This is a genomic window from Streptomyces sp. NPDC056231 (genome assembly GCF_048270745.1).
Taxonomy (GTDB): Bacteria; Actinomycetota; Actinomycetes; order Streptomycetales; family Streptomycetaceae; genus Streptomyces.
The window spans coordinates 1-56,599 of record NZ_JBLVKW010000048.1 but is presented as its reverse complement, the minus strand read 5'-3'; the positions used below and the strand labels follow the sequence as shown (position 1 = coordinate 56,599).

The window sequence follows — 56,599 nt, the reverse complement described above, 5'->3', positions numbered from 1 at the left end:
CTCACGTTGCTCCCTCCTGATCGGCGCACACCACCCGTTCGGGGAGAGCGGTTGCCGTTCTCGATTCTTGCCCTCGCCGCGCTCGGTCGACGATCTGCAAAGCAACGCGGTGACGGGCAGTGACAATAAGGCTCTGCGCCTCCATTCCGCCGACCGGGCGTGATGCAATCACTGTTTCGATGTCCCGAGCAAATTCAGGGTATTTTTCAATCGAACCACTTGACACTACTTGGTGAGATATTCCGCGCGACGGATATGTAGCGCCTACCCCTCATGTCCGGATATTTGCAACCCGTAATGAGGTCACTTGGATCACTATTCGACCCGATGGCCGCGGCCCGTGCTGGTGCAAGTCGACTGTTTGTGGAGAGGGTGAAAATAATGGAGCCCCTTGTGATGGTGGCGTGAATACCGTGGATCTCAAATGAAGAGCTAATGGAGAAGAATTATGTGCCAGCGTGCTGTCTGTCGGTCGTGCCGGAAGATGACCTATGAGGGCTGCGGGAGACATGTGGACCAAGTACTCATGGGTGTGCCGACGGCTCAGCGGTGCATGTGTGAGTCTGCGGAGCGCGGGAGTGTGCGCGCGGTGGGGGCGACGACTCGATCGGAATCGGTGCCGGCCCGGCGGGGCGAGTCGCCGCGGCACGCACAGGTTCCTCGGCGCCCGGAGAGTTCACCAAGGCGATCGAGGGGTGACTGGTGGGCCCGGCTCGTCAATTGGGTGAAAAGCCCGGCATGAGGTAATCAGTGGACTATGCCTACTTCGCTAACTTTGGGGTGGAGGTGTCGGTTATTGCATCATGAAAGCCCGACTGCCGGCACAGGATGCTGCCGCCCGGTGAGAGTCGCCCCTTGTTCACTGACCTCTACTCCAACCAGCCAGGGCTTCTCGCCGAGGTCAAGGGCAGCGTCACCCGCGAGAACGTCCGCATGGCCATCGGCCAGCTCGCTGACTGCAGCAGGTTCGTGGTCCACACCACCCGTGCCATCCTTCTGCCTTCTCGGCCCCGCATGGACCTGCTCAACCTCGCCGAGAGCCAGGGATGCGTCGTGATACGGCCCGAGGGTGCGACCTACGGCAGCAGCGAACCGAACCTTGTCCTGTAGGTCGTACTTCAGGCGCCGGTCTCAGTTGTGGTCTCGATAGCCGACCGATCCGGTGCGGTCCGCCACCGTCCGTGACGGTAGGAATCGCCCCTTGACCAGCTGAGTGGGCGACGCGGCGATCGACGGTGGACAGCCCTTAGATCGGACAACTTGTAATGCGTAGGTCGTCGGTTCGAATCCGACAGGGGGCTCAGGGAAACCCCAGGTCAGATGCCAGCTGGCCTGGGGTTTTGTGTTGCTCGGGGCACGGCGGGACGCGCAGCTGGAGTGCCGTGGGAGGGCATGCGTGAGCGGAGGGTCTCTTGGCCCTACTTCCCGGACTTCTTCCGCTTCGCCTTTTTCTTGGCTGCGGCCTCGGCTTTTTTGGCGCGCTGGGCCTTCTTCCGAGCCTTCTCCGTCTCGCGGGCGGCATCCTCCGCCTCGGCCTTCCGCTGGAGTGGGACCAGCTTGGCGGTGACCTCGGCCGCGGTCTTCCAGACGTGGGGGAGGACCCTCTGGGTGGATGTCCCGGGTGATGCGGGTGTCGCTGTGCACGAGCGTGTCCGACACGATCTTCACATCGATGACGGCGGCGAGCATGAGCGTCGCGGCACCGTGCCGTTGGCCGTGGCTCCCGAACTCCCGTCCCGGGCAACGTGACCGGCCCCGGCGGGCGAGCGTGCAGAGCGGTGGACGGCACGTGTTCGAGCCGAAGACACCGGTGGGCGGCCGGGCCGCCACCAACTGCCGGGCATATACCCGGGGCATAAGGAGGCGGCTGCCACCCCACCTTTATGATCAGGCGACAAGATGCTCGCCTCCCTGGTCCGGGTGCGCGGAGCATCCCCGCGTCTGGAGGGGGACCGCGGACGACACAGCAACGACTGCACCCGGTTCACTGCCGAGATGGAGGAGTTCCGGGTGCCTCGGCACCGGCCCGGGACAGCGGCGGGTCCGGCCTGGCCGAGCCCCGGACGACAAGGGCTGAGGCTCCCGGCCCATCCGGACCGGGGTAAGGCGACGGGGCAGCGGCCACACCATCCCCGAACGGGCCGACCAGATCCGCAACCGGGTTCCCGATCAATCCCGGCCGCGCAGGATCCCTCGCGCGGCCGATAGAGAGCACGAGGCAGTTCTGTGAACATACGCAAACGATGGACGAGCACTCCCATCGGGGCCGGCCTTGCGATGGCCCTGCTGGGCGGCTGCGACTTCCAGTCCGGAGGAGACGCCGCCGAGTCCGGCGGCTCGATCGTCGTGGGCATGTCGGACGACGTTCTGGCCGCGGATCCGGCCTCGGGCTACGACCCGGGTTCCTGGCTGCTGTTCAACAATGTCTTCCAGTCCCTTCTCAGCTTTCCCCGCGGGGCATCGACCCCTCAGCCGGAAGCAGCGAAGTCCTGCTCGTTCTCGGACGGAAGCAGGACCTACCGATGCACTCTCCGCGATGGCCTGACCTTCAGCAACGGTGACAGCCTGACCTCCGAGGACGTCAAGTACTCCTTCGAGCGGGCGATCAGGATCAACGACCCCGGCGGCCCCGCGCCGCTGCTCTCCACGATCGCGAAGATCACCACTCCGGACGCGCGAACGGTCGTCTTTCAGCTCAACGTTCCCGATGCCACCTTCCCCAGCAAGATCGCTTCGGGTGCCGGCTCCATCGTGAACCACCGCGAGTACCCGATGAACAGCCTGCGCAAGGACGGAAAGGCCGTCGGGTCGGGTCCCTACAAGCTGAAGTCCCTCGACAAGTCGAAGGCCGTCTTCTCGGTCAACTCCAGTTACCGGGGCACAGCACGGGTGAAGAACTCGGGCATCACCCTCGACTTCTTCCGGGGCGATCAGAAGAAACTGGCGTCCGCACTGCAGAAAGGCGACATCGATGTCGCCTACCGTGGTCTGACCGCGCGGGACATCTCCCGGCTGGAGGAATCCACCGCCGCGGCCGACAAGGGCATCGACGTCGTCGAAGGCACCAGCGCCGAGGTGCAGCATCTGGTCTTCAACATGAAGGACCCGGTGGTCCGACAGCTTCCCGTGCGCAAGGCCATCGCGTACCTGGTGAATCGTGACGCCCTCGTCAGTCAGGTCTACCACTCGACGGCCACCCCGCTGTACTCGATCGTCCCGGCCGGCATCACGGCCCACAGCACCGCGTTCTTCGACAAGTACGGCGACAGCCAGCCTGCCAAGGCCGAACAGGCGCTGCGCAGCGCGGGCATCACCGACAAGGTGAAGCTCACGCTGTGGTCCACGCCGAGCCGCTACGGCCCCGCCACCGACGACGAGTTCCGCGCGATCGCCCAGCAGCTCAATGCGAGCGGACTGTTCGACGCGGACGTCAAGTCCCTGCCCTTCGACCAGTACGAGAAGCAGATAGCGGGCGGCAAGCTCGGCGTCTACGTGAAGGGCTGGGTCCCGGACTACCCCGACCCGGACAACTTCACCCAGCCGTTCTTCGGCAAGGACAACGTCCTGCAGAACGGCTACGTGAACGACGACATCACCGGCCGGATCATCCCCGACGCCGCCTCCCGAGCCGAACGGGGCACCACCGAGAGGGCCTTCAACGAGCTCCAGGACCACGTGGCCGAGGACCTGCCGATCCTGCCGCTGTGGCAGGGCAAGCAGTATGCGGTGGCGTACGACACCATCTCCGGCCTGGAGTGGACCCTGGACGCCTCGACCGTCTTCCGCTTCTGGGAGATCAGCAAGTACTAGGGCGTGTTTCGAAAGTCCCCCCTCCGGGCCTTCGCCCACCGTCGAGGAGGAGCTGGAGCAGGTCCGGTGCACCCCGCCCGAACGTGTCCTGAGCGAGCTGCAGGCGTTGCGCGACGGACGGCCGCGAAACGGCCTCGCGGGTTCCGAGCTGCCGGCGGGGGTGCAGCGGGCCATGGCGCGGGGTGGTGCGCACGTGGCCCGGCAGGCGGCCGGCGAAGTGCGGGGCTATTGGGAGCTGGCCTTCGCCCCGCACTGGGAGGCCGCCAAGGCCGCCCTCGACGCGGATGTCGACCGATGCGCCGGCGTGCTGGCCCGGCACGGAGCGGCCAGGCTCTTCAACTTCCTGCATTCCGGCATCCGGTGGGTCGACGGCACCCTGCGCGTCGAGAGCCGGTTCCGGATCGCGCTGTCCGTGCCCCTGGTGGTCGTCGTGCCGTCACTTGTCGCACCTCGGAAGGGCGTTGCCGTGGACGCAACGCGCGGCGAAGCCCGGCCCCTGATGCTCGACAAGGCCATCGCCCCAGCAGCGCCCTGCGCCGAGATGGCCCAGCTGCTCGGTCCCACTCGCGCGGGGCTGCTCGCCGATCTGGCGCAACCGGCGTCCGCAGCACAGCTGGCGGCACGTCAGTTCCTCATCCCCGCCACGGTTTCGTACCACCTCGGCGTACTGCACCGGGCCGGCCTCGTCGCGCGCGCCCGGTCCGGCCGATCGGTGTTCTACCGCCGTACGCCCGAGGGGTTCCGACTGGCGGGGAGCCGGTAGGTGGGGCGGGGCAGGCTGCCGGGATCACACCATGCGGCCACTGTCCCCGCATGTGGCCGCTGAACGACCGACGTGACCAACTCGTCAGGTTTCCAAGTCGGTTGAGGCGCGAACGACGAGCTGAGGGGGGAACCGTTCGACCCGTTCGGTTCGTTCGCGGCCGGGTGCCTGAAGCAGAGTCAGTGCGCGTTCGGCCATGGCGGACAGCGGGTGACGGATGGACGTGATGGGCGGGTCGAGGAGCTCGAGTATCTCGGTGTCGTCGAACCCGGTGACGGCGATCTGCCCGGGCACGGCGACCGATGAACGGTGCAGCGTGCTCACGAGTCCTACGGCGAGGACGTCTGCTCCGCAGACGACCGCGTCCACCTGGTCGCGCTGTTCGATGATGCGGCGCCCCGCCGTCCGTCCGGCGTCGGTGGTGAAGCTGGGCAGGAGGATGGTGGTGGCGTCGGGGCCTTGCACCTTGGTGAAGGCTTCGAGCCGTTCGGCACCCGAGGAGGAGGCCTGATCGGCGGCGATGAGAGCGATCCGGTGCCGCCCGATGCCCTCCAGGTGATCGACGAGAAGCCGGACCGCGGACGCGTTGTCGAGTGTGACGGCGACGGTGCCGGATCCTTTGGCCCATCGGTCGAAGAGGACGACGGGGCGGCGTCTGGCGGCGTTGTGGATGGCGGGTCCGGACGCGTTGGCCGATACGGGGACGACGAGCAGGCCGTCCACCCGGCCACTGAGCAGGGTGTCGATCTGCTCGGCCTCGATCGCGGTGTCGTTCGCGGCGTCGGAGACCACGAGTGTGCCGCCGGCGGCACGCACGTGCTGTGCGATGGCATCGGCGAGTTGGACGAAATAGGGGTTGGCGAGCGTGGGGACGACGACGCCGATGGTGCCGGTGGTGCCGGTGCGCAGCGCCCGGGCGGAGTGGTTGGGCTGGTAGCCGAGCCGGTGCGCGGCCTCTTCGACGCGGCGTGCGAGCTCGGGATCGACGTTGCGCGGCGTGCTGGCGAGAACCCGTGAGGCTGTCGCGCGGGAGACGCCCGCGGCCTCGGCCACGTCGAGGAGTCGGGGCGCTGTCACGTGGGTGTCCCTCTCGGTCGGTGGGCGGATGCGCCAGTGCGGTGGGGCGATCGTGTACGACGAGGCTACTTGACGGCGCGTAAGTGCTGGTACAGCATGTCGGAAATCGATTTCCCAGGGGGTGTCAATGTCGTCCATCACCGTCGTCGGTTCGGTGAACCGCGACTTCGTCCTGACCGTCGAGGGTCTGCCGCACCCCGGCGAGACCGTGCTCGCACGCCACTTCGTGGAGGGGGTTGGTGGCAAGGGTGCCAACCAGGCCGTCGCGGCCGCTCGCCTCGGATCGCGGGTGCGTCTCGTCGCCAGGGTCGGCGCGGACGCGGCCGCCATCCTTGACGCTCTCGCGTCCGAAGGCGTGGACGTCGATGCCGTGCGGTCGGACGAGCGGGCCACGACCGGAATCGCTGCGGTGGTCGTCGACGGCGCCGGCGAGAACACCATCGTCGTGAATCCGGGGGCCAACGCCGACCTCGGTGTCCAGGACCTGCCGTCCCGGCTCGTCCGGTCGACGGGAGAGGTCGTCGTCGTCCAGAACGAGATCGCACCCGAGGTGGTCGACCTGGCGGTCCTGCGGGCCCGCGAACAGGGCGGGGTCGTCGTCCTCAACCCCGCCCCCGCCCGTCCGATCGACACGCGGGTACTGGCCGCCGTCGACGTGCTCGTCCCCAACCTCGGTGAACTCGCCTCACTTCTCGGCACCGACCGGCCCGCCACCGTCGATGAGGTGCGAGGCCTGCTGGAGCGCGCCGCGCTCCCGTGCCGGGCCGTCGTGGTGACACTCGGGGCGGACGGCGCCATCCTGAAGGAGGCGCACAGCACGAACACCACGCACATTCCCGCGCCGTTCGTGGAGGCCGTCGACACCGTGGGTGCCGGCGACACCTTCTGCGGTGCCCTCGCGGACGCCCTCGGGCGCGGCACCGACCTTCCGGCCGCAGTCGAACGCGCCGTGCGAGCGGCGTCGCACGCCGTCACCGGCCTCGGTGCACAGGCCTCCATGCCCTACCCGGACCAGCTCGACGTACCCGCAGTCACCTCTGCTTCCTGACACCCCGCGGTCACCCACCAGCACTACGGAGAACCACCCATGAGGAACCTCAAGCTCGGCTTGTTCGAGAACGCGCAGACCAATGCGAGTGGCACGGCCACCTGGCGTCACCCCGACAGCCGACGGCATCTTTTCGACACTCTCGAGTACTGGCGTGATCTCGCCGCGATCTGCGAGGACGCCAAGCTGGACTTCCTGTTCCTCGCCGACGCCTGGGGCTGGTCCGAGATCAACGGCACGCGCCCGCCCATCGCCACCGAGGAGACCCTCGACCTCCCGCGGCTCGACCCGATGGTCGTGGCGTCCGCGCTGCTGTCCACGACGACCAACCTGGGTCTCGTCATGACGGGCTCCGTCCTCGTGGAACCGCCGTACGCGTTCGCGCGCCGCCTCGCCACGCTCGACCAGCTCTCCGGTGGCCGGATCGGCTGGAACATCGTGACGACCGGCACGGCCGACACCGCGGTCAAGGCGTTCGGCATGGAGATGGTGGCGCACGACGACCGCTATCGGATGGCCGAGGACTTCCTCGACCTCGTCTACAAGTACTGGGAGGGGGCCTGGGAGCCGGACGCGCTGGAGAAGGACAAGGACGGAAGGTTCGCCGACCCCGCCAAGGTGCACCTCGTCACCCACAAGGGCCCGTTCTTCCGCTCGGAGGGGTACGGCAATACCGCGCGTTCCCCGCAGGGCACGCCCGTGCTGTTCCAGGCGGGGGCATCGCCCGCCGGTCGCCGGGTCGGCGGCCGGCACGGCGAGTGCATGTTCGTGGGGAGCGGCTCGGTCGAGCAGCTCGCCGGGCACACCGCCTCCATCCGTGAGGAGGCGGTCAAGGCGGGTCGTCGAGCCGACGACGTGAAGGTGATGTCAGCGTTCTCGTGTGTCGTCGGTGCGACGACGTCCGATGCGGAGCGGCGCTACCAGCGGATCCTCGATGCTCAGCGGCCCGAGGTGACGGTCGCCAGCTATGCCATGTTCACCGGGCTCGACCTTTCGTCCTACGCGCCCGAGACGCCCATGACCGATCTCTCCACCGAGCTGTCGCAGACTCAGGTGGCCCGCTTCGCCGGCAAGACGGTCGGCGACGTCCTCGCCGACTGGCACACCCACGGCGTCGGAGCGCGGCCCGTCGTCGGCACGGCCGAGGAGATCGCCGACGAGATCTGCGCGCTCGCGGAAGGCGCCGACCTCGACGGATTCCTGCTGTCCCCGACGGTCCAGCCGACCTCGACGACGGACTTCGTCGAGTCGGTCCTGCCGATTCTGCGGGCACGCGGAGTCTTCCGCGGGGAGTACACGGAGGGCGAGAGCCTGCGCGAACGACTCACCGGAGCATCCGACCGCGCGCTGCCGGCCAGCCACCCCGCGGCACAGTACCGGCACTGAGAACAGAACTCGCACGAAAGGATGTCGAAGACCATGGCCACGTCTGCCCACAACCCGCCGGGGGCATCCGCGCCGACGGAGCTGGACGCGGCGACGCTGCGACAGACGTTCGGGGCCTACCCGACCGGTGTCGTCGCGATAAGCGCGCTGCTCGGGAACGAACCGGTCGGGTTCGCGGCGAGCTCGTTCGTCTCGATCTCGCTCCAACCGCCCATGGTCGCGGTCAGCGTGGCCCGCACCTCGACCACCTGGCCGCGCCTCGCGGGGGCACCCGTTCTGGGACTGAGTGTGCTCAGCCGCGGTCAGGGTGCGCTGTGCCGGCGTCTGGCGTCCCGGGAGGTCAACCGCTTCGAGGGCGTCGCGTGGAAGGCGACGCCCGAGGGCGCCGTCGTGATCGAGGACGCCGCGCTCTGGCTGACGGCTCGGGTGACCGCGACCTACGACGGCGGCGATCACGAGATCGTGCTCATGGAGTTGATGACGACTGAGCTGTTCTCCGGCGTGGAGCCACTCGTTTTCCACACCAGCCAGTTCCGCGAGCTCATCCCCCATGGGTGACACCCCGACTGTCCACGCGCACCTCACCGGTGTGGTGGTGCACGGTGCCGGTCGAGGCCGTGGGCTCGGGTTCCCCACCGCGAACGTCGCGGCCGATCCCGGCTCGCTGGTCCCTCCGCCTGCGATCTACAGCGGCTGGGTCCTACGCCACTCGACCGGCGCCGTCCACCTTGGAACGATCAGCATCGGGTCGAACCCGACCTTTTGCGACACGGCGGATGTACACGTCGAGGTGTACTGCCACGACATGTCGGACGAGTTCTATGGAGAGCGCGTCGGACTGTGGTTCGTGGCACGGATTCGAGACACCGTGAAGTTCGCGTCGCCCGACGACCTGGTACGCGCCGCCAGGCAGGACGTCCTGCGGTCCGAGGCGCTTCTCTCCTCCGACCGCGGGCGGCGCGTCCTCACCGACGCGCTCGCCTTGTACGAAAAAACCGTCTCCGCCTGAGACATCACTCCGCACGGACTCGGCGCGCACTGCCGAACTCCATGCTTCATGACTGGCCCGGTCCGGGCCCGTAGCCCACGCTCAGCCTTGCTCCGAACGAACGAAGGTGTTAGCAATGAGCACATTCCAGTGGCTGAATGAGCAGTTCAGCTTCTTCGGCGTCCCCGTTTATTGGTCCGACTTCCTGGGCAATATCCTGGCCCTCGCGACCGTTTGGCTGGCGTTGCGGCGATCGCTCGTGGCCTGGCCGGTGCAGATCCTCGGGTCGGTCCTGCTGCTGATCGCGAGTCTGAACGTTCATCTCGGAGGCAACGCCGCCCGGCAGATTGTGATCATAGCATCGGCGTCGTGGGGCTGGGCAACGTGGCGGCGCAGCAGGGAGAAGGAAGGCGCGATCAACGTCCGCTGGGCATCGTGGCGGGAGCGGGCCGTGCTGATCGCTGTCATGGCCGCTGGGACGTTCGGGTTCGGCGCCCTGCTCAAGTCGACCGACGCGTCGTTCTACCCGGGTGCTCCCTGGTGGATGGTCCTCGCGGACGCCTGGATCTTCGTCGGCTCGATCCTGGCGATGTACACCCAGGCCCGGCGGTACGTGGAGTTCTGGTTCGTCTGGCTGGCCGTCGACCTCGTCGGGGTGCCCCTCGCCATTCATTCCCAGCTGTACTTCTCCGGGATCGTCTACGCGATCTTCTTCGTCATGGTCCTCATCGGGATCCGCGACTGGGCGTCCCACAGCAAGGACCAGGAGATCGCCTCGCCGCTCGAGCCGGCTGTCGTCCTGGAGAGTCGGAACGAGAACGGCACGTCACTGGCCGCGGGGTCGTACGTCACTCGGCCGGGCACGGAAACAGCAACTGGGTCTTGAACTGCTGACTGACTGATGGTCACGGTCGCGGACACGATGCGGGTGGCACGGGCGGCTTCCCATGGAGGAGGTGATCGCCCGTCAGCGGTGGGCCTCGGCGCTGCATGCTGCAGCGAGGCGACGCCCTCACCGTGCTGAAGATCCTCCCGGACGAGAGTGTCAACGCTGTCATCACCGACCTGCCGGGCAACTCCGGCGGGGCGCCCGCTCGGAACGCGCCGGGCACTGTGCGAGCCGAGTGCGTCACGAAGGCCCGGGCCGGATCCGATCCGGCCCGGGCCTTCGCCGTTCGTCGGCCCCGGAGACCGGTCAGGCGCCCTTCAGGTGCCGCATCAGGCGTTCGAAGTCCTGCCAGCCCGACAGGTCCGACGGGTTGCCCGGCAGCGGGTAGTACAGCGCGGGGCGGGTCTTCGGGCCGAGCTGGACCGGGGGCTCGGGCAGGGGGGTGCGGCGGGCGCGGTCGCCGGGCATCTCGCGGACTTCCTCGGCGCCCAGCACGAAGGCCAGGGGGACTCCGGGGCCCTCGAAGCGGGGCGGCACCGCCAGGTCGCGGCGGGCCTTGCGGATCTGGACGAGCATCGACTGGAGATGGTGGCGGGTGGCGAGGATCTCCGCGGTCCTGGGCAGGGCGTCCAGCGGCATGTCCTCGTCGGCCCCGTAGCCGAGCGCCAGGGTGACGTCTTCCTCCACGCCGCCCGTCGTACGGCTGATCCGGACCGTGGCGAGAGCGGGCCGGTCCGGGCTGCCGACCACCACGACCCAGGTCGGCTGGGGCGCCCGGTCGTAGGCGACATCGGTCAGTTGGCGCAGTGACCAGGGCAGGTTGGCGGGTTCCGCGGTGCCCCAGCCGGCCGGGGGCTCGCCGGTGAGCTCGCGCCACACCGCCTCGATGGAGCCGCCGAGAACGAGGCGCTCGTCCGCGGGATGGACGGTGCGGAACGAGACGGCCAGCTGGCGCTCGCCGGTGTCGGCGACCTCCTTGAACGACGCGGCCACCGGGGTGCGCGGGTCCTCGGGGGTGGCGTCGGCTGCCTCGACCGGTGCGAACATGCCGTTCTGCCAGCGCAGCACGGCCCCGGACAGCCCGTCGTAGTAGCCGTCCCGTTCGTCCTGCACGACCCAGCGCGACGGCCAGCCGGGGAGGCTGCTCCGTACGGCGGGGGAGAGCGTGACCCCCGGGGCGGTGACGATCTGGAGGCCGAGCTCGGCGTTGGCGGTGGCCCGGAAGGCGTCGGAGAGCCAGGCCGTCATCGCGACCACCGGGCGGTCCTGGATGACGACGGCGACCTTGTCGGTGAGGGCGTCGACGGCGGGCTGCGCGGCGGCGGGCGTGGGGGCGACGCCGACGCCGTCGGTCTTCACCACGGCGAGGGAGCGCGCGGCCTCCGGCGGCCAGGCGGAGCCGCCGGCCAGGGCGACGAGCCGGGCGGCGAAGGTGCCCGCGATCCGTTCGGCCTCCTCGACGCCGGTGGTGGCGCGTGCCTCCGTCCACCAGAACGGGACCTCGGGCGCGGTCGCCCCGAGGAGCCGCTCCGCCTCGCCGGCGACCTGGACGAGCAGTGGTGCCTCGACGGAGACGAGGGGCCGGCCCTCCGGGTCGCAGAGCTGCACGACGGCGTCCTCGCCGGCCGTGTCCACCAGCTTGTCGGGGCCTCCGGAGAGCAGACCCGCGATCACGCTGAGCGGATCGGGCATTCTCGGGGTGAGGGCGATGACGTCCTTGGTCATGTGGTCGTCCGGTCCTTCGTCGTCCGTGGCGTGGTTGTCCTGCGTCGTGCGGCCGTCGTGACGGAGACGGCTCCCGGGTGCGTCACTCGGCGGTGTACACGGTCTGGATCAGGCGGTTCGACTGGCCCCTGCGGATGAGGACGCCGCGGCCCGCGGGCTGCTGGGTGGCGTACACGCCGGGGAACAGCTGACCTTCGCTGCGGTCGCCCGCCATGAGGATCGCCGAGGCGCCGGACTCGCGCAGGCCCTGCACCAGTGGTTCGTACATGCCGCGTGAGGCGCCGGCGACGCGGCGGGTCAGCACGAAGTGCAGCCCGATGTCGACCGCGGACGGGATGTACGGCAGGAACGGGGCGAGCGGGGCCAGTCCCGCGGTGGTGAGTACGTCGTAGTCGTCGACGAGGACGACGATCCGTGGTCCGCTGCCCCAGCTGCCGGGCTCCAGGTCCTCGGTGTCCGCGCTGTCGTCGGGCAGCCGCTTCTCCAGTTCGGTGGCGATACCGGCGGCGAGGCCCGCGCACATCTTGGCGTTGTACGCGTAGCCGCCGCGGAACTCCTCGGGGATCGCGCCGCGCAGTCCGCGCCGCGGGTCCATGACGGCGAAGACCAGCTCGTCCTCGCTGTAGCGCTCGATGAGTCCGCCGGCGATGGTCTTGAGGAGGTTCGTCTTGCCGCACTCGCTGTCGCCCATGATCAGCAGGTGCTGGTCGTGGTGGAACAGGTCGAGCAGTACGGGCGCGAGTGCCGTCTGGTCCAGGCCGATCGGTACCCGCTTGGGTTCGGCGACCGGGCCCGGCAGCAGGTGCGGCTCCAGGATGTGCGGCAGTACCCGTACCGGCTGGGCGACGTCGCCGCTCCAGGTGGCACGGATCGTGCGGGCGGTGCGTTCCAGGACGGCGCCCAGGTCCGAGGTGTCGGCGAGCCCGTCCGTGCGGGGCAGCGCGACCTGGGTGAAGAGCTTGCCGTCGGTGAGGAGACGGCCGGGCTCGTCGGGCGCCAGGGTCTGTGCGAGCTTGCGGTCGATGCTGGACTCGCTGGGGTCGTTCAGGCGCAGTTCGACGCGGGTGCCGAAGTTGGACTGGGTGGCGATGCGGACGTCGTTCCAGCGGAGCATGCCGGCGACGACGTGGATGCCGTAGCCGCCGCCGCGCTTGAGGATGTCGACGACGGCGTCGTCCAGCTCGTCGAAGTCGTCGCGCAGCGCGCCGAATCCGTCGATGATGAGCACGATCTCGGCGGAGGCCAGTTGCGGCAGCCGGCCTGCCGCGTGCAGGGTGCGCAGCTGCTCGACGGAGTCGATGCCGTGTTCCCGGAAGAGGTCCTCACGGACCGCGAGGGCGCCCCGTACCTCTTCGACGGTGCGTCCGGCGCGCTCACGGTCGGCACGGCCGGCGACGCCGCCGACGTGCGGCAGGTCCGCCAGCGCCTGGAGGCCGCCGCCTACCAGGTCGAGGCCGTAGATCCCGACCTCCTGCGGGGTGTGGGTCAGTGCGAGCGAGAGGGCGAGGGTGCGCAGGAGGGTCGTCTTGCCGGACTGCGGGCCGCCGATGACGGCGGCATGGCCGCCTGCCACGGTGAGGTCGAGGTACCACTGGCCCTGCCACTGCTTGGTGGGGTCGTCGAGCAGGCCGAGCGGTACCTGGAGCGGGCCGCGGCGCTTGGCGAGCTGCATGCCGCGCGGGCCGACGTCCAGGGGGCCCGCGACCTTGTCCAGGGAGATGGCGGAGGGCAGCGGGGGCAGCCAGATGCGGCGTACCGGATCGGCGGCGTTCTGCAGCTGGTCGACGATGACGCCCATCTCGGTGGGCCCGGTCTCGCGGCGTCGGACCGTGGGTTCCCGGTCGCCCGTGTTCTCGTTCTTGGCAAGGGTGTTGAACGCCTCGTACTTGAGGGCGAGGGGTCCGGTCTCCGCTTCCTCGGCGCGCTGTACGGGGCCGCGGTAGGCGCCGGAGACGTAACTCGCCTTGAAGCGTTCGTAGTGGCTGGTGTCGACCTTGAGGAAACCGAATCCGGGCAGCGGAGGCAGGTGGAAGGCGTCGGTGGTGTCCAGCACCGTGCGGGACTCGTCGGCGGAGAACGTCCGCAGGCCGAGCCGGTACGAGAGGTAGGTGTCCAGGCCCTTGAGCTTGCCGCCCTCGATGCGCTGGCTGGACAGCAGCAGGTGCACCCCGATGGACCGGCCGATACGGCCTATGGACAGGAACAGATCGATGAAGTCCGGTTTGGCGGTGAGGAGTTCGCCGAACTCGTCGATGACGACGAACAGGTGGGGCAGCGGGTCCAGGTCGGGCCGCTTGTCGGCGCGGAGCGCGGCGTAGTCGCCGATGTCGGCGACGTTGCCGGCGTCCTTGAGGACCTGCTGGCGGCGCTTGACCTCGCCGGCGAGCGAGGCGTGGACCCGCTCGACGAGGCCGGCCTGGTTCTCCAGGTTGGTGATGACGCCGGCGACGTGCGGCAGGTCCGCGAACGGCGCGAAGGTGGCACCGCCCTTGTAGTCGACGAGGACGAGCGCCAGGTCCTCCGGCGGGTGGGTGGCGACCAGGGCGAGGACGAGGGTGCGGAGCAGTTCCGACTTGCCGGAACCGGTGGCGCCGACGCACAGCCCGTGCGGGCCCATGCCGAGTTCGGAGGACTCCTTCAGGTCGAGGAGGACCGGTTCGCGGGAGTCGCTGACGCCGATCGGCACGCGCAGGAAGGAGCGTTCGCCGCGTGGTGCCCACAGGTGCGACAGGTCGAGCCGGGCCACGTCGTCGATGCCGAGCAGGTCGGCGAAGTCGACGGGGCCGGACAGCGGGGCGTCGACGAGGGATTCGGCGGCCAGGCGCAGCGGCGCGAGCATCCGGGCGAGACCTTCGGCGAACGGGATGCTGACCTCGTCGACGGTGCCGTGGGCGCTGATCGGTTCCTGCTCGCGCAGGTCCTCGATGAGTACCTGGTCGCCGTCGACGGTGATGCGTACGCCGACGTGTCCCGGTTCCTGGATGCGTTGTTCGAGCAGGTGCAGCATGGTGATGCCCATGTCGCGCAGCCCCACCGCGTCGTCGGGGCACGGCAGGTCCACGGCGTCCTCGCCGTGCCCGTCGGCCACGACGAGGAGCCGGGACGTCATGGACAGGGCGTCCTTGCCGGACAGGCCGCGGCGCACCTCGGCCGCGTACGAGGCGCGGCGGCGCAGTTCGGCGCCGATCTGCCGGGCGAGCTGGGGCGCGGACGGGGCGATGCGGCGGGCGGCGACGGGGCCGTCGAGCTGTTCGGTGTCGAGCAGATGGGGCATCCACTTGGCCCATTCCCAGTCGGCCAGCCGGTCGCCGGGCACGGCGAGTGCCATGGCCACGTCGTCGGGGGCGTGGGTCGCGGCGGTCTGGACGAGCAGGGCGCGTGCGAGGCGCAGGCAGTCCTCGCGGGGGCCGATCACGCTGACGTTGCCGACGCGGTCGAGCGGCACGGTGAGCGGGAGTTCGGTGCCGGTACGGAACCGGGTCATCAGGGCCGATGCCTCGTTGAGCATGAAGCGGTCGGGCGGTGTGAGGACCGAGGAGCCCTGCTGGGCGACCTTCAGATCGCGTACGGGCATCTCACCGGTGCCGACACGCACCCGCAGGAAGTCGTCGTCGGCGCGGCGGCGTTCCCACAGCCGGGCCGGGTCGCGCACGATGTCGTACAGGGCGTCCGGCGGCGGGGTGAGGATCTCGGTCCGCTCGCGCCGCTCGCGTTCCTCGCCGGAGAGTTCCTCGCGCAGGTCCTCCAGATAGGCGAGGTATGCCTCGCGCTGGGTGCGGCGGGTGCGTTGCGCCTTGCCGCGCTGCGAGAAGACGAGTGCGACGGATCCGATGACGGTGACGACGAGGATGATCGCGCCGAGCCCGGCGAACTGACTGTTCCGTACGACGGTCATCATGACGACGGACGACATGACGCCGGCGACGGGCAGCAGCGACATGGCGATGTTGCCCGATTTCCCCTCGGGGAGGTTGGGCGGTGCCTCGATGGTGCGTGCCTCGGAGGGGGCCGCGGGCCGGGTGGTCCTGGCCGGGCGGTGGATCAGTCGGGTACTCATCGGCGTCCGTCACTCACGGTCGGGCTCGGCATCGGGGTCAGTGGCGCTTCTGGGAGAGCTGGAAGACGTCCGCGGCGAGGCGGGTGGCGGCTTCCCTGGTCGAGTGGGCGAGCAGTTCGGTGCGGATCAGGCCGCCGGCCGCCAGATGCCGGTCGTAGGGCAGGACCTGGACGCTCGCGCCCGTGGACTTGAGCTTCTCGGCGGCCTCGGCGAGGTCGAGCCCCGGGTGCGGCACGAGTTCGGTGAGGACGACGACCGTGCCGGCGATCACGTGCTTCGGAAGTCCCTGCATCCACTGGAGCACCGCGTACGTGCTGGTGACGCCCTCCAGCGTGGCGGGGGCGGTCAGGATGCGGGCCTGGGCGGCGGAGAGCGCGACCCGGGCGACCTCGGCGGGCAGTGTCTCGCAGTCGACGACCGTGACCCCGAAGTAGCGGCGCAGCGAGACCATGACGCCCTCGTAGGCCTTGCTGCCGAGCATCGCGCCGATCTGCCCCTGGCTGCCGGGCAGAAGCCAGGCGTTGCCGGGGAGCTGGACGAGATAGCCGGTGATGTCGAGCAGTGACATCTGCGGTTCGACGATGCCCGCGAGGTCGCCGATGGTCCAGCGGAGCGACTCCGCGCCGAGCCGCAGCGGCAGCGAGCCGAGCGCCGGGTCGGCCTCGACGACGAGGACCGGGTCCTGCCGGTAGTGCGCGTACGTGGTGCCGAGCAGCGCGGCGACGGTCGTCTTGCCGGCGCCTCCCCGGATGGAGGTGACGGCGATCTGCCGTCCGGTCGTCACGGGCTGCTGGAGTACCTCGGCGACCCGGGTGATCTCGGCGACCTCCTTCGCGGCCGACGAGGAGACGGTGCGGCGCACGGCGCGGGTGGCACGCGAGGCGAAGGACTGCCCGTGCCGCGGCTTGCGTCCGGCGGTGACGAGGCTCTTGTCCACGACGGGCCGGGAGTCGGGGGTGCGGTGGGCGCTGGTGGAGGGGGTGTAGGCGGCTTGGGGCTGCTGCCCCTGGTACTGCTGGGCTTGCTGGGCCTGGGCTTGCTGTGCCTGGTACTGCTGGGCTTGATATTGCTCGGCCGGGAGCTGCTGCCCCTGGTATTGCTGCGTCTGCTGGCCTTGTTGCGCCTGGTACTGCTGCGCCTGCTGGTACTGCCCGGCGGGGGCGGCCGGGTGGCCGGGGTGCTGCACCGGCGGGTACCCGTAGCCGGCGTCCGGCGCGGGTGCGCTCTGCGTGGGCAGGCCCGGGCCGGCGGGGGCGCCCTGCGGCTGTCCGGCGGTGCCCTGTGGGCCCTGCTGCGGCGTGCCCTGCTGGGCGGCGCCGCGCAGGTCGCGCAGCACGTCACCCTGCCAGTTTTCTGCGTTCGGCATGTCAGCCCTTCTTTTCCGCCCTGCTACCCCGCTCGGAGCGCCTGAGCGTCGACTCAGAACTTGTTGAGCAGCTGTCCGTACAGACCGAACGCACCGACGGCGAGCGGGAAGAGCCCCACGACGCCGATGGACTCGACCAGGTCGCCCATGCGCCGCAGCCGGACCTGCACATGCTCGGGCGGCTGCACCGCCAGAACGAGCAGGGGCAGGAGCGCGGCCGCGCACAGTACGGCGAGCGGCCCGGCGCCGCCGGAGTGGTGCATCCACACCATCACGAGGCGCACGAGGAGGACCGCCGAGGCGGCGAAGAGGGCCACGACCTCGGCGACGAGCGGGAAGGCCCGTGCCCGGGAGAGCAGGACGAGGGCGACGAGGGAGGGGAGCGCCATGGTCCACACCGTGGGCTTGTCCGCCTGGGTGAGCAGCCAGCCGCCGGCCGCCGCGGAGACCGCGGTGACCGTCGTGGCGAGAGCGAGGCCGCGGTGCGTGGCCGCGAGCGCGTTGCCGACCTGGTGGCGGCTGACGGAGATGCCGCCGGAGCGGCGGTCGTCGAGTGCGGTGAGCCCGGAAGCCATCAGGGCGAGCCGGGGCAGCAGGCCGAGCAGCACCACGGAGAAGACGGCCATCACGGCGCCGAGCCGGGACAGGTCGCTCTGGACGGCGGCGACGGCCTCCCACACCACGGTGACGGCTGCGGTCGCCATGGCGCCGATGAGCCCGCCGCGGCCGAGCGGCGAGAAGTAGCCGAGGAGCAGAAGCATCACGACGAGCGCGGCCGCGACGGCCGCGAGCCGTGCGGTGCCCGGCCAGCCGTAGGCGTCGGCGGCGGTCCAGGCGGTGAGGATGCCGAGCCCGCCGGAGGCGAGCAGCAGCGCGGTGGCGAGTCCGAGGTTGCCCTGGCCGATCCTGGCGACGAGCGCACCGGCCGCGAGGAGGACGAGCGTGACCGCGCCGAGCGCGGCGGCGAGGGCGCCGAGCTCGAATTCCTGACGGGCGAGCAGTGCGGCGACGACGGCGAAGCTGACGGTCGCCACGCCCGCGCTGGCCCGGCGCGCGGCGGGACGCCAGCGCCACGCCTGCAGGTCGAGGTCGTCGGCCACCAGGTCGGTGACGTCGTGCACGACGGGGGCGGGCGGCGCGGAGTGGGCACGGACGAGGCGGAGCACGGCGCCGTCCGCGATCTCGGCCGAGGACAGGGTGCTGTCGTGCGGCAGCGCGGAGCCGTCCGATGTGATCAACTGCCGCGTCATCGGGCGGGATGCGGCCCGGTCGTCCAGCAACTGCAATATGTCGGGGAGCAGTTGGCCGATCGGCGTGTCGGACGGCAGGACGATGTCGGCCCGGCGTCGCTCGCCTACCAGGGTCACCCGGCTCAGTTGAGCCCGGGAAGTCATTGTTGTGCTCACCACTTTACGGGTACCTATCGTCGCGACGTTGAGGACGGGGCGGACCGGACGTGCCCATGCGGTTGCTCACGTGGGCCGTCGGGCGGTCGGGATTACGGCGAACCTTGGCTGGATTTACCGGTCTTGTCCGGCTTCGCGCCCGGCGTCGGCTGCTCGTACTGCTGTTCCTGGCGCTGCTGCTTCTCCTGCTCGGCCTTCTGCTTCGCCAGCGTGTGCTGGAGGAAGGACCATCCGACGCATCCCGCGCACAGGACGGCTGCGATGGCGATCCCGGCGAACACCTTGCCGAGCCGCTCGTCCGCCGTGCGCCGCGACCGCTGCACGCCGAACAGCAGTGCGTCCCGCATCCTGCGGCGGCGTACCGCCACCGACTCCAGAAGCTGGCTGTCGTAATCCCGTGCCATCAGTCGTCCGCTGCCTCAGTCGTCCGTTGCCTCGGTCATGGTCGGCGAACCGTCGGTCTCCGGCCGGAGGTGCTCCCGTACGGCGGCACGTGTCCGCGTCGGCCGTCGCGTGAGGCGTCGTACGTGCACTGCGTGAACGTCGCCTCGTCGAGCCACTGTCTGCGTGTGTTGCGGCATACGGATTCCCCCCTTGCATTGCCTCCGCAACATAAGGCATGGACAAGTCAGCAGTACAACCCGGATCCAGGAGTGGGACAGACCCCGGACAATCATGAAGCGGAGCCAAAGGACAGGAAGCAGGGCGATACCGACGAGAAGCCTGCGACTGGAGAGGCCCGGGCTCAGGTGGGGAATTCGCCGAGCCAGCTGCGCTGGAGAAGGTGCTTGGGCAGGTAGGCGGACTCCACCGTGAGAGGGATCTCGCCGTCGTGGGCGAGGCAGGCGATGGCAAGGGGGCCCAGAGCGATACGGCCATCAGGGTCCTTGGCCCGGTCCTCATCGGCGGTCCAGTACGCCTGGTGAAGCTCAAGAGCCTCCACCAGAGCCTGGTTGAAGCCCTCCTCGTCCCTCCGCGCGAAACGGTGGAACAGATTGATCGGCGGGTACAGCACACCCTGGAGCAGATCACGGGGAGTGACCGAGACCGCTTCGGGATAGGACCCTTCGATCGCGGCCACCAACTTCTCCACCAGACCCGGGCGCTGCAGCCAGTACGTCTGCAGAGCGTCCACCCAGTGGTAGATGTACTCGTCGTATTCCCCCTCGGGTGAACGCAGACGATCCAGTGGAATCTGGCACAGCTGCGTCATCCTTTTCTGGTCGCGGCACACGATCGCCAGCCAGAACGCCGTCAGCCAGTTCCCTGCGTCGGCGAACGAACGCGGTCCGATGGCAGGGAGACTCCGGATCTCACGATTGATACGGCACTCGACGGTCCCCGCGGTTGCTCCCGTCACGGCGAACAGCGCCGACCCGACCTGCATTGCGGAGACCACCGCCTCCCAGGTCTCCAGTTCCGCGGCCTCCGGATCGACCGTGCAGCGCGCCTCCACGTGGAGAAGGGCAGTACGGAACGTGGAGTCGATCGAGGTCGGCGACGATTCGAGGCGGGCGACAGAGCCGGCCACGCTCTCGCCGAGAGCCTCGGCCCAGCGTGCGGAGTTGGGTCCAGCCTCACCATGCCGGGGAACAACAATCGTCACGGTGTGCTCCGTTCAGCGATATCGAACTGCCTCATGTGATAGCCAGCATACGTGCCGGCATTCTTTTCGCCCTTGACGACGACGTAGTCCAGCTTTCCTGCATCAAGCGCGGCGTCCAATTTGTCCGCGAGGAGGAGTTCATCGATATTGCTTTCTCCTCGCTTCCTCATCTCCGCGATGATGTCCAGGAAATATTCCCTGGTTCCCTGCGAGACACGTCGGCCGCTGGGAAGGTTACGGGCTCCGAGTTCCGTAGTGACGCTGCTCTTCGCCTCGATGACGACATAACCGCCGTCCTTGCGCCGCCAGACCTGGTCGAACTGGTCGTTACCGTTCGCCGGCCCGTCGAGCGGTTCCCGGACTGCTCCCGGGTGCCGCTCTGCGATGAAGTGGTGCTCGGCGGCGGTTTCACCGAAGTCCTCGGCTGCGTCACGCATGACGCTGTGGGACTCCTTATAGGCTCCGACGCTTTCCCCGTGATGCGCCTTCGACTCCACTGTGTCCAGGAGTTCGTGCGCCGTCGCGGTCTCCTGCTTCCAGGCTTCCATGAGCTTGTCGTGGCGGATGGCGAGGTGACGCTTGAGTGCCGCCTCGTCCAACGTCTTGAGCCGTGCGGGGCTCGTCACGTCGGCCGCGCCCTTCTTGTCCCAGTCACCCACGTAGTTGGGCTTGAGCGGCTCAGGGGCGTCCTTGACACCGACCCACGGATGGTTCTCGGATGCCCTGGTCAGTTGGGGAGGCGTACGCCCGCTCTCGTCGAAGAGATTCAGGTTCTTGCGGTTGCCGTTGGACTTGTAGAAGTTCTCGAAATACCCGGGCTCGTGGTTGGCTCGGTACCGCTGAATCTCCATGATCTGCTCATCCGTGAGCGAACCACGGGGCCCGTACGGGTTGTCCCCGTCACGCATGAAGCTGGGGCGCTCGACGTCCGCGGACCCGCCGGGCGCGTCGCTGTCCGGCCTGGCCGCCGCATCCGGTCCGTCCCCGACCGTGTCGTCTCCTGCATGACCCAGGTCGTCCAGGCCGCCGGAGGCCGGAGTGTCGGGGTGCCCTGGAAGCGCATCGTCGGCGTGGCCGCCGGGCAGGTCGTGCCCGCCCGGGTGGCCGCCCGCAGTGGGGGTTTCGGCGCGGGGCCCGGGGAAGTTGTCGCCGACGTGCGTGCCGGGCGTGGCGCTGTCCAGGCTGTTGCTCGGGAGGTTGTCACCTGCGTGCGCGACGGGCATGTTGTCGCCCACGTGGCTGCCGGGCATGTTGTCGCCCACGTGGCCCGTGAGTACATGGTCGCCGGCTCCTCCTCCGGGCAGGTGGTTGCCTGCGTTGCCACCCGGGAGGTTGTCGCCGGTGCGGCCGACGTCGCCGAGGTCGTTGCCGAAACTGTCACCGAGGTGGATGACGTTGTCGCCGGCGTGGGCGCCGGCGTGGGCTGTGGTGTCGGCGGTGTGTGCGCCCGCGCCGACCAGGACCGGTTGCCTGTCCGGTGAGGGTGAGTCGGTGTGCGGGGTGCTGGTGTCCGCGTCCGGGTGGGTGCCGGGGCTGGGCTCGACGTGGGCGTCCTCGGCATTCTGGAGGACGTTGCCGTTCTCGTCGAGGAGGTTGCAGTCCTGGTCGTAGTAGCGGGCGGGTGCGCCGGGCTCGGTGGGGAGTTTTGTGGCGCCTTCGGGCAGGACGGGCACGTCGTCGGGGAGCTTGATGTTGCCGTCGGGGAGCTTGACAGCCCCGTCCGGGATGGCTGCTCCCTCGGGGAGATGCACGGCCCCGTCGGGCAGCTTGAGCGCACCCTCGGGCAGCACGATCGCATCGTCCGGCAGCTTGGGGATCTCGATGTTCTCGATCCCCTTGAGCCCCTTCGCGATGTCGCCGATCTTGGAGATGCCGGCGCCTGCGCCTTTGGCGATGTAGGTCATGGGGTCGATGACCTTGCCGGCTTTGCCGGCGACGGAGAGGGCCTTGGCGACGGCTCCGGCCTTGCCGGCGCCTGCTGCGGCGCCGCCTGCGCCGCCGGTGAAGACGGTGGTCAGGACGTTGAAGGTGACGGCGCCTGCGGCGCGTCCGGGGTTCTTGCCCCATTCGTCCCAGGCGACGAGTGCTTTGCCGGTTTCCTTCATCGCGGTGCGGGAGTCGCGGAGCCAGGAGGGGAGTTTGTCGTCGGGCAGGGCCCAGAACAGTGTGCCGGCGCCGGGGATGGCGGTGATGACGAGGCCGGTGGCGAGTTGGGCGAGGCCTTTCCAGGCTTGGCCCATGGCGTCCCAGCCGCCGAATCCGACGAGGGTGCCGAGGCCCTTGATGGTGCCCCAGATGCCGTCGACGATCAGTCCGTCCCAGACGAACGACTTGACCCAGTGGCCGATTTCCCAGGCGTGGTGTTTCTCCTCCATGGGGTCGCCCCAGGGGAGTTTCGCGTTCTTGAGGTCGTCGGCGTTGAAGCCGTACTGGTCTTTTCGGTCGGATCCGTCGCCGGCGACCATCTGCACGCCGCCGGGAAACAGGGCGGTGATCTTGTTGTGGCAGGTGCGTTCGGCGGCCCAGAACGCGGCGACGGTCGCGGTGACGTCGTCGCGGAGCTGGTTGTGCTCGTCGATCTTGTCCTCGTCGTACTCCCAGTCGTCGTCGTCCTTGACCTTGTTCACGAAGTCCGTGGCGTCGGTCTTGAGCTGGGCGAGTTTGGTGACGAGCGGGCGGACTTCGGTGGCGTAGTCCGACAGGGCGGTGGAGACCTTTTCCAGGTCGTCGCCGAAGGCGTCGGCCCGGTCCTGGACGGGTTTGGTGGAGCCGAAGAGCTTCTCGGCCTCGGGGGCTATGTAGTACGCGGACAGGCCCTGGAACTGGGTGTGGACGTCCGAGCCGGTGTCACGGATGTGCCCGGCGACCGCCTTCAGCCCCGCGGAGTCCTTCTCCAGCTGGTCCGGATCACCGGTGAACTGCGGAATCGCTTCCGGCTTGATCACGTGGACCGCCCCCCGGACGTGGTCAGATCCAGATCGGGCACACCGAGCGCCTTGCGCTGGGACTCGGCAGCCATCTCCAGGTCACCGTTGAGGTAGGCGGTCGTCGCGTCGACCGCACCGGTCAGCGACTTCCCGGCCCGCGCCGCGATGAACTTCAGGTCGCTCGTGGCGTGTTCGGCGTACTGCGACAACGCCAGCGCGACGAGACCACCGGCCGCCTTCTCGCCGTCCTTGCCCCCGCCGTCACCGCCCTCGGTAGTGATCGTGCCCGCACTCGTCGCCGCCGACGTCAGATGCTCGCCGTACGACTTCGCATACGTCTCGATCTTCCCCGCCGTCTCACCCGTCGTCTTCAGCACGCCCTGAATGCCCTGCGGCTTCAGATCCCACCCGGTCATGCGCTACCTCATGCTCCCCGTTACCGCCTGGCGCCCGCCCAGGTCAGCCGATGTTGTCGACCGCGGCCTTCGCGCGCGTGATGGTGTGCTGCGCGGTGCCGTCGTTCTTCTCCAGCGTCGTCTTCAGCAGCTGGATGATGTTCCTGACCTCCTGCGAGGCCCGGTTCCACCGCAGTTCCTTGCCGTGGTACTCCTCCGAGACACCGTCCGCGGCGAAGTCCGCCATCGCCGCCTTGACCTGCCCGTCCCGCGCCGCGATCACTTCCTCCAGACGCGCGATCACGACCTGGATATTGCCCTGCGCATCCGCCGACGCACCCGTGTCATACGCACGACGGTCACTGTCACCAGCCATCACAAACCCCTGCCCCTCGAAAGATCAGCGTCCGCCGAAACGGGCCGCGTCGAAGTTCGCCGCACCCTGCTGCTGCCGGGCGTTGTCACCCTGCTCCTGGTCACCCGAGCCGAACGCCTGCTCCATGCCCGACTGGCCACCCAGCAGCGCCGACAACGAACCGTTCAACGCCGCCGTGATCTCGTCCGAACGATTCTTGAACGAATCGAACGCCACCCGCCCCGCACCGTTGAACTTCCCCTCCAACGGCGCCGCCGCCTGCACCAGTTGACGGATCAACGCGCCCAAGTCATCACTCGAACCACGCGACTTCGACGTCAGAGTCGACAGAACCTGCGCCCCCATGTCGAACTTCATGTGCATCCCCCTGCCACACCGACTGATCCCATACGGCGCCATCCTTACGAACCCTGGCCCGGCTGTGCAAACGAGGGGCCCGCTGTGACCAACACATGACGAATCTGCGGGGACCCAATGCGCCCGAACAAGGACATCGGCGAACTTCAGACCGGCCGGTACATGGGAGGCGGCGTCGCGGGGCCGGTTGCGCACATGCGCGGCGTGGTCGTCGGTCGACAACGCTCCGCGTTGCCTCCCTCCTCCGAATTGCAGCCGCACGCACCCAGCCCTACTCCTTCTCCCACCCCCCATGTGCCGGTCGGTCTCAGTGACGTCCAGCCAGCCGGTCCGCCACCTTGGCGATCGGGTCGGTGGTGGCCTCGGCCGAGGTGAGTTCGCGGCGGTCCGCGGCGCGGTAGGCCGCGTACATGCCGTGGACGCCGATCCAGCGGAAGGGTTCCGGTTCCCAGCGGCGGACCTTGTGGTTGACCCAGGGAAGGGTGGTCAGCTCGGTGGGGCCCGACTGGCCGGAGTCCTGCTGGATCAGGTCGCGCAGGGTGCGGGCGGCGAGATTGGTGGTGGCGACGCCGGAGCCGACGTAGCCGCCGGCCCAGCCGAGTCCGGTGGAGCGGTCGAGGGTGACCGTGGCGCACCAGTCGCGGGGGACGCCGAGGACGCCGGACCAGGCGTGGTCGATGCGGGCGCCCGCGGTGGTGGGGAAGAAGCGGACCAGGATCTCGCGGAGGGCCTCGATGGTGGCGGGCTGGGTGCGCCCGTCATTGTCGGTGCCGGAGCCGAAGCGGTACGGGACGCCCCGGCCGCCGAGTGCGATGCGGTCGTCGGCGGTGCGCTGGGCGTACATGTAGGCGTGGGCCATGTCGCCGAGCGTCTCGCGGCCGTCCCAGCCGATGGTGTCCCAGACCGACTTCGGGAGCGGTTCGGTGACGACCATCGAGGAGTTCATCGGGAGCCAGGTGCGCTTCTGGCCCTTGAGGTTGGCCGTGAAGCCCTCGGTGCAGCGGAGGATGTACGAGGCGCGGACGGTGCCGTACGGGGTGTGAGCGTGCTTGGGCTTGATCTCGGTGACGGGGGTCGACTCGTGGATGGTGACGCCGAGCGCCTCGACGGCGTCGGCGAGCCCCTTGACGAGTTTGACCGGGTGCAGGCGGGCGCCGTGCGGTGACCAGGTGGAGCCGACGGCTCCGGTGACGCGGACGCGTTCGGCGGTCTCGCGGGCGCCGCGCAGGACCCGGTCGGTCTCGCCGAAGGCGATCTCGACGGAGTGGAAGTCCTTGAGGCGGGCCAGCTGGGCCGGTGTGTACGCCACTTCGAGGACGCCGCCCTGGTGGATGTCGGCGGCGATGTTCTCTTCGGCGGCGACGCGTACGACCTCGTCGACGGTGTCGTTCATCGCCTTCTGGAGGCGGACGGCGGCCTCGTGGCCGTGGAGTTTCGCGTAGCGGTCGCGGCCTGCGATGCCGTTGTAGAGCCAGCCGCCGTTGCGGCCGGAGGCGCCGTAACCGCAGAACTTCGCCTCGAGGACGGTGATGTTCAGGAAGGGGACGGCCTTCTTGAGGTAGTACGCCGTCCAGAGTCCGGTGTATCCGCCGCCGACGATGCAGACGTCCGTGGTGGTGTCGCCGGGCAGGGGCTCGCGCGGGACGGGGGTGCCTTGGTCCGCGTACCAGAACGATATTCCGCCGTTGACCGTGCTGACCGTGCTCATGTTGCCCCTGCTTGTCCTTGTGAAGCCGAGTTCCTGTGTGGCGGGACGTTACTGCGCGGGGGCGGTTTCGTCCTCCCCCGGGTGAGCGGATAGCAGGCGAGACCGATGAGGGCGGCCGTGATGTGGCCGAGGTCGGTGAAGGTGGGGCCGGTGATGAGAGGGATGCCGTAGACGACGAGGACGGCGAAGAGATACCCGTACCGCAAGGGCCGGGGGACGTGGTACGTGAGGACGGCGACGACGCCCGCGAGTGCGTAACTGACCCCGACGTCCAGGGTGTGGACCGCCGACGTGGGTGCCTCTCCGTGCCGGACGGCCCAGGCGAGGACGCCCTCGCTGACGAGGGTGGCCAGGACGTGGGCGAGCGCCGCAACCGCGAGCCAGCGCAGCGTGCCGAGCCAGCGTTCGGCGGGGGCGTGGAAGACCGTGAAGAGGAAGGCGTACGGGAGCCACCTGCCGCTGTCGATCCAGAAGGCGCTGGAGATGAGGACACGTGCCGGGTCGCGGACGAGTTCGTGGATGTTGGTCGAGTGCTGACGCAGGAAGTCCTCCTCGAAGTCGGGGGACATCTGATGCACCACGACCGTGGTGACGAAGAGTGCCGTCAGCCAGATGTACGTGCCGGGCGCGCTGCGGATCCAGGAGCGGACGGCGCGCAGGGTGCGCGTCGGGAGGGAGGGCGGGTTCGTGGGCGGGGCCGGGCTGCTGGGGGGCATAACCGATTGACGCACGGGCCTACGATCGGGTGCGTGATTGACATTCCGGACGCGCTGATCGCCACCCGGTCCAAGTACAACGACGAGACCGGGCGGGTGTTCCTGGCCGCGCTCCCGGGGCTTGCGGACCGGTTCCTGGGCGAGTGGGGGCTGCGGCTGGACGGGGCCGCGATGCACGGGATGTGCGCGCTGGTGCTGCCGGTGGTCCGCGCGTCGGACGGCCGGCGGGCGGCGCTGAAGCTCCAGGCAGCGGACGAGGAGACGGCGGGGGAGCCGGTCGCTCTGCGTGCGTGGGGCGAGGCGGGCGCCGGGGCGGTGGGACTCCTCGGCCACGATGCCGGGACCGGCACGATGCTGCTGGAACGGCTGGACGAGCGGCGGCCGCTGTCGGCGGTGGCGGACGAGCGGGCGGCGGTCGAGGTGCTCGCGGGGCTGTTGGCCCGGCTGACATCCGTACCCGCGCCGGACGGGCTGCGACGGCTGGGGGACGCCGCGGAGCGGATGCTGGACGGGGTGGAGCGGGCGGTGGCGGGGCTGGCGGACGCGGAGGAGCGGCGACTGCTGGTGGACTGTGCGGCGGCCGTACGGGAGGTGGTGGGCGAGCCGGGGGACCGGCTGCTCCACTGGGACCTGCACTACGACAACATCCTGGCCGGACGGGCGGAGGAGGGCCGGGCGCACGAGTGGGTCGCGCTGGACCCGAAACCGCTGGCCGGGGACCCCGGCTTCGATCTGATGCCCGCCCTGCACAACCGGTTCGACGCGGCGGCGGTGCGGTGGCGGTTCGATCTGATGACGGAGGTCCTCGGTCTTGACCGGGAGCGGGCGCGTGCCTGGACGCTGGGGCGGGCGCTGCAGAACAGCATCTGGGACCTGACGGACGGGGAGAGCCGTCTGGGGCCGGAGCAGGCGGAGATCGCCCGGCAGCTGCTGGGCCGGGGGTAGCGGGAAGCCGGTGGGTGGCGGCTGCTTACGCTGCCCCCATGATTCGTACCGCTACTGCTGCCGATGTCCCTGTCATCCATTCCATGGTCCGCGATCTCGCCGAGTACGAGAAGTCGCTCCACGAGGTGCACGCCACCGAGGAGCAGCTGCACGAGGCGTTGTTCGGCGAGCGGCCCGCCGCGTATGCGCACATAGCCGAGTCGGACGAGGACGGGGAGATCGTGGGCTTCGCGATCTGGTTCCTGAATTTCTCGACGTGGCGCGGGGTGCACGGCATCTACCTGGAGGACCTGTACGTACGCCCCGACCGGCGTGGCGGCGGGCACGGCAAGGCGCTGCTGACGGAGCTGGCACGGATCTGTGTGGAGCGGGGGTACGAGCGTCTGGAGTGGTCGGTGCTGAACTGGAACGCCCCGTCCATCGCGTTCTACGAGTCGCTGGGTGCGCGGCCGCAGGACGAGTGGACGGTGTACCGGCTGACGGACGGGGCGCTGACGAAGCTCGGCGGCTGACCTTCGCGCTCAGGTCCTGTCGTCGGACTGCCGTCTGCGGGCGACGACGGCGGGTCGACGAGAGCCCTCAGGGGACGAGGACGACCTTGCCCATCGTGCCGCGCGTCTCCAGGGCGCGGTGGGCGGCGGCCGCCTCGGCGAGCGGGAAGCGCTGGACGGCGGGACGCAGGCGGTCAGCGGCGGCTTCGGCGAGCGAGCGTTCTTCGAGGGCGCGCAGGCCGCCCGCCTTCTGCATCATCGCCGGGCCGAGGACGCCCTGGGAGATGATGCCGCGTTCGGCGAGCTCCTCGTCGGTGAAGGTGAGCGGGGACCCGTTGTGAAGTCCCTCGCTGGACCAGCCGAAGACGATGTGCTGGCCGCCCTTGCCGAGGAGGTCGACGGCGGCGCGCGCGGTGACGCCGCCGACGGAGTCGTAGACGACGGTGGCGCGGCGGCCGAGACCGTCGAGGTGGGCAAGGACCCGGGCCGGCCAGTCGGGGAGGGTGTAGTCGACGGCGAGGTCGGCGCCGTTGGCCTTCACCGCTGCGACCTTGGCGGGTCCGCCGGCGAGGCCGATGACGGTGGCTCCGGCGTGCTTGGCGTACTGGACGAGCAGGGTGCCGATGCCGCCCGCCGCGGCGGGGACGACGGCCACCGAGTCGGGGCCGAGCTCGGTGAACTGCAGGATGCCCAGGGCGGTGCGGCCGGTGCCGATCATGGCGACGGCCGCGGCCTCGTCGAGGCCGGGCGGGATGGGGTGGAGCCTGTCGGCGTCGGTGACGGCGAGTTCGGCGTAGCCGCCGGGGGCCATGCCGAGATGGGCGACGACGCGCCTGCCCAGCCAGCCGGGGTCGGTGCCCTCACCGAGCGTGTCGACCGTTCCGGCGACTTCGCGGCCGGGGATGGTGGGCAGCTCGGCGGGGGCCGGGAACGGCCCTGTCATGCCCTCGCGCAGGGCGGCGTCGAGGAGGTGCACACCGGCCGCGGCGACGGCGATCCGGACCTGGCCGGGGCCGGGTACCGGGTCGTCGGTCGTCTCGTACGTGAGGTTCTCGGCGGGTCCGAAGGTGTGGAGGCGGACGGCATGCATGGTGGGCTCCCCAGGTCGGTTGGCTCTCGGGGATCACCCTCCGACCTCAACCGTGCTCGAGGTCAAGGACGGGTCGGGACGTCCGCGACCGTTGGCTCGCTCCGATGGCGAGCAGGGCCGCTTCCAGCCCGCTGTTGAACGACACCTCGCTGAGCAGTCCGGGCGCCGCGACCTGGTCGCCCGCGAGGTAGATGCCGTTGCCGCGGTCGATGGCGGGACGGTCCCGCCAGGTGGTGCCGGGCCGGTCGACCGCGCCCGTACGGCCGACGGCAAGGGCCTCGCGCCGCCACTCGGTGCGGTCGCGCCAGCCCGGGTGGCCGAGGTCGAGGAGCTCTTCGGCGCGGGCGATTCCGGCGGCCTTCGACTCGCCGGGAGCGACGGGGAACTGGCCCTGGAGGAGCCGTCGGCCCGCCGGGGCGGGGGTGCGGTCCTCGGCGCCGCTGAGCTGTTCCGGTGGATGCCGTCGGACCTCTTGTTCGATCCAGCCGGGGGCGTCCAGGTCGGAGACGGCGAACGCGTCGCCGCGCCGGGTGCGCAGGGCCAGGTCGATGAGGGCGGTCCTGCCGCTGTCCCAGGTCAGGGTGGGGTCGTTGAGCAGGCTGCGGGCGGCGTCGAGGGAGGTGGCGACGACGACCGGGCCGGTCCGGGTCAGGGTGTCGAGGGTGCCCGGGTCGATCCGGGTCGCCGTCTCGATCCGGACGCTCATGTTCCAGGCGCGGGAGGCCATCCGGTCGATGATCTGCGCCCAGCCGCCGACCGGGTATCGCGCCTCGGGCGGCAGTGCGGCGGCGCGGCGCAGCCGTTCCTGGACGAACGCGGCGGAGAGCGAACCGGGGTCGTGGTGGAAGAGCGCGACGGCGGCGTAGTGCGCGGCCGCGCGGGCGGTCTCCTCGCCGGCCTGGCCGGTGGCCCAGGTACGGAAGTCGGTGTCGATGGGGGCGTGTCCGGCGCGGCGGCGGGTGAGCCGGAGGAGGCCGAGGGGCGGGGTGCGGCGCAGGGTGCCGCCCAGCCGGAAACGGAGCCGGGTGGCTTGGTGGAGCGGCACCGTGGCGACCGGGCCGAGGAGATCGCGCTGTGCGAGCCAGGCCCGGTGCGGTCCGTGGCGGTAGAGGGCGTGCGGTCCTTCGTTGGTGGGGTACGGACCCTCGGCGGTCCTGGCGCGGCCGCCGAGCGTGTGGTGGGCCTCGTGGACGGTCACCCGGGCGCCGGACTCGGCGGCTGTGATCGCTGCGGTGAACCCGGCGAGTCCGCCGCCGATGATGTGGATGCGCTGCATGCGTCCCTGTCTCCTCGTCGTCGTGAACGATGACAAAAAGGTGACGTCCGCCGGTGCCCGGGTGTGACATCGGTGCGGGGGCGTTGTCAGTGGCATCGGTCACGATGGGGCCATGGCGCGTAACAGCAGGAGTGGTGGCGGGAAGGACGCCGTGGCGGCGGCGCGACGGCCGGAGGTGCGGTTGCCGCCGCTCGTTCCGTACGACGGGGTGGGGCTGGAGCCGGACGGGGACTACGACGGTGTGCGGTTCGAGGGGACGGACCTCTCGGACGAGTCGGGCCCGGGGGCCCGGTTCATGGACTGCGCGCTGGAGGGATGCGTGCTCGACCGTACGGAGCTGATCAGGGCCCGCTTCATCGACTCGGTCCTGACCGGGGTGCGGGGGGTGGGCACCGATCTCGCGGGGGCGTCGCTGCGCGATGTGGAGGTGGCGGACGCGCGGCTGGGCGGGGTGCAGCTGCACGGCGCGGTGCTGGAGCGGGTCCATGTGCGCGGCGGGAAGATCGACTATCTGAACCTGCGCAAGGCGCGGCTGAAGGACGTGGTCTTCGAGGGCTGCGTGCTGTCCGAGCCGGACTTCGGGGACGCGCAGCTGGTGCGGGTGGAGTTTCGGGACTGTGTGCTGAAGCGGGCCGACTTCAGTTCCGTACGGATGGAGTCGGTGGACCTGCGGACGGCCGCCGAGCTGGACATCGCCCGTGGCGTGGAGCGGCTGGCGGGGGCGGTGATCAGCCCGGCGCAGCTGATGGAACTCGCCCCGGCGTTCGCGGCGCAGATCGGGGTGCGGGTGGAGGCGTAGCCGGTTCTCCCGGATCCGCTCGTCAGACCCGGGGGAAGCGGGCCTGGAGGTCCCAGATCACGGGGTTGTCGGCGAGCCCCTCGTGCATGTCGGCGAGGTCCGCGATCAGGTCGTGCAGGAAGTCGCGGGCCTCGCGGCGCAGCAGGGAGTGGCTGAAGGTGAGCGGGGGCTCGTCGCCGGGCATCCAGTCGGCTTCGACATCGACCCAGCCGAATCGGCGCTCGAAGAGCATCCGGTCGGACGACTCGGTGAAGTCCAGCTCGGCGAACTGACGTCGGTGCGAGCGGCTGCCGCGGGGGTCCTGGTCGATCTGCTCGACGATGTCGCAGAGCGCCCAGGCGAAGTCGAGCACGGGCACCCATCCCCAGGCTGTGGATACCTCGCGGTCCGCCTTGGTGTCCGCGAGGTAGACGTCCCCGGAGAACAGGTCGTGCCGCAGGGCGTGGACGTCCGCGCGGCGGTAGTCGGTCTGCGGGGGATCGGGGAAGCGTCGGGAGAGGGAGTAGCCGATGTCGAGCACAGTTCGATGGTGTCATGCCCGGGGGTGCACCGACGCCGGAGCGGTGGGCCGCCCACGCCCCCCGGGACCGTGGGCGCCTCGCGCTGCGGCGGTCCTCGCCGCAGGCGGCCCCGCTCACGGCAGCAGCCGCTGCTCCTTCGCCACGGCCACGGCGCCCGCGCGGGTGTCGACGCCGAGTTTGTCGTAGATGCGGCCCAGGTGCGTCTTGACCGTGGCCTCGCTGATGAACAGGGCCCGGGCGATGTCCCGGTTGCCCAGGCCCCGGGACAGCTGGCCCAGGATGTCGCGTTCGCGGTCGGTGAGCGTCGGCAGGGGGCTGCGCATGCGGGCCATGACACGGCCGGCGACCGGTGGGGAGAGCGTGGTGCGGCCCTGGGACGCCGAGCGGATCGCGGCGAACAGTTCCTCCGGGCGTTCCGCCTTCAGCAGATAGCCGGTGGCGCCCGCCTCGATGGCGCGGGTGATGTCGGCGTCGGTGTCGTACGTCGTGAGGACGAGGACGTGGACGCCGGTGGCCGCGATGCGACGGGTGGCTTCGACGCCGTCGATTCCTTCGCCCAGTTGGAGGTCCATCAGGACGACGTCGGGGGTGAGCCGGGCGGCCAGGGCGACGGCCTCCTCGCCGCTGCCCGCCTCGCCGACGACCTCGATGTCCGGTTCGCTGCCCAGGAGGGCGAGCAGTCCGGCGCGTACGACGGCGTGGTCGTCGCAGAGCAGGATCCGAACGGCGGGCGAGGTCATGAGGGTTCCTCCGGCGAGGGCGACGGGGCAGGGGCGGGCATGGGGACCGCGGCGGAGACGACGGTTCCCTCGCCCGGTACCGATTCGATCGTGAGTGTGCCGCCGAGCTGGTGCAGCCGGGCGCGCATCGCGGGCAGCCCGTGGCCGCGTACGCCCGCTGCCGTACGCGGGGCGGCCGGTGCGGGCGGGGTGAAACCACGGCCGTTGTCGGCGATGTCCAGGACGGTCCGGTCGTCCAGGTGGGTCAGTGTCAGCGCGGCCTCCGTGGCGTCGGCGTGCTCCTTCACATTGGCCAGCGCGCCCTGGGCGATGCGCAGCAGTGCGGACTGCACCCGGTCGGGCAGTGCCGCGTGCGGCGCCCCCTCCACATGGCAGCGGACCGTGAGCAGCCCCTGGGCCTGCACCGTTTCGCGGGCGGCCAGTGCGTGCAGCGCCGCTTCCAGGCCGCCGCCCTCCGCGAGATCCGCCGGTGCCAGGTCGTGGACGAAGCGGCGGGCTTCGGCGAGGTTGCGTTCGGCGATGCCTGTGGCCGTACGGACATGGCGGCGGGCGGTCGCCCGGTCCGCGTCCCAGGTGCGGTCCGCGGCCTGGAGCAGCATCTGCTGGCTGGACAGGCCCTGCGCGAGGGTGTCGTGGATCTCCATGGAGAGCCGCTGGCGCTCGGCGAGGGTGCCTTCGCGGCGTTCGGTGGCGGCGAGTTCGCGGCGGGTACGCAGCAGATCGTCGATCAGTTCGCGCTGGCGCACGGCCTGGCGCTGCATGTGGACGAAGACCGCGGTCGCGATGGCCGCCACGGCGGGGGGCGCGAGCACCAGGTTCGGGTCGAAGCCGTGGGCCAGCCGCAGCTGCGCGGCCACGACGAGCACGGTGAGCAGGGCGACGAGGGCGAGCGCGGCGCGCGGTGGGAGCAGCCGCAGCCCGGTGTAGAAGAGCGGCACCGCGCACCAGGCGAAGCTCGGCGCGAGGACGACGAGCACCATCCACGCGGCCACGAGCACGGCGAGCCAGACCAGCCGACGCGGGGTGGGGCGTGAGCCGAGCACCGGGCCCAGCAGATACAGCGCGGCGAGCGTGCCGGACAGCGCGATGACCCACGGGGTGCGGTCCTCGCCCGGGTGGCGGAGCAGGAAGCGGGCCAGGGAGGCACCGAGCAGCAGGAAGAACGCGGCGTGCATGAGCAGAGCGAGCCACCGGGCATCCGGGTCGGCGGCTTCGGTTCGGTGCTCCACCTCGTACCTCGTACTCCCTGCCGACTGCCGAAGGGCTGCTGCTGACCTGCGTGGATACGTCCATGGTGACCCGGTGGGGCCACCTCCGCATCAACCGATCGGCCGATGGGGCCGTCAGCCGTCCCGTGTGCGGGGTCGAGCCGGTACGTCGACGTTACGGGGCCGGATACGGCCGGAGGATCGATGACAGAGCCGGAACACCGTCCGAGCGGAACACCGTCGAATCGAATCGTCGAGGAGCCTCACCATGAAGAAGATGTCGCTGCGCACCCGTGTCCTCACCGGTGCCGTCGCCGCCGCCGCGCTCGGTGCCGGAACCTTCGGTGCCATGTCCGCGAGCGCCTCCGCCCCGGCCGCTGCACCTGCCGCCGCCGTCACGGCCGACACGGCGAACCGGAACCTCCAGCAGACCACCCATCTGACCGTCGCCGCCGCCACCGAGGCCGCACGCGCCGCCCTCGACGCCGCAGAGAAGGAGAACCAGCGTGTGGCGGTCGCCGTCGTCGACCGGAACGGCAACACCATCGTGACGCTGCGCGGCGACGGCTCCGGTCCGCAGGCGTACGAGTCCGCCGAGAAGAAGGCGTACACCGCCGTCTCCTGGAACGCCCCCACCTCCGTGCTCGCCGGCCGTCTGGCGCAGGCTCCGAACCTGAAGGACATTCCTGGCACCCTGTTCCTGGCGGGCGGCGCCCCGGTGCAGGTCAAGGGTGCACCGGTGGCCGGCATCGGAGTGGCCGGTGCCCCCAGCGGCGACCTCGATGAGAAGTTCGCCCAGGCGGGCGTCGCCGCACTCGCCAAGTAGGACAACCGACCACAGCCCAGGAGAGACCACGGATGAACGCCCTCGATCACGACCTGCTCCGAGCCGCGCGTACCGGTGACACCGATGCCGCACGCACCGCGATCGAGGGCGGCGCCCGCGTCGACGTCCGCGACGAGGAGCGGCGCACCCCGCTGCTCCTCGCCGTCCACGGCGACCATGTCGAGCTCGCCCGGCTGCTCGTCGAGGCGGGTGCGGACCCCGATGCGCAGGACCGGCGCGAGGAGAGTCCCTGGCTGGCGACCGGCGTCACCGGCAGCGTCGCGATGCTGCACACCCTGCTGCCTGCCGGTCCCGACCTGAAGCTCCGTAACCGGTTCGGCGGCATCGCGCTGATCCCGGCGAGCGAGCGCGGCCATGTCGCTTACGTACGGGAGCTGCTCCGGGTCACGGACATCGACGTCGACCACGTCAACCGGCTCGGCTGGACCGCCCTGCTGGAAGCCGTGATCCTGGGCGACGGCGGCCGGGCGCACCAGGAGATCGTCGAACTGCTGCTGGCGGCGGGCGCGACCCCCGGTCTGCCGGACGGCGACGGGGTGACGGCGCTGGAACACGCGGAGCGGCGCGGGTTCACGGAGATCGCGGCGCTGCTGCGGAACCGGGACCCGAGGTGAGCACCCGCCGATCCGCCAAACCGACATTCCGCACATAGGATTGTCTGCGTGCGCCCCACCGCCCTGATCCTGGTTCTCGTCACGACCACCGTCGTTTCTCTCGGCACCGCCTGTTCCGCCGGGATCGGGGGTGTGGAGGGCACCCCCGGCGCCGCCGGTCTGCGCGACCCGTACTTTCCGAAGGCCGGCAACGGCGGGTACGACGTCACGCATTACGACCTCACCCTGGACGTCGACCCGGCCGCCCAGCACCTGCGCGGCACTGCCGTGATCACCGCGCGCGCCACCCAGGACCTCAGCGCCTTCAATCTCGACCTGGCCGGGCTGACCGTCGAGTCCGCGCAGGTCGAGGGCCGCCCGGCCGCCGTCAACCGGGCGGCCCACGAATTGACGCTGCGCCCCGATGCCGAGGTGGAGAGCCACCTCCACAAGGGCAGGACGTTCCGTACGGTCGTCCGCTACTCCGGTTCCCCGCTGACCCTCACCGACCCCGACAGGTCGAAGGAGGGCTGGCTGTGGACGACGGACGGTTCGGTTGCGCTCGGTGAGCCGGTCGGGGCGATGGCCTGGTTCCCGGGCAACAACCACCCGAGCGACAAGGCGTCCTACGACCTCACGGTCACCGTTCCCAAGGGCCTGACCGCCGTGTCCAACGGCGAGCTGACGTCCCGCAGGACCTCCGGCGGCACCACCACGTTCCACTGGCACACCGCCGCGCCCATGGCGACCTATCTCGCGACGCTCGCCATCGGGCACTTCGACACGAAGGCGTCGACGACCCCCGACGGCATCAAGGTGTTCACGGCCGTGGACCCGAAGTCGGCGGCGGCGAGCGCCCGGGCCCTGGCCCGGATCCCCGAGATCGTGCGGTGGGAGGCCGAGCGCTTCGGCCCGTATCCGTTCTCCTCGACCGGCGCGATCGTCGACCGCGCGAACGACGCCGGGTATGCGCTGGAGACCCAGAACCGGCCGTTCTTCCCCGGCCCGCCGGACGTCGGGCTCCTCGTCCACGAGATGTCCCACCAGTGGTTCGGGAACTCCGTCACGCCCGAGAGCTGGCGGGACATGTGGCTCAACGAGGGCTTCGCGACGTACGCGGAGTGGATGTGGGAAGCGGACAAGGCGGGCGTCCCCGTCCAGGACAGCTTCGACCGCGCCTTCGCGAACGATGCCAACTGGGCGTTCCCGCCGGCCGATCCGCCGACGGCCGCGGAGATCTCGCAGTCGCCGGTGTACGGGCGCGGGGCGATGGTGATCCACAAGATTCGGCAGGCGATGGGCGACGACAAGCGGTTCTTCGCCCTCGTCAGGGGCTGGACGAAGGCGCACCGGCACGGCAACGTGTCGACGGCCGACTTCACCGCCTATGTGGAGAAGACGACCGGCCTGCATCTGACGGACCTGTGGAACACCTGGCTGTACGGCAGGAGCCGGCCCGCCACGAAGGGCTGACCGGCTCCTGGAACCTCAGAGGCAGAGCTACTTCACGTTGATTCCGGACCAGGCGGCGGCGACGGCCGCGTACTCCGGGCCCCCCGCTCCGTACAGATCGGTCGCCGCCTTCAGGGTCGCGGTCCGCGCCCCGGCGTAGTCGGTGGTCGACGTCATGTAGGTGGACAGGGCCCGGTACCAGATCTGAATGGCCTTGTCGCGCCCGATCCCCGTGACCGTGGAGTTGTTGGAGGTCGGCGAGTTGTAGGAGACCCCGTTGATGGTCTTCGCGCCGCTGCCCTCGGACAGCAGGTAGAAGAAGTGGTTGGCGGGCCCGGACGAGTAGTGGACGTCGAGCTTGCCGACGGTCTTCGACCAGGAGTCGGCGGAGGCGCCGTCCTTGCTCGGCTTGTCCATGTAGCGCAGCGGGGTGCCGTTGCCCCTGATGTCGATCTTCTCGCCGATGAGGTAGTCGCCGACGTCGCTGCTGTTGTCCGCGTAGAACTCGACCGAGGTGCCGAATATGTCGCTGGTCGCCTCGTTGAGACCACCGGACTCGCGGCTGTAGTTGAGCCTCGCGGTGGCCGCGGTCAGACCGTGGCTCATCTCGTGTCCGGCGACGTCCAGCGCGGTGAGCGGCTTGAGGTTGCCCGAGCCGTCGCCGTACGTCATGCAGAAGCAGCTGTCCGACCAGAACGCGTTGACGTACGCGTTGCCGTAGTGGACCCGGGAGTACGCGGCCTTTCCGTCGCCCGCGATGCCGTTGCGTGACAGGACGTTCTTGTAGAAGTCCCAGGTCACGGCGGCGCCGTAGTGGGCGTCGACGGCGGCGGTCTGGCGGTTGGTCGCGAGACCGTTGCCCCAGATGTCGTCGGCGTCGGTGAAGAGGGTCCCGGTGCCGGCGGTGCCGCCGTTCAGGTCGTACGTGTTGTGGCCGCCGCGACCGCTGTCGGTCAGGTTGTAGCCGGACCCGGAGGCCGTCGTGCCCAGGTTCACCGTGCCGCTGTACTGGCTGGTGCCGGACCCCGTTTCGATGGCCTCGTACGCGTAGAGCTCCTTGCCGCTCGCGGCGTCGGTGATGACGTGGCGTTCGCTGGGAGTCCCGTCGTGCTGGACGCCCTCGACCACGTTCTCGTACGCGAGCGCCGGCTTGCCGGTGGCGGCCCAGATCACCTTCCGCGCGCCGGACTTGGCGGCGAGTGCGGCGGTCGTCGACGGGACGGCGATGTCGGCAGCGGTGGCCTTGGAGACCCCCTTGAGCGAACCGTCCTTACGGATGTGGGTGACGAGGTCGCCGCCGAGGACGGGCAGTCCGTCGTAGGTGCGCTCGTATCGGGTGTGAACCGTGCCGTCGGCGTCCTTGATCACATCGCGGACGACGAGCTTTTCCTTGCTGCCGAGCTTGATCTTCGTGGCGGTCGATGCGGCCTGGGCCTGGGCCTCCTTGAGGGCCGAGACCCGCTGGGAGGCGCTGAGAGGCAGGGCGGTGGCCCCGGACTGGCGGTCCTGGGCCGCACCGGCCGGACCTGCTTGTACACCGACGACGACGATGGCGGCGGTTGCGGCAAGAGCGGCGGCACGCAGAGTGGTTCTCACTCGTTCTCCTTCACTCGATCCATCAGCTCCGTGAGGGGGCTGCGGTGAGAGTGGCACCGGCGCACCGCTATTGGCAGGGGCGCGCCAAGGATTTGACCGGATCTTGTCCGTCTGTGAGGGAACGTCATCCGATATGCGGCATAGGGTCATCGGCGCCTCGGCGAGTGACCGGCGGCAGGCGCACGAACGGGAGCCCCTGGCCGAAAACAATCGGCCGGGGGCTCCCGTTGTTCGGGCCTTCAGGCCCCTGGGCTCTGCGTCAGATGTTGACGCCGAAGTCCTGCGCGATGCCGCGCAGACCTGAGGCGTATCCCTGGCCCACCGCGCGGAACTTCCAGTCCGCGCCGTTGCGGTACAGCTCGCCGAAGACCATCGCGGTCTCGGTGGCGGCGTCCTCACTCAGGTCGTAGCGGGCGATCTCGGCGCCGCCGGCCTGGTTGAGGATGCGGATGAACGCGTTCCGCACCTGTCCGAAGTTCTGGCTGCGCGTCTCGGCGTCGTAGATGGAGACCGGGAAGACGATCTTGTCGACGTCGGGTGTGAGGCCCGCCAGGTTGACGTTGATCTGCTCGTCGTCGCCCTCGCCCTGGCCCGTGACGTTGTCACCGGTGTGGACGATGGTCTGGTCCGGCGTCGACTTGTTGTTGAAGAAGACGAAGTGGCCGTCGGAGACGACCTTCCCCGCCGCGTTCACCGCGATCGCCGAGGCGTCGAGGTCGAAGTCGGTGCCGGTGGTGGTACGGACGTCCCAGCCGAGGCCGACCGTGACGGCGGTCAGGCCCGGGGCCTCCTTGGTGAGCGAGACGTTGCCGCCCTTGGACAGGCTTACTGCCATGGGAAGTCCCTTTCATCGTCGTGTGCGGGCTTCATGCGTTCACGAAGTTACCGTCACCCGTCATAACGCAGGTGGAGGACCGAGAGGTTCCTGGTCTCTTTGCTTTCTTTACCCAATTCGCAGCCGGGCCGACGGTCCGGTGCCGCAAAAGGAGGTGACGAACGGGTCCCCGGCCAGGGAACATGGGTGTCATGTCCGGGCCCTATGTCATCCGCGGTTCGGTCTCCCTGCCGGAGGCCGAACTCATGTGGCGTTTCTCGCGGTCCTCCGGGCCCGGCGGTCAGCACGTCAACACCAGCGACTCCCAGGTGGAGCTGCGCTTCGACCTCGCGGCGACCGAGTCGCTTCCCGAGGTGTGGAAGGAGCGGGCGCTCCAGCGGCTGGAGAGCCGGCTGGTGGGCGGCGTGGTCACCGTACGGGCGTCGGAGCACCGCTCCCAGTGGCGCAACCGCGAGACCGCACTCGTCCGCCTCGCCGCCCTGCTGGCCGAAGCCACTGCGCCGCCCCCCAAGCCGCGCCGCAAGACCAGGATCCCGCGCGGGATCAACGAGCGGCGGCTGCGCGAGAAGAAGCAGCGCGGCGACACGAAGCGCGGCCGCTCCGGCCGCGACTGGTAGGCGGCGTCCGCGGCCGCTCCGGCGGTGACGGACTGGCCGCGCCCGTGATCCGTTCCGGCCCCGGCGAGCCGGGCGCCGTTCTGTCAGCTCCTCCTGGAGGAGCTCAGGGTCGGCTCAACTGCCGGTAGCGCCCCCGGAAGTACGTCAGCGGCCCGCCGTCCGCGCTCGGCAGCGCCGCGCTCACCACCCGCCCGATCACCAGGGTGTGGTCGCCCGCGAGCACCCGCTGCTCCGTGCGGCACTCCAGAGTGGCGAGGGCGCCGCCGATCAGAGGTGCGCCCGACACCTCTCCCCGTAGATAGGGGATGTCGTCGAACAGCAGCCGATCGCTGATCCGGCCCTTCATCGCGAACCGTCCCGCGATGTGCCGCTGGCTCTCCGCGAGCACGGAGACCGCCCACAACGGCTGCTCGCCCAGCAGGTCGTCCATCCGGGAGCCGTTGCGCAGGCTCACCAGGACGAGGGGCGGGTCCAGTGACACGGACATGAAGGCGGTTGCCGTCATCCCCACGTCCTCGCCGCGCCCGTTCTCGTCGAGCGGCGGCTCCTGGGCGGTGATCAGGACCACGCCTGCGGCCAGCCGGGCGAGGGCGCCGCGGAACTCCTCGTTGCTCACCCCTTCAGCATGGGGGATGGGCTCGGAAGCGTGGGGGATGGGCTCGGATCGCGGGGTGGGGGGTTTCGTCTGCAACACACCGGCACGCTAGCCGGAGCCCGCGCGCGGTCGCATCGGGCCAGGGGACCAGCCGGGTCCTAGGACTCCGGCCCCATGGGCCGCACCGCCACGGCACAATGCGACGAGGCGCGACGTACAGATTTGCGTTCAAGAAAAGCAAGGGCCTCTCCTGGAGGCCGCTCGGTACCCTTCATCATCTGTTGTGACTTGAGTCACAGAGGGCGGTATTTGTTGACCCTGTGTACCGGGTGCACAGCTCACTGTGATTCAGTGGCGGTGACACTGCGAACAAGTACGTCGATATGAAATCTGGAGTGCTGTCGAGGTCTCGGGGAGTGCGAGCAATGGAGGCCGAGTCGGAGCCGTACGTTCGTCTAGCGACGATGCGGCAGCTGCATCAGGCCGTCGCCGATCTGAACACGGCGCGGAGCCTGGCCGACACACTGCAGACGGTGGCCGACGGAATCGTCACCGGTCTCGGATACGAGCTGGCCTGCGTCAATCTCGTCCGCCCGGACGGCGACCTCGTCGTCGCCGCGTTCGCGGGCAACTCCGCCGCCGAAGCGCTGATCACCGGCCGCGTCGGCTCGCGCACCTCCTGGGAGCGCAGGCTCTCCATGGGTGAGTCCTGGGACGAGCTCTGCTTCATACCGCACACCGACGGCTGGGTCCTCCTCGACGACGACGTACCGCAGTGGCACACCGAAGGTCCCGAGCCCCGCTTCGAGGACGAGTGGCATCCGCAGGACCGGCTCTATGCCCCGATGTACGCGTCCGGCGGCGGCCGGGACCTCCTCGGTGTCATTTCCGTCGACCGCCCGCGCAACGGCCGTCGCCCCGGCTCCTGGGGCCGCGAGGCCCTCCAGATGTACGCGTCCCAGTCAGCCATTGCGATCAGCAACGCCCGGCTCCGAGCAAACATGCAGCGTGCCCTGGTCCGGCTCGAACGGGAGCAGCAGGCGCTGCGGGCCAGTGAGGAATCCTTCCGACAGGCCTTCGAGTACGCCCCCAGCGGCATGGCCATCGCCGAGATGGGCGGCGACCAGCACGGTCGGCTGCTGCGCACCAACGACGCACTGTGCCGGCTCCTCGGCCGCCCCGCCTCCGTACTGCGCCGCTACTCCTTCGCCGACCTCGTGCACCCCGAGGACGTCGGCACCCTGCTGCGTACGTCCGCCGAGGGCGGCCGCGCCGAGCTGCGGCTCGGACGCCGGGACGGCACCTACCTCTGGGTCTCGCTGCGCAACTCCGTCGTCGCGGACACCACCGACGGCCCCCGCTTCCTCCTCACCCATGTGGAGGACATCGAGGAGCGCAAGCGCCACGAGCTGCACCTCGCGCACCGCGCCTCGCACGACGCGCTCACCGGCCTGCCCAACAGCGCCGAGCTGCGCGCCCGGCTCGGTGCCCGGCTCTGCGAGCGCCCGTACTCGACGGCGACCACCGCCGTGGAGGCGATGGACGCGGCGTACGGCGACGTCGAGGACATGGACGCCCGGATGCACGGCTTCCGGGCCGACGGCTTCGAGGCGGACGCGGTGGCGGGCGGCGGCCCGTACGACCACCATGTGCACGCGGTGGCGCCCGACAGCGAGCAGGACGACGGGACGAAGGGGCTCGCGGTCCTCTTCTGCGACCTCGACGGCTTCAAGTCCATCAACGACCGCTTCGGGCACCACACCGGCGATGCCGTCCTGATCGAGGTCGCCCGGCGGCTCACCACCTGTGTGCGCGACGGCGACACCGTCGCCCGGCTCGGGGGTGACGAATTCGTCGTCCTCGCGGACGGGCTCGGTGCCGCGGACGCCGCAGACCTGGCCGTACGGTTGCGCAACGCCATCATTCCCCCCATTCGGGTGGATGGCCGTGCGGTGCGGGTCGGGGCGAGTTTCGGGATCGGCTGGGCCAGCTGCGGCATGACCGCCGAAGAGGTGCTGCGCTCCGCCGACCAGCGGATGTATGTGGAGAAGCGGTCGCGGTCGAAGGTTCACCGCAGGGCCGGCTGACGTTCACGGCAGGTCCGTGCCGGTACCCGCCCCGGTTCCGGCACGGCACCCCGAGGGCCGACGGCAATTCTTGGTGTGCTCCGTTCGAGGTAGGCTCGGCCGGTCGGCGACGGCTGGCGATATTCGGCGACGGCTGGCGACATGGTGAGGAGTGACCCAGGGATGACGGCCGGGAACAACGGCGCAAGCACACCCGAGGACGACGATCCGTTCGGCTACCTGTACGAGGACGGGCAGGCGTCCGGCGCCCAGTCGCCACGGCAGGGCGGCTACGGCTATCCGGGTCCTGTCTCGCAGCCCGGCGTGCCCCGGACCTCGTACAACCAGGTGCGGACGGTCGGCGAGCGCCAGTACGGGCAGCAGGTGCCGCCGCAGCAGCCGTACGGCGGGCCGAACGCCCAGTACGCCGCCCCGGAGACGTACCCCGGCGGCGGTCCCACCGCGCAGGTCACGGCACAGGGCGGCCACGGCCGCGGCGGCGGTCCCGGCAACGGCGGTCCGAACACCAAGGGCCTGCTGATCGGTGCGCTCGCGGTCGTCGCGGTCGTCCTCGTCGGCATCGGCGTCGCGATGATCACGAACGACGGCAAGGGCAACAACAAGAAGGACGAGGCTTCCACCTCGGCCGGTCCCGCCGGTCAGGTCGAGGAGTCCCCGAAGCCGAAGCAGTCCGAGACGGCGTCCGAGGCCCCGGCGGAGCTGCCGAAGCAGGACGCCGCGACGCTGAAGCTCGGTGGCACGGCCACGCTCGACAACTCGGTCAAGGGCGCGAAGAGCGCCAACGGCCAGTACATCAACCTGAACGAGGTCGGCAGGTCCGCGACCTGGTCGGTCGACGTGCCGACGGCCGGCGAGTACACGCTGTTCGTGACGTACGGCGTGCCCGGAAAGGACGCCAAGACGTCGCTGACGGTGAACTCCGAGGCCCCCCGTTCGATCAACATGACGAACTTCGCGCACGCCCCGGAGGGCGACCTGGAGAAGGGCTGGACGACGACGTACGCCTACGTCAACCTCAACAAGGGATCGAACACGCTGATGATCTCGTGCAACGAGGGCGACCAGTGCGACGCCAACCTGGACCAGCTGTCGCTGAAGGCCGGCCACCAGACGCGCTGACCCCGGGAACGCAGTCCGGCCCCACCACCCGACGAGGGCGGTGGGGCCGGTTCCGTCCGTGCCGGGCGGGTCAGCCCATCAGGCTCAGGAATCCCGCCACCGTCGTGGCCATCGCCTCGCGGCCCGGGGCGATGTACTTGCGCGGGTCGACACCCGTCGCGTTCTCGGCCAGGTACGCGCGCACCGCGCCGGTGAACGCCGTGTTCAGCGCCGTACCCACATTGATCTTGCGCATGCCGGAGGCGACCGCCTGGCGGATCTCCTCGTCCGGGACGCCGCTGGAGCCGTGCAGCACCAGCGGGACCGGGACCGCGTCGCGCAGCAGGCCGATCAGGGCGTGGTCCAGGGCGGCGGTGCGCTCCGTCATCGCGTGCGAGGAGCCGACCGCGACGGCCAGCGCGTCGACGCCGGTCGCCGCGACGTAGGCGGCGGCCTCGGCCGGGTCGGTCCGGACCCCGGGGGCGTGGGCGTCGAGCGGGGCCTCGCCCTCCTTGCCGCCGACCTTGCCGAGCTCCGCCTCGATCCAGATCCCGCGCTCGTGGCCCCATGCGACTGCGTCGGCCGTGGCCCGCACGTTCTCCTCGTAGGTCAGCTTCGAGGCATCGAACATCACCGAGCCGAAGCCCTCGTCGTGCGCCTGGTGCAGCAGTTCCACGGACTCGACGTGGTCGAGGTGGAGCGCGAGCGGCGCGTGGGAGGCGCGGGCGACGGCGGCGGTCGCGGCGGCGATGGCGGAGAGCCGGCCGCCGTGGAACTTCACGGCGTTCTCGGAGATCTGCAGGATGGCGGGCGCCCCGGCGCGTTCCGCGCCCGCGGCGATGGCCTCCGCGTGCTCCAGTGTGATGACGTTGAAGGCGGCGACTGAGCGTCCGTCGGCCTGGGCGGCCGAGACGAGTTCACCGGTGCTGACGAGCGGCATGCTGCCCCCTGGGGCTTCGTGTGGTGCGGGATGATCCGGGACGGTGCCGGGCGCGCGATGCGGGCTGGTTCCGCGCCACTCAGACCGTCGGTGCTTGTTCCTCGATGCCGACGCGCGGCAGCAGCTCCTCGTACGCCGCCCGGTCGAACTCCCCGGCCGCCGGTGCCAGCACCGTCGCCGTCGACAGTGCCACCGCCCTGCGCAGCCGGTCCGGCCAGCTCAGCCCCTCGACGAGACCGGACAGCAGCCCGGCCACCGCGGAGTCGCCCGCTCCGGTGGGGTTGCCCGCGACCCGGTCCGGCGGCGCCGCCCGCCAGGCACCCTCGGGTGTGACGGCGAGCATGCCATCCGCGCCGAGCGAGGCGATCACGCCGTGCGCGCCCCGGCGGCGGGCGTCATGGGTGGCGCGCAGCGGGTCGCGGGAGCCGGTGAGCTGGGCGAGCTCGTCGGCGTTCGGCTTGATCAGGTCGGGTCGGGCGGCTATGCCCCGGCGCAGCGGTTCGCCGCTGGTGTCGAGGAGAACGGGGACCTCGGCGGCGCGGGCGATGCGGACCAGTTCGGCGTAGGCGCCGACGTGGATGCCGGGCGGCAGGCTGCCGCAGAGTGCGACCGCGTCCGCGCCGGCGAGGAGCTTCTCGTACGTGGCGAGGAAGGTGGTCCACTCGTCGGCGCTGACGAGTGGGCCGGGTTCGTTGAGCTGGGTGGTGTCGCCGGTGGACGCGTCGACGACCGCGATGGTGCGGCGGGTGTTCCCGGCGACGGGAACGAGGGCGTCGCGCGGCGGGAGGTCTGCCAGGAGCTCGCGGAGTACGGCTCCGGTGGCGCCTCCGGCGAAACCGGTGACCACGGTCTCGTGGCCGAGTGCGGAGAGCACCCGGGCGACGTTGAGCCCTTTGCCACCGGGGCGTTCGGATATGTCACCGACGCGGTGGCTGGTGTGCGGGACCAGCGCCGGGACGCCGTACGTCAGGTCGAGTGCCGTGTTGAGCGTGACCGTGAGGATCACCTCGGTCACCCCTTCGATCCGTGCCGGAGCGCGGATCCCTTGCCAGAACGCGCCTTCCCTGCTGTTTACGAAGCGATCATGCCAAAGAGAAAGCGGTCGGCCCAGACCCCCGGGCCAACCGCTGCCTCTTCGTTACGTATTCGGCCCTCTGTGAAGAATGGCTGAAATCACCCGAGTTCGGGCTCAGTGACCCATTCGCCCTTACGCATGACGCCCTTGAGCGCGAAGTCCGCGTCCAGGACCACCAGGTCCGCGTCCTTGCCCGGGTCCAGCGAGCCGACCCTGTCGTACACGCCGAGCAGCCGTGCCGGATTGGCGGAGATGGACCGTACGACGTCCTCGACCGGGATCCGGTCGAGCGTGACGGCCCGGCGGAACGCGGTGTCCAGGGTGAGCGTGGAACCCGCGATCGAGTTGCCCTCGACGAGCCGGGCGACGCCGTCCTTGACCTCGACGGCGAGCGGACCCAGCTGGTACCGGCCGTCACCGAACCCGGCCGCGTCCATCGCGTCCGTGATCAGCGCCACGCGGGCGGCGCCCGCGTGGTGGTATGCCAGCTCCAGGGCGGCCGGATGCAGATGAGTACCGTCGTTGATCAGTTCGACGGTGATCCGCTCGTCCTCCAGGAGCGCGGCGATCGGACCGGGATCGCGGTGGGCGAACGGCGGCATCGCGTTGAACAGGTGGGTGGCGACGGTGGCGCCCGCGTCGATCGCCTCGACGGTCTGCTCGTACGTCGCGTCGGTGTGCCCGATCGCGGCGATCACGCCGTGCTCGGCGAGCAGCCGCACCGACTCGATGCCGCCCGGCAGTTCGGTGGCGAGCGTGAACATCTTCGCGGTGCCGCGCGCCGCGTCCATCAGCTTGCGGACCTCGGCCGGGTCCGGGTGGCGCAGCAGCGTCTCGCTGTGCGCACCCTTGCGGCACGGCGAGATGAACGGGCCCTCGAAGTGGATCCCGGCCAGGTCGCCCTGCTCGACCAGCTCGGAGAGGATGCCGGCCCGCTCGGTGAGGAAGTCCATCTCGCCGGTGACGGTGGAGGCGACCAGGGTGGTGGTGCCGTGCTCGCGGTGGGTGCGGATGCCGGTGAGGACTTCGTCCACGGTGCCGGAGGTGAAGGACGCGCCGCCACCGCCATGGTTGTGCATGTCGACGAAGCCGGGGACGACCCAGTGGCCGGTCAGATCGATGGTCCGGGCACCCTCCGCCGGACCCCCGGCGATCCGAGTGCCCTCGACGATCACCCGGCCGTTCTCGACGGTGCCGGTGGGAAGGACCACCCGGGCCCCGGTGAGAACCGTGCTGTCTGCGCGTCCGGCCATCAGGCGGATACCTCCGTGGAGAGAAGATCCCAGGCGAGCAGCCCTGCACCCAGGCATCCGGCGGTGTCCCCGAGGGCCGCCGGGACGATGTCGGGCAGCTTCTGGAACGTGACACGTTCCTTGACGGCCGCACGGAGTGGTATGAACAAGGTTTCCCCTGCCTCGGCGAGGCCGCCACCGATGATGAGCGCGCGAGGGTCCAGCAGGGTCAGCGCGGTGACCAGTCCGGCGGCGAGCGCGTCGACCGCGTCCTGCCATACCCGTACGGCAGCGGGGTCACCCGATTCGACGGCCTTCGCGCAGTCCGCGGCGTCGGCCTCCGGGTCCCCCGACGCGGCGGCCCAGGCGCGGCTGACGGCGGAGGCGGATGCGAGGGCCTCCAGGCAGCCGCGCTGTCCGCACCCGCAGTCCGGCCCGTCCGGCCGGACCACGATGTGCCCGATCTCGCCGGCGTACCCGTGCGCGCCCGCCTCGATGGTGCCCGTGATGCCGATGGCCCCGGCGATGCCGGTTCCGAGCGGGACGAACAGGAAGCGGTCGGCGCCCTTGCCCGCGCCGATCCTGCCCTCGGCGAGGCCGCCGGTCCTGACGTCGTGGCCGAGTGCGACGGGTACGCCGCCGAGCCGTTCGCCGAGCAGGGTGCGCATGGGGACGTCGCGCCAGCCCAGGTTCGAGGAGTAGACGGCGATCCCGTTCTCGGCGTCGATGATGCCGGGCACGGCGACACCGGCCGCGACGGCGCTCTCGCCGAAGTGTTGCTCCCCGTGGGCGCGCAGTTCCGCGGCAAAGGCGAGGATCGACTCCACGACGGCGTCGGGTCCGCGCTCCCTGCCGGTTGCGCGCCGAGCCTCGTGCAGCAGGGAGCCGTCGGCCCCGACCAGTGCGGCCTTCATTCCGGTGCCGCCCACATCGAGGGCGATGACGTGTTTCACGGGAGACAGTTTCGCCCGAGGACCCCCAATAGGTCTAGTCCACTTTTTCTGTTTGTTGAGGATCCATACAAAAGTGTGGCAAAGCTCTGGACCGCGCCCCGGACCGCGCCTTCGACCAGGGCTTCTGCCGAGCTCAGCAGGCCGCGCTTCGCCGTCTCGGCAAGGCGTTCGCCGTCGAAGGCGGCGTGCGCGGAGTGGCGGGTGGCCGGGCAGCGGGTTCGGGGGCGGGCGATAGGTTGGCTCATATGACCGCCCCCGACGACGGCTCCACCGAAGCGGAGCCTCCTGCCGACAGCCCCGCCGACCGCCCTGGTTCCGGGCTCTCCGACCGGGAGCGTGCGGTCCTGGCCGTGGAACGGCGTTCGTGGGCCGGCCCGGGGGCGAAGGAGCGGGAGATCCGGGAGGGCCTGGGCATCTCGCCGACGCGTTACTACCAGCTGCTCAACGCGCTCCTGGACGACCGGCGGGCGCTGGAGGAGGACCCGGTGACGGTGAACCGGCTGCGACGGATCCGGGAGGCTCGGCGGGGGCGCCGCTGAACCGGCCCCCGCTCGCACGCCGCCGGTAAGCCGCGTCGCCCCGTGCTGTGCCCGGCGGTACGCCGATAGGCTCGACCCATGGGCAGCAATCCGCACGCACCCGCGCCGAGCGAGATCCCGTCCGAGCTCCCGACCCCCACCACCCCACCCGGCCGAGAAGCCTTGGCCGCGATCCTCGCGCGCCCGGACCGTGCCGTCGTCGCGCTCGACTTCGACGGCACCCTCGCCGAGATCGTCCCGGACCCGGAACAGGCCCGCGCCCACCCCGGCGCCGTCCCGGCCCTGGCCGCGCTCGCGCCGAAGGTCGCCTCCGTCGCCGTGATCACCGGCCGCCCGGCCGACGTCGCGGTCCGGCACGGCGGCTTCGCCGGGGTTCCCGGCCTCGACCACCTCGTCGTTCTCGGCCACTACGGCGCCGAACGCTGGGACGCCGTCTCCGGCACCGTCCACGCCCCCGCCCCGCACCCGGGCGTCGCCGCGGTCCGCGCCGAACTCCCCGGCCTGCTCGAACGGTTCGGCTCCTGGCACGGCGCCTGGATCGAGGAGAAAGGCCGGGCGCTCGCCGTCCACACCCGCCGCGCCGCCGACCCGCAGGCTGCGTTCGACGCGCTGCGCGGCCCGCTCGGTGCGCTCGCCGCCCGGCACGGGCTGATCGTCGAACCGGGCCGTCTGGTACTGGAGTTGCGCCCGCCGGGCATGGACAAGGGTATGGCGCTCACCCAGTACGTACGGGAGTTGGACGCCGAGTCCGTTCTGTACGCGGGTGACGACCTGGGCGACCTCGCCGCGTACGCCGCCGTGGAGAAGCTCCGTACCGAGAGCCCCGACGGCATTCCTGGCCTGCTTGTCTGCAGCGGCAGCGCGGAAGTGCCCGAACTGGCCGAGCGGGCCGATCTGCTGCTGAACGGCCCAGGAGCCGTCGTCGACTTCCTGGCGACCCTGGCGCAACAGGTCCAGTGCCGGGAGGGGCACTAGGGCGTGTTTCGAAAGTCCCGCCTGCCGGGCGGCGTAGGGGCGGACGACGCTGCTTTCGAAACACCCCCTAGGCCGTCGACCGACCGTCAACAGGAAGCGTCCCGGCTGCGGAGCGCAGCCGAAGCCCGGCAGCACGGCGTGTCCGCGATCGCCGGACGGGTTCGCTCTCAAGCCTCCCGCTGCAGCGCGTCCAGCTGGTCCAGGAACCATTGCTGCGGCGGCAGCGCCACCGCCGCCGCGGCCAGCCGCTCCGTGCGTGCGGCCCGTTCGTCGTCCGCCATCGTCAAAGCCTCGTGCAGCGCCGCCGCCGTCGCGGACACGTCGTACGGGTTCACCACGACCGCGTCGCGGCCCAGTTCCTCGTACGCCCCCGCCTCCCGCGACAGCACCAGCGCGCAGCCGTGGTCGGAGACGACGGGGACCTCCTTGGCGACCAGGTTCATGCCGTCGCGGATCGGGTTGACGAGCGCCACGTCGGCCAGCCGGTACGCGGCGAGCGAGCGGGCGAAGTCGTCCTTGACGTGGAGCACGACCGGCGTCCAGCCCGACGTGCCGTACACGGCGTTGATCTCGTCGGCGACCTGCTGGACCTCGGCCGTGTAGTCGCGGTACACCGCCAGGTCCTGCCGCGAGGGGTACGCGAAGGCGACATGGACGACGCGCTCACGCCATTCCGGCCGCTCTTCGAGGAGCGCGCGGTACGCGAACAGGCCGCGCACGATGTTCTTGGACAGCTCCGTTCGGTCCACTCGTACGATCGTTCTCCGCCCGGGGCCGACCTGCTCCCGCAGCGCGGCCATCCGTTCGTCCACGTCCGCCTCGTGCGCGCGCCTGCGCAGGAAGTCCGCGTCCGCGCCGAGCCCGTGCACCCCGATCCTGGTCCGGCCGGTGCCGCCCAGGATCTCCGTGCAGCAGCCGATGAACGCGTCCGCCCAGCGCCGGGTCAGGAAGGCCGCCCGGTCCGCGCCCAGGATGCCGCGCAGCAGCTGCTCGGCGATGTCGTCGGGGAGCAGGCGGAAATAGTCGACGGGCGCCCACGGGGTGTGCGAGAAGTGGCCGATCCGAAGGTCGGGGCGGAGCTCGCGGAGCATGCCGGGGACCAGTGCGAGGTGGTAGTCCTGCACCAGCACCGCCGCACCCTCGCCCGCCTCCTCGGCGAGCGCCTCGGCGAAGGCCCGGTTGTACGTCTCGAACGACGCCCACTGCCGCCGGAACTCCGCGTCGAAGACCGGTTCCAGCGGCGTCTGGTACAGCATGTGGTGGACGAACCAGAGCACCGAGTTCGCGATGCCGTTGTACGCGTCCGCGTGGACGGCCGCGTCGATGTCGAGCATCCGTACGCCCTGCTCGGCGACCCCGCGCCGGACCGCCTCCCGGTCCCCCTCACCGAGCGCGGCACACACCCACAGTTTGTCCTTGACGGCGCTCAGCCCGGAGACGAGCCCGCCGCCGCCGCGCGTGGCGTCGAGCGATCCGTCGGTGGCCAGGGTGTACGACACCGGGCCGCGGTTGGACGCAACGAGGACCTGGGCAGCGGACTGGGCTTCGTGCTCGGAGACCATGTTGCGGAATCTAGCCCGATCGCGAACCGCCCAAACGTGCGAAGTCAGGCCGCGCGCCGCGAAACGTACTCCGTGATCTCGCACATCGGAGGCCGCTCCTCCGTGTCCACCGGATGGGTGCGCGGTACGAAGCCGTCCTCGCGCCGCTCGAACTGGGTCAGGGCTGGACGTATCAAGTGGCCTCGGGAAAGACGGAGTTGAGCGGTGCGATAGATCGCCGCAGCCATCCGTCCCAGCGCCTGGCCGTCCTGGTGGCGGTGTCTGCGCACCCCCACGTCGACCTGTGCCAGCGCGTCCAGCCCGACCGTGTGCAGGGCGTCCACCAGGAGGCCGAGTTCCACTCCGTAACCGACGGGGAACGGCAGCCGCTCCAGCAGTGAGCGCCGCACCGCGTACTCGCCGCCGAGCGGCTGGACGAAGCCGGCCAGCTGCGGCCAGTGCAGATTGAGCAGCGGGCGGGCCACCAGTTCCGTGACGCGACCGCCCTGACCCGCGGTGTCGCCCAGCGGGCGGTCGTACATCGCCTTGACGAACTGCACATCGGGGTCGGTGAGCAGCGGGCCGACGATTCCGGAGACGAACTCCGCGGAGAAGTCCCTCAGGTCGGCGTCTATGAAGCAGACGATCTCACCGCTGGTGACCAGGAGCGAGCGCCACAGGACCTCGCCCTTGCCGGGGAGCGCGGGTATGCGCGGGAGTATCGCGTCCCGGTGCACCACTCGGGCGCCCGCCTTCCGGGCGACGTCCGCCGTGCCGTCCGTCGAGCCGGAGTCGATCACCAGCAGCTCGTCGACCAGCGGCACCTTCTCCATCAGCTCGATCCGGATCGTCTCGACGATGGCGCCGACCGTCGCCTCCTCGTTCAGGGCGGGCAGCACCACGCTCACGCTCCCGCGCCGCGGATCCCGGCTCTTGGCGGCGACGAGCCGGTCCAGCGGGCGGTCGGCTGCCGACCAGGAACGCCCGGCCAGCCAGCGTTCGACCTCTTCCAGCACGGTCGATACTCCCTGTATGTGATCCATCTCGCGGTTCGGACGACTGTCTCAACCGTCCGGGGCTTCGGTTACAGTCTTGAACAACGCGGATGACCGTCGCATGTCGGGGTCGTCCGCCAATAAATGCCTGGGTCGGTGATCCAGTGCCAAAGCGCTCATCCAGAGGGACTGAGGGAACGGCCCGTTGAAGTCCCGGCAACCCTCCCGCCGACCGCGAGGTCAGGTGGGGAAGGTGCCAATTCCGGCTCGTGGCGAAATGCGCCGCGAGGAAGATGAGGAGAAAGGGCCTCGCCATCATGGCTGCGCAGACTGTTGCAGTAAGCACCGATTCTTCCACCGGCGCCGTCGACCTCGGCCCCGCAGCGGCGCTCTCCTGCCGCGAGTGCGGAGAGCGTTTCGAGCTCGGTCCCCTTTTCGCCTGCGCGTCCTGTTTCGGGCCGCTCGAAGTGGCGTACGACCTGCCGAGCGGCTCCCCGGACGAGCTGAAGAAGCGCATCGAGGCCGGACCGGACAACATCTGGCGCTACGCGCCGCTGCTGCCCGTCCCCGCCGATGTCGCGGACAAGCCCAATATCAACCCCGGCTTCACCAAGCTGGTCAAGGCCGACAACCTAGCCCGTGAGCTGGGCGTCACGGGCGGTCTGTACGTCAAGGACGACTCCGGCAACCCGACGCACTCCTTCAAGGACCGCGTCGTCGCGATCGCCGTCGAGGCCGCCCGCGCCTTCGGCTTCACCACGCTCTCCTGCTCCTCCACCGGCAACCTCGCCGGCGCGGTCGGCGCGGCCGCAGCCCGGGCCGGCTTCCGGTCCTGCGTGTTCATCCCGCACGACCTGGAGCAGGGCAAGGTCGTCATGGCCGCGGTGTATGGCGGCGAGCTGGTCGGCATCGAGGGCAACTACGACGACGTCAACCGCTTCTGCTCGGAGCTCATCGGCGACCCGCTCGGTGAGGGCTGGGGCTTCGTCAACGTCAACCTGCGCCCGTACTACGGCGAGGGTTCCAAGACGCTCGCGTACGAGATCTGCGAGCAGCTCGGCTGGCAGCTGCCCGACCAGCTCGTCATCCCGATCGCGTCCGGCTCGCAGCTCACGAAGATCGACAAGGGTCTTCAGGAGCTGATCAAGCTCGGTCTCGTCGAGGACAAGCCGTACAAGATCTTCGGCGCCCAGGCCGAGGGCTGCTCCCCGGTCTCCACGGCCTTCAAGGCAGGTCACGACGTCGTACGCCCGCAGAAGCCGAACACGATCGCCAAGTCCCTGGCGATCGGCAATCCGGCCGACGGTCCGTACGTCCTGGACATCGCCCGCCGCACCGGCGGCGCGGTCGAGGACGTCGACGACGAGCAGATCGTCGACGCGATCAAGCTGCTGGCCCGCACCGAGGGCATCTTCGCCGAGACGGCGGGCGGGGTGACGGTCGGTGTGACGAGGAAGCTGATCGAGGCGGGTCTGCTGGACCCGACGCTCACCACGGTCGTCCTGAACACCGGCGACGGTCTGAAGACACTGGACGCGGTCGCCCCGACGACCGGCCCGACCGCGACCATCCGGCCCAGCCTGGACGCGTTCCGCGACGCAGGCCTCGCCAACGGCTGACCCGACCACCCGAGACGTAAGGAAGGCACCCAGATGAGCGTCAAGGTCCGTATCCCCACCATCCTGCGCACCTACACGGGCGGCCAGGCCGAGGTCCCGGCCGAGGGCTCGACCCTCTCCCAGGTCATCGAGTCGCTGGAGCAGAACCACCCGGGCATCGCCGCGCGTGTCCTGGACGACCAGGGCAAGCTCCGCCGCTTCGTGAACGTGTACGTCAACGACGACGACGTGCGCTTCGAGGGCGGCCTGGAGGCGGCCACCCCGGACGGCGCGGGCATCTCCATCATCCCGGCGGTCGCGGGCGGCTGCTGACCCGCAGTCGGCCCTGGGGCCGACTTTGCAGCGTTACCGGAGTTGCCCCCTCTGCAAGCTAAGCGGAGGGGGCAATTCTGCATGGTTAAGCGCGGTACAGTGGGGAAGCCCCCTCCGCTGCCCGTGCCGACCGCATACGAGAATGCGCCCGCTCGCGACAAGATGCAGCCAAAGTGTTCCAACTCCTTGCGCCATAAGTGGCCTTTGTCCGGCCCGACTTGCCCTGGAATCGCGTGAATTCCTCATATTCGGGCGTTCGGTGCTGCCTAGAATTCTCGTCCGATTGACCTGTTGCAGAGGGCAGTTGGACAGATACATTCAGCCGCGGTCGACGCGTTCCGGCGCACGCACCCTCTCCTGTCGGAGGGTGAGTTCTGACCCGGGTCCGCGAAGTGCGGTCCTGTGCAAGGGCCAGTAATAGGGGAGTTAGGCATGGCTCAGGGCACCGTCAAGTGGTTCAACGCGGAGAAGGGGTACGGCTTCATCGCGGTCGACGGTGGTGCGGATGTTTTCGTCCACTACAGTGCGATCCAGATGGACGGGTACCGCACCCTCGAAGAGGGTCAGCGAGTTGAATTCGAAATCTCGCAGGGCCAGAAGGGGCCGCAGGCGGACATGGTCAAGCTCGCCGTCGGCTGAGCTCGACGCGGTCGGCCAACGACACTACTCACGCACGAAGGGCCCGTACCCCCGGGGGTACGGGCCCTTCGTGCGTCCCGGAGCCCGCCCGCGACCGTGCCACCGCTGCCCGACGCCATCCGCGAACTCGAAGGGGCGCTTGCACTCGAAGGGGTCGAGTGCTAATCATTGGGCGTTAGCACTCTGACGTTGAGAGTGACAGAAGGACCGGGTCGGTGAGGCCCGCAGGCCCGGCGGGGCAAGGAACCGTCAGGCACGCAGGCCGTCCGTCGCGGGCGCCACACGGTCCGGAGCAATCCACCCCTGTCCGGGAGGACCACTTCACATGGCCAAGATCATCGCGTTCGACGAGGAAGCGCGGCGCGGCCTCGAGCGCGGGATGAACCAGCTCGCCGACGCCGTCAAGGTGACCCTCGGCCCCAAGGGCCGGAACGTTGTCCTTGAGAAGAAGTGGGGCGCACCCACGATCACCAACGATGGTGTCTCCATCGCCAAGGAGATCGAGCTCGAGGACCCGTACGAGAAGATCGGCGCAGAGCTGGTCAAGGAAGTCGCCAAGAAGACGGACGACGTCGCCGGCGACGGTACGACCACCGCCACCGTTCTCGCCCAGGCACTCGTCCGTGAGGGCCTCCGCAACGTCGCCGCGGGTGCGAACCCGATGGCCCTCAAGCGGGGCATCGAGAAGGCCGTCGAGGCCGTCTCCGCCGCTCTGCTGGAGCAGGCCAAGGACGTGGAGACCAAGGAGCAGATCGCTTCCACGGCCTCCATCTCCGCCGCCGACACCCAGATCGGCGAGCTCATCGCCGAGGCGATGGACAAGGTCGGCAAGGAAGGCGTCATCACCGTCGAGGAGTCCCAGACCTTCGGTCTGGAGCTGGAGCTCACCGAGGGTATGCGCTTCGACAAGGGCTACATCTCGGCGTACTTCGCCACCGACATGGAGCGCATGGAGTCGTCCCTGGACGACCCGTACATCCTGATCGTCAACTCCAAGGTCAGCAACGTGAAGGACCTCCTTCCGCTGCTGGAGAAGGTCATGCAGTCCGGCAAGCCGCTGCTGATCATCGCCGAGGACGTCGAGGGCGAGGCCCTGTCGACCCTGGTCGTCAACAAGATCCGTGGCACCTTCAAGTCCGTCGCCGTCAAGGCCCCGGGCTTCGGTGACCGCCGCAAGGCCATGCTCGGCGACATCGCCATCCTCACCGGTGGCACCGTCATCTCCGAGGAGGTCGGTCTCAAGCTGGAGAACGCCGGCCTGGACCTGCTGGGCCGCGCCCGCAAGGTCGTCATCACCAAGGACGAGACGACGATCGTCGACGGCGCCGGTGACACCGACCAGGTTCAGGGTCGCGTCAACCAGATCCGTGCCGAGATCGAGAACTCCGACTCGGACTACGACCGCGAGAAGCTCCAGGAGCGCCTGGCGAAGCTGGCCGGCGGCGTGGCGGTCATCAAGGCCGGTGCCGCGACCGAGGTCGAGCTCAAGGAGCGCAAGCACCGCATCGAGGACGCCGTTCGCAACGCGAAGGCGGCCGTCGAGGAGGGCATCGTCGCCGGTGGTGGCGTGGCGCTGCTGCAGGCTTCCGCCGTCTTCGAGAAGCTGGAGCTCTCGGGTGACGAGGCGACCGGCGCCAACGCCGTCAAGCTGGCGCTGGAGGCCCCGCTCAAGCAGATCGCCGTCAACGGTGGTCTCGAGGGTGGCGTCGTCGTCGAGAAGGTGCGCAACCTGGCCGTCGGCCACGGTCTGAACGCCGCGACCGGTGAGTACGTCGACATGATCGCCGAGGGCATTCTCGACCCGGCGAAGGTCACGCGCTCCGCTCTGCAGAACGCCGCGTCGATCGCCGCGCTGTTCCTGACCACCGAGGCCGTCATCGCCGACAAGCCGGAGAAGGCCGCTGCGGCCGCTCCGGGCGGCATGCCGGGCGGTGACATGGACTTCTGATCCTGACGGATCGGTAAGTGCCTGTACGTCGGCCCCCGGGACCAGTTGGTCCCGGGGGCCGACGTCATGTCCGGACCGGTGCGGCCCTACAGCGTGAACACCATCGCAGGGAAGCGGGCCGAAGGCCCGTCCAGCAGATGGCCGTCGTGCCCGCGCAACCACCGGTGGAAGAACGACGCCACGTACACGGTGGGGCCGGTGCCGGTGCCGGTGCGTTCAGGCGTTGGGGCGCTTGCCGTGGTTCGCCTTCTTCTTCTTGCGACCACGTCGCTTGTTGCCTCGCTTGGCCATGGTGAATACCTCCTTATGTCGGGATTTGTCCATGCGTCAGCCAGTTTAATACCGCACCCGCATGTGGGGTCGTGGTCTCGGCGTCGGTGGTGGCGTGGCGCTGCTGCAGGCTTCCGCCGTCGGCCCCCGGGACCGGCTGGTCCCGGGGGC

The 56,599-nt window shown here is 70.0% G+C and carries 51 protein-coding genes, 1 tRNA gene, 1 pseudogene and 1 riboswitch; of the genes and pseudogenes, 24 read left to right on the top strand and 29 right to left on the bottom strand.

The window, feature by feature from the left end; translation table 11 throughout:
• Window positions 1–855: 855 nt before the first annotated feature.
• Window positions 856–1,110, top strand: a complete 255-nt coding sequence (locus ACNPQM_RS29520; RefSeq protein WP_418086349.1) for a hypothetical protein — start codon at window positions 856–858, stop codon at window positions 1,108–1,110.
• An 86-nt stretch (window positions 1,111–1,196) separates the two neighbouring features.
• Window positions 1,197–1,301: transfer RNA gene (locus tag ACNPQM_RS29515), tRNA-Thr, on the top strand.
• Between the two features lie 117 nt (window positions 1,302–1,418).
• Here ACNPQM_RS29515 and ACNPQM_RS29510 read toward each other — a convergent pair.
• A pseudogene (locus tag ACNPQM_RS29510) lies at window positions 1,419–1,719 on the bottom strand (integrase); the annotation flags it as partial.
• A gap of 507 nt (window positions 1,720–2,226) precedes the next feature.
• Between ACNPQM_RS29510 and ACNPQM_RS29505 the strand changes: the two are divergent.
• Window positions 2,227–3,810, top strand: coding sequence for an ABC transporter substrate-binding protein (locus ACNPQM_RS29505; protein ID WP_418086348.1), 1,584 nt, complete (start codon window positions 2,227–2,229; stop codon window positions 3,808–3,810).
• A gap of 193 nt (window positions 3,811–4,003) precedes the next feature.
• Window positions 4,004–4,573: an ArsR/SmtB family transcription factor gene (locus ACNPQM_RS29500; protein WP_418086347.1), complete on the top strand. Its 570-nt coding sequence runs from the start codon at window positions 4,004–4,006 to the stop codon at window positions 4,571–4,573.
• Window positions 4,574–4,657: 84 nt separating this feature from the next.
• Here the strand turns inward: ACNPQM_RS29500 and ACNPQM_RS29495 are convergent, their stop codons facing one another.
• The gene (locus tag ACNPQM_RS29495) at window positions 4,658–5,650 is read right to left on the bottom strand and encodes a LacI family DNA-binding transcriptional regulator (RefSeq protein WP_418086346.1); all 993 of its coding nucleotides are present in this window, start codon (window positions 5,648–5,650) and stop codon (window positions 4,658–4,660) included.
• 127 nt (window positions 5,651–5,777) lie between these two features.
• Between ACNPQM_RS29495 and ACNPQM_RS29490 the strand changes: the two genes are divergently transcribed.
• The 5 genes from ACNPQM_RS29490 (at window position 5,778) to ACNPQM_RS29470 (ending at window position 9,958) form a co-directional block, all read left to right on the top strand.
• Window positions 5,778–6,698 carry a ribokinase gene (locus ACNPQM_RS29490; RefSeq protein ID WP_418086345.1) on the top strand — a complete coding sequence of 307 codons (921 nt, stop codon included), beginning with the start codon at window positions 5,778–5,780 and terminating at the stop codon, window positions 6,696–6,698.
• A gap of 39 nt (window positions 6,699–6,737) precedes the next feature.
• Complete coding sequence (locus ACNPQM_RS29485) at window positions 6,738–8,084, top strand: NtaA/DmoA family FMN-dependent monooxygenase (RefSeq protein ID WP_418086344.1); 1,347 nt, start codon at window positions 6,738–6,740, stop codon at window positions 8,082–8,084.
• 33 nt (window positions 8,085–8,117) lie between these two features.
• Window positions 8,118–8,642: a flavin reductase family protein gene (locus tag ACNPQM_RS29480; RefSeq protein ID WP_418086343.1), complete on the top strand. Its 525-nt coding sequence runs from the start codon at window positions 8,118–8,120 to the stop codon at window positions 8,640–8,642.
• Entirely contained in the window at window positions 8,635–9,093 is a 459-nt protein-coding gene (locus ACNPQM_RS29475) for a riboflavin kinase (protein WP_418086342.1), read from the top strand. The genes ACNPQM_RS29480 and ACNPQM_RS29475 overlap by 8 nt, the downstream gene beginning before the upstream one ends.
• Before the next feature lie 115 nt (window positions 9,094–9,208).
• Entirely contained in the window at window positions 9,209–9,958 is a 750-nt protein-coding gene (locus tag ACNPQM_RS29470; RefSeq protein WP_358862630.1) for a nicotinamide mononucleotide transporter family protein, read from the top strand.
• Window positions 9,959–10,267: 309 nt separating this feature from the next.
• On the opposite strand, the gene ACNPQM_RS29465 is transcribed toward ACNPQM_RS29470, so the two are convergent.
• From ACNPQM_RS29465 to ACNPQM_RS29410, 12 genes are all read right to left on the bottom strand, one after another.
• Window positions 10,268–11,686 (bottom strand): DUF6177 family protein, encoded by a 1,419-nt coding sequence (locus tag ACNPQM_RS29465; protein ID WP_418086341.1) that lies wholly within the window; start codon window positions 11,684–11,686, stop codon window positions 10,268–10,270.
• Window positions 11,687–11,768: 82 nt separating this feature from the next.
• On the bottom strand, window positions 11,769–15,743 hold the full coding sequence (gene eccCa / locus ACNPQM_RS29460) for a type VII secretion protein EccCa (protein ID WP_418086340.1): 3,975 nt from the start codon (window positions 15,741–15,743) through the stop codon (window positions 11,769–11,771).
• A gap of 37 nt (window positions 15,744–15,780) precedes the next feature.
• Window positions 15,781–17,109, bottom strand: a complete 1,329-nt coding sequence (locus ACNPQM_RS29455; protein ID WP_358862627.1) for a MinD/ParA family ATP-binding protein — start codon at window positions 17,107–17,109, stop codon at window positions 15,781–15,783.
• Between the two features lie 53 nt (window positions 17,110–17,162).
• Complete coding sequence (gene eccD / locus ACNPQM_RS29450; protein ID WP_418086339.1) at window positions 17,163–18,503, bottom strand: type VII secretion integral membrane protein EccD; 1,341 nt, start codon at window positions 18,501–18,503, stop codon at window positions 17,163–17,165.
• Between the two features lie 104 nt (window positions 18,504–18,607).
• Window positions 18,608–18,919 carry a hypothetical protein gene (locus ACNPQM_RS29445; protein WP_418086338.1) on the bottom strand — a complete coding sequence of 104 codons (312 nt, stop codon included), beginning with the start codon at window positions 18,917–18,919 and terminating at the stop codon, window positions 18,608–18,610.
• A 341-nt stretch (window positions 18,920–19,260) separates the two neighbouring features.
• Complete coding sequence (locus ACNPQM_RS29440) at window positions 19,261–20,121, bottom strand: immunity 49 family protein (RefSeq protein ID WP_418086337.1); 861 nt, start codon at window positions 20,119–20,121, stop codon at window positions 19,261–19,263.
• Entirely contained in the window at window positions 20,118–23,066 is a 2,949-nt protein-coding gene (locus ACNPQM_RS29435) for a hypothetical protein (RefSeq protein WP_418086336.1), read from the bottom strand. Before ACNPQM_RS29435 ends, ACNPQM_RS29440 begins: the two co-directional genes overlap by 4 nt.
• A complete protein-coding gene (locus tag ACNPQM_RS29430; protein WP_418086335.1) occupies window positions 23,063–23,464 on the bottom strand; it encodes a DUF6507 family protein in 402 nt (133 codons plus the stop codon). The genes ACNPQM_RS29435 and ACNPQM_RS29430 overlap by 4 nt, the downstream gene beginning before the upstream one ends.
• Window positions 23,465–23,507: 43 nt before the next feature.
• On the bottom strand, window positions 23,508–23,819 hold the full coding sequence (locus tag ACNPQM_RS29425) for a pore-forming ESAT-6 family protein (RefSeq protein WP_418083950.1): 312 nt from the start codon (window positions 23,817–23,819) through the stop codon (window positions 23,508–23,510).
• A 24-nt stretch (window positions 23,820–23,843) separates the two neighbouring features.
• Complete coding sequence (locus ACNPQM_RS29420; protein WP_358861657.1) at window positions 23,844–24,176, bottom strand: hypothetical protein; 333 nt, start codon at window positions 24,174–24,176, stop codon at window positions 23,844–23,846.
• Between the two features lie 307 nt (window positions 24,177–24,483).
• Window positions 24,484–25,884: an NAD(P)/FAD-dependent oxidoreductase gene (locus ACNPQM_RS29415; protein ID WP_418086334.1), complete on the bottom strand. Its 1,401-nt coding sequence runs from the start codon at window positions 25,882–25,884 to the stop codon at window positions 24,484–24,486.
• Window positions 25,881–26,600 carry a rhomboid-like protein gene (locus tag ACNPQM_RS29410; protein ID WP_418086356.1) on the bottom strand — a complete coding sequence of 240 codons (720 nt, stop codon included), beginning with the start codon at window positions 26,598–26,600 and terminating at the stop codon, window positions 25,881–25,883. The genes ACNPQM_RS29415 and ACNPQM_RS29410 overlap by 4 nt, the downstream gene beginning before the upstream one ends.
• A gap of 33 nt (window positions 26,601–26,633) precedes the next feature.
• Here ACNPQM_RS29410 and ACNPQM_RS29405 point away from each other — a divergent pair, with 33 nt between their 5' ends.
• Window positions 26,634–27,545 (top strand): aminoglycoside phosphotransferase family protein, encoded by a 912-nt coding sequence (locus ACNPQM_RS29405; protein WP_418086333.1) that lies wholly within the window; start codon window positions 26,634–26,636, stop codon window positions 27,543–27,545.
• A gap of 38 nt (window positions 27,546–27,583) precedes the next feature.
• Window positions 27,584–28,057 carry a GNAT family N-acetyltransferase gene (locus ACNPQM_RS29400; protein WP_418086332.1) on the top strand — a complete coding sequence of 158 codons (474 nt, stop codon included), beginning with the start codon at window positions 27,584–27,586 and terminating at the stop codon, window positions 28,055–28,057.
• Window positions 28,058–28,124: 67 nt separating this feature from the next.
• On the opposite strand, the gene ACNPQM_RS29395 is transcribed toward ACNPQM_RS29400, so the two are convergent.
• Complete coding sequence (locus tag ACNPQM_RS29395; protein ID WP_358861661.1) at window positions 28,125–29,126, bottom strand: zinc-binding dehydrogenase; 1,002 nt, start codon at window positions 29,124–29,126, stop codon at window positions 28,125–28,127.
• Between the two features lie 46 nt (window positions 29,127–29,172).
• Entirely contained in the window at window positions 29,173–30,402 is a 1,230-nt protein-coding gene (locus ACNPQM_RS29390) for an NAD(P)-binding protein (protein WP_418086331.1), read from the bottom strand.
• A gap of 112 nt (window positions 30,403–30,514) precedes the next feature.
• Between ACNPQM_RS29390 and ACNPQM_RS29385 the strand changes: the two genes are divergently transcribed.
• Complete coding sequence (locus tag ACNPQM_RS29385) at window positions 30,515–31,201, top strand: pentapeptide repeat-containing protein (protein ID WP_418086330.1); 687 nt, start codon at window positions 30,515–30,517, stop codon at window positions 31,199–31,201.
• A 22-nt stretch (window positions 31,202–31,223) separates the two neighbouring features.
• On the opposite strand, the gene ACNPQM_RS29380 is transcribed toward ACNPQM_RS29385, so the two are convergent.
• From ACNPQM_RS29380 to ACNPQM_RS29370, 3 genes are all read right to left on the bottom strand, one after another.
• Window positions 31,224–31,721, bottom strand: a complete 498-nt coding sequence (locus ACNPQM_RS29380; RefSeq protein ID WP_037692856.1) for a hypothetical protein — start codon at window positions 31,719–31,721, stop codon at window positions 31,224–31,226.
• A gap of 114 nt (window positions 31,722–31,835) precedes the next feature.
• Entirely contained in the window at window positions 31,836–32,462 is a 627-nt protein-coding gene (locus ACNPQM_RS29375) for a response regulator transcription factor (RefSeq protein ID WP_358861664.1), read from the bottom strand.
• On the bottom strand, window positions 32,459–33,637 hold the full coding sequence (locus tag ACNPQM_RS29370) for a sensor histidine kinase (protein WP_418086355.1): 1,179 nt from the start codon (window positions 33,635–33,637) through the stop codon (window positions 32,459–32,461). The genes ACNPQM_RS29375 and ACNPQM_RS29370 overlap by 4 nt, the downstream gene beginning before the upstream one ends.
• A gap of 301 nt (window positions 33,638–33,938) precedes the next feature.
• Here ACNPQM_RS29370 and ACNPQM_RS29365 point away from each other — a divergent pair, with 301 nt between their 5' ends.
• The 3 genes from ACNPQM_RS29365 (at window position 33,939) to ACNPQM_RS29355 (ending at window position 36,583) form a co-directional block, all read left to right on the top strand.
• Window positions 33,939–34,496 (top strand): GlcG/HbpS family heme-binding protein, encoded by a 558-nt coding sequence (locus ACNPQM_RS29365; protein WP_418086329.1) that lies wholly within the window; start codon window positions 33,939–33,941, stop codon window positions 34,494–34,496.
• Window positions 34,497–34,528: 32 nt separating this feature from the next.
• Entirely contained in the window at window positions 34,529–35,131 is a 603-nt protein-coding gene (locus tag ACNPQM_RS29360) for an ankyrin repeat domain-containing protein (protein ID WP_418086328.1), read from the top strand.
• 66 nt (window positions 35,132–35,197) lie between these two features.
• Entirely contained in the window at window positions 35,198–36,583 is a 1,386-nt protein-coding gene (locus ACNPQM_RS29355) for a M1 family metallopeptidase (RefSeq protein WP_418086354.1), read from the top strand.
• Window positions 36,584–36,610: 27 nt separating this feature from the next.
• Here the strand turns inward: ACNPQM_RS29355 and ACNPQM_RS29350 are convergent, their stop codons facing one another.
• Both ACNPQM_RS29350 and ACNPQM_RS29345 read right to left on the bottom strand, forming a co-directional pair.
• The gene (locus ACNPQM_RS29350) at window positions 36,611–38,158 is read right to left on the bottom strand and encodes a M4 family metallopeptidase (RefSeq protein WP_418086327.1); all 1,548 of its coding nucleotides are present in this window, start codon (window positions 38,156–38,158) and stop codon (window positions 36,611–36,613) included.
• Window positions 38,159–38,417: 259 nt separating this feature from the next.
• The gene (locus tag ACNPQM_RS29345; RefSeq protein WP_358861667.1) at window positions 38,418–38,993 is read right to left on the bottom strand and encodes a TerD family protein; all 576 of its coding nucleotides are present in this window, start codon (window positions 38,991–38,993) and stop codon (window positions 38,418–38,420) included.
• A 191-nt stretch (window positions 38,994–39,184) separates the two neighbouring features.
• Between ACNPQM_RS29345 and arfB the strand changes: the two genes are divergently transcribed.
• Window positions 39,185–39,610 (top strand): alternative ribosome rescue aminoacyl-tRNA hydrolase ArfB, encoded by a 426-nt coding sequence (gene arfB, locus ACNPQM_RS29340; RefSeq protein ID WP_266983071.1) that lies wholly within the window; start codon window positions 39,185–39,187, stop codon window positions 39,608–39,610.
• Between the two features lie 103 nt (window positions 39,611–39,713).
• Here the strand turns inward: arfB and ACNPQM_RS29335 are convergent, their stop codons facing one another.
• Window positions 39,714–40,265 carry a flavin reductase family protein gene (locus tag ACNPQM_RS29335; RefSeq protein ID WP_418086353.1) on the bottom strand — a complete coding sequence of 184 codons (552 nt, stop codon included), beginning with the start codon at window positions 40,263–40,265 and terminating at the stop codon, window positions 39,714–39,716.
• Between the two features lie 365 nt (window positions 40,266–40,630).
• On the opposite strand from ACNPQM_RS29335, the gene cdgB reads away from it, so the two are divergent.
• Both cdgB and ACNPQM_RS29325 read left to right on the top strand, forming a co-directional pair.
• Window positions 40,631–42,292 (top strand): diguanylate cyclase CdgB, encoded by a 1,662-nt coding sequence (gene cdgB / locus ACNPQM_RS29330; protein WP_418086326.1) that lies wholly within the window; start codon window positions 40,631–40,633, stop codon window positions 42,290–42,292.
• Between the two features lie 162 nt (window positions 42,293–42,454).
• Window positions 42,455–43,411, top strand: coding sequence for a carbohydrate-binding protein (locus ACNPQM_RS29325; RefSeq protein WP_418086325.1), 957 nt, complete (start codon window positions 42,455–42,457; stop codon window positions 43,409–43,411).
• A 70-nt stretch (window positions 43,412–43,481) separates the two neighbouring features.
• Here the strand turns inward: ACNPQM_RS29325 and ACNPQM_RS29320 are convergent, their stop codons facing one another.
• The 4 genes from ACNPQM_RS29320 to ACNPQM_RS29305 form a co-directional block, all read right to left on the bottom strand.
• Window positions 43,482–44,330 carry a class II fructose-bisphosphate aldolase gene (locus tag ACNPQM_RS29320; protein ID WP_358861671.1) on the bottom strand — a complete coding sequence of 283 codons (849 nt, stop codon included), beginning with the start codon at window positions 44,328–44,330 and terminating at the stop codon, window positions 43,482–43,484.
• Between the two features lie 79 nt (window positions 44,331–44,409).
• The gene (locus tag ACNPQM_RS29315) at window positions 44,410–45,336 is read right to left on the bottom strand and encodes a 1-phosphofructokinase family hexose kinase (RefSeq protein WP_418086352.1); all 927 of its coding nucleotides are present in this window, start codon (window positions 45,334–45,336) and stop codon (window positions 44,410–44,412) included.
• A gap of 167 nt (window positions 45,337–45,503) precedes the next feature.
• A complete protein-coding gene (nagA, locus tag ACNPQM_RS29310; RefSeq protein WP_418086324.1) occupies window positions 45,504–46,658 on the bottom strand; it encodes an N-acetylglucosamine-6-phosphate deacetylase in 1,155 nt (384 codons plus the stop codon).
• Window positions 46,658–47,590, bottom strand: coding sequence for an ROK family protein (locus ACNPQM_RS29305; protein ID WP_418086323.1), 933 nt, complete (start codon window positions 47,588–47,590; stop codon window positions 46,658–46,660). The genes nagA and ACNPQM_RS29305 overlap by 1 nt, the downstream gene beginning before the upstream one ends.
• Window positions 47,591–47,835: 245 nt before the next feature.
• On the opposite strand from ACNPQM_RS29305, the gene ACNPQM_RS29300 reads away from it, so the two are divergent.
• Together ACNPQM_RS29300 and otsB are read left to right on the top strand one after the other, a co-directional pair.
• A complete protein-coding gene (locus ACNPQM_RS29300; RefSeq protein WP_358861674.1) occupies window positions 47,836–48,129 on the top strand; it encodes a DUF3263 domain-containing protein in 294 nt (97 codons plus the stop codon).
• 78 nt (window positions 48,130–48,207) lie between these two features.
• Entirely contained in the window at window positions 48,208–49,104 is an 897-nt protein-coding gene (otsB, locus tag ACNPQM_RS29295; protein WP_418086322.1) for a trehalose-phosphatase, read from the top strand.
• A 167-nt stretch (window positions 49,105–49,271) separates the two neighbouring features.
• Here otsB and ACNPQM_RS29290 read toward each other — a convergent pair whose 3' ends face one another.
• Complete coding sequence (locus ACNPQM_RS29290; RefSeq protein WP_418086321.1) at window positions 49,272–50,666, bottom strand: alpha,alpha-trehalose-phosphate synthase (UDP-forming); 1,395 nt, start codon at window positions 50,664–50,666, stop codon at window positions 49,272–49,274.
• Window positions 50,667–50,710: 44 nt separating this feature from the next.
• The gene (locus tag ACNPQM_RS29285; protein WP_418086320.1) at window positions 50,711–51,661 is read right to left on the bottom strand and encodes a glucosyl-3-phosphoglycerate synthase; all 951 of its coding nucleotides are present in this window, start codon (window positions 51,659–51,661) and stop codon (window positions 50,711–50,713) included.
• A gap of 152 nt (window positions 51,662–51,813) precedes the next feature.
• Window positions 51,814–51,940: riboswitch (SAM riboswitch) on the top strand.
• Window positions 51,941–51,957: 17 nt separating this feature from the next.
• Here ACNPQM_RS29285 and thrC point away from each other — a divergent pair.
• From thrC to groL, 4 genes are all read left to right on the top strand, one after another.
• Complete coding sequence (gene thrC / locus ACNPQM_RS29280) at window positions 51,958–53,259, top strand: threonine synthase (protein ID WP_358861678.1); 1,302 nt, start codon at window positions 51,958–51,960, stop codon at window positions 53,257–53,259.
• Window positions 53,260–53,292: 33 nt separating this feature from the next.
• Window positions 53,293–53,571 carry a MoaD/ThiS family protein gene (locus tag ACNPQM_RS29275; RefSeq protein ID WP_093895830.1) on the top strand — a complete coding sequence of 93 codons (279 nt, stop codon included), beginning with the start codon at window positions 53,293–53,295 and terminating at the stop codon, window positions 53,569–53,571.
• A 432-nt stretch (window positions 53,572–54,003) separates the two neighbouring features.
• Entirely contained in the window at window positions 54,004–54,210 is a 207-nt protein-coding gene (locus ACNPQM_RS29270; protein ID WP_003967346.1) for a cold-shock protein, read from the top strand.
• A 325-nt stretch (window positions 54,211–54,535) separates the two neighbouring features.
• Window positions 54,536–56,158, top strand: a complete 1,623-nt coding sequence (gene groL / locus ACNPQM_RS29265) for a chaperonin GroEL (RefSeq protein WP_358861679.1) — start codon at window positions 54,536–54,538, stop codon at window positions 56,156–56,158.
• Between the two features lie 216 nt (window positions 56,159–56,374).
• On the opposite strand, the gene ACNPQM_RS29260 is transcribed toward groL, so the two are convergent.
• Window positions 56,375–56,449: a 50S ribosomal protein bL37 gene (locus tag ACNPQM_RS29260; protein WP_099504217.1), complete on the bottom strand. Its 75-nt coding sequence runs from the start codon at window positions 56,447–56,449 to the stop codon at window positions 56,375–56,377.
• Window positions 56,450–56,599: the final 150 nt, after the last annotated feature.

Coding starts and splice junctions, on each gene's coding strand:
- ACNPQM_RS29360 (WP_418086328.1), top strand. CDS start 34,529: ATGAACGCCCTCGATCACGACCTGCTCCGAGCCGCGCGTACCGGTGAC.
- ACNPQM_RS29365 (WP_418086329.1), top strand. CDS start 33,939: ATGAAGAAGATGTCGCTGCGCACCCGTGTCCTCACCGGTGCCGTCGCC.
- ACNPQM_RS29425 (WP_418083950.1), bottom strand. CDS start 23,819: ATGGCTGGTGACAGTGACCGTCGTGCGTATGACACGGGTGCGTCGGCG.
- ACNPQM_RS29375 (WP_358861664.1), bottom strand. CDS start 32,462: ATGACCTCGCCCGCCGTTCGGATCCTGCTCTGCGACGACCACGCCGTC.
- ACNPQM_RS29325 (WP_418086325.1), top strand. CDS start 42,455: ATGACGGCCGGGAACAACGGCGCAAGCACACCCGAGGACGACGATCCG.
- ACNPQM_RS29390 (WP_418086331.1), bottom strand. CDS start 30,402: ATGCAGCGCATCCACATCATCGGCGGCGGACTCGCCGGGTTCACCGCA.
- eccD (WP_418086339.1), bottom strand. CDS start 18,503: ATGACTTCCCGGGCTCAACTGAGCCGGGTGACCCTGGTAGGCGAGCGA.
- eccCa (WP_418086340.1), bottom strand. CDS start 15,743: ATGAGTACCCGACTGATCCACCGCCCGGCCAGGACCACCCGGCCCGCG.
- ACNPQM_RS29410 (WP_418086356.1), bottom strand. CDS start 26,600: ATGCCCCCCAGCAGCCCGGCCCCGCCCACGAACCCGCCCTCCCTCCCG.
- ACNPQM_RS29470 (WP_358862630.1), top strand. CDS start 9,209: ATGAGCACATTCCAGTGGCTGAATGAGCAGTTCAGCTTCTTCGGCGTC.
- ACNPQM_RS29485 (WP_418086344.1), top strand. CDS start 6,738: ATGAGGAACCTCAAGCTCGGCTTGTTCGAGAACGCGCAGACCAATGCG.
- ACNPQM_RS29490 (WP_418086345.1), top strand. CDS start 5,778: ATGTCGTCCATCACCGTCGTCGGTTCGGTGAACCGCGACTTCGTCCTG.
- ACNPQM_RS29395 (WP_358861661.1), bottom strand. CDS start 29,126: ATGCATGCCGTCCGCCTCCACACCTTCGGACCCGCCGAGAACCTCACG.
- nagA (WP_418086324.1), bottom strand. CDS start 46,658: ATGGCCGGACGCGCAGACAGCACGGTTCTCACCGGGGCCCGGGTGGTC.
- groL (WP_358861679.1), top strand. CDS start 54,536: ATGGCCAAGATCATCGCGTTCGACGAGGAAGCGCGGCGCGGCCTCGAG.
- ACNPQM_RS29290 (WP_418086321.1), bottom strand. CDS start 50,666: ATGGTCTCCGAGCACGAAGCCCAGTCCGCTGCCCAGGTCCTCGTTGCG.
- ACNPQM_RS29400 (WP_418086332.1), top strand. CDS start 27,584: ATGATTCGTACCGCTACTGCTGCCGATGTCCCTGTCATCCATTCCATG.
- ACNPQM_RS29430 (WP_418086335.1), bottom strand. CDS start 23,464: ATGACCGGGTGGGATCTGAAGCCGCAGGGCATTCAGGGCGTGCTGAAG.
- ACNPQM_RS29420 (WP_358861657.1), bottom strand. CDS start 24,176: ATGAAGTTCGACATGGGGGCGCAGGTTCTGTCGACTCTGACGTCGAAG.
- ACNPQM_RS29455 (WP_358862627.1), bottom strand. CDS start 17,109: ATGCCGAACGCAGAAAACTGGCAGGGTGACGTGCTGCGCGACCTGCGC.
- ACNPQM_RS29300 (WP_358861674.1), top strand. CDS start 47,836: ATGACCGCCCCCGACGACGGCTCCACCGAAGCGGAGCCTCCTGCCGAC.
- ACNPQM_RS29345 (WP_358861667.1), bottom strand. CDS start 38,993: ATGGCAGTAAGCCTGTCCAAGGGCGGCAACGTCTCGCTCACCAAGGAG.
- arfB (WP_266983071.1), top strand. CDS start 39,185: ATGTCCGGGCCCTATGTCATCCGCGGTTCGGTCTCCCTGCCGGAGGCC.
- cdgB (WP_418086326.1), top strand. CDS start 40,631: ATGGAGGCCGAGTCGGAGCCGTACGTTCGTCTAGCGACGATGCGGCAG.
- ACNPQM_RS29270 (WP_003967346.1), top strand. CDS start 54,004: ATGGCTCAGGGCACCGTCAAGTGGTTCAACGCGGAGAAGGGGTACGGC.
- ACNPQM_RS29475 (WP_418086342.1), top strand. CDS start 8,635: ATGGGTGACACCCCGACTGTCCACGCGCACCTCACCGGTGTGGTGGTG.
- ACNPQM_RS29370 (WP_418086355.1), bottom strand. CDS start 33,637: ATGCACGCCGCGTTCTTCCTGCTGCTCGGTGCCTCCCTGGCCCGCTTC.
- ACNPQM_RS29385 (WP_418086330.1), top strand. CDS start 30,515: ATGGCGCGTAACAGCAGGAGTGGTGGCGGGAAGGACGCCGTGGCGGCG.
- ACNPQM_RS29320 (WP_358861671.1), bottom strand. CDS start 44,330: ATGCCGCTCGTCAGCACCGGTGAACTCGTCTCGGCCGCCCAGGCCGAC.
- ACNPQM_RS29415 (WP_418086334.1), bottom strand. CDS start 25,884: ATGAGCACGGTCAGCACGGTCAACGGCGGAATATCGTTCTGGTACGCG.
- ACNPQM_RS29480 (WP_418086343.1), top strand. CDS start 8,118: ATGGCCACGTCTGCCCACAACCCGCCGGGGGCATCCGCGCCGACGGAG.
- otsB (WP_418086322.1), top strand. CDS start 48,208: ATGGGCAGCAATCCGCACGCACCCGCGCCGAGCGAGATCCCGTCCGAG.
- ACNPQM_RS29445 (WP_418086338.1), bottom strand. CDS start 18,919: ATGGCACGGGATTACGACAGCCAGCTTCTGGAGTCGGTGGCGGTACGC.
- ACNPQM_RS29275 (WP_093895830.1), top strand. CDS start 53,293: ATGAGCGTCAAGGTCCGTATCCCCACCATCCTGCGCACCTACACGGGC.
- ACNPQM_RS29465 (WP_418086341.1), bottom strand. CDS start 11,686: ATGACCAAGGACGTCATCGCCCTCACCCCGAGAATGCCCGATCCGCTC.
- thrC (WP_358861678.1), top strand. CDS start 51,958: ATGGCTGCGCAGACTGTTGCAGTAAGCACCGATTCTTCCACCGGCGCC.